76 protein-coding genes (2 of these 76 only partly in view) are annotated in these 51,589 nt (G+C 70.3%); 66 read left to right on the forward strand and 10 right to left on the reverse strand.

Annotated elements, in window-relative coordinates; all coding sequences use genetic code 11:
• The 13 genes from BMW85_RS45900 to BMW85_RS45955 form a co-directional block, all read left to right on the forward strand.
• Positions 1-611, forward strand: the final stretch of a protein-coding gene (locus BMW85_RS45900) for a phage minor capsid protein (RefSeq protein ID WP_091094055.1). Its footprint begins 1,276 nt before the window's first position; only the last 611 of its 1,887 coding nucleotides appear in the window; its start codon lies beyond the left edge, outside the window; it ends in the stop codon at positions 609-611.
• Positions 608-775: a hypothetical protein gene (locus BMW85_RS50175; protein WP_177241235.1), complete on the forward strand. Its 168-nt coding sequence runs from the start codon at positions 608-610 to the stop codon at positions 773-775. Before BMW85_RS45900 ends, BMW85_RS50175 begins: the two co-directional genes overlap by 4 nt.
• A 79-nt stretch (positions 776-854) precedes the next feature.
• Positions 855-1,760, forward strand: coding sequence for a hypothetical protein (locus BMW85_RS45905; protein ID WP_091094056.1), 906 nt, complete (start codon positions 855-857; stop codon positions 1,758-1,760).
• Between the two features lie 48 nt (positions 1,761-1,808).
• The gene (locus tag BMW85_RS45910; RefSeq protein ID WP_091094057.1) at positions 1,809-2,759 is read left to right on the forward strand and encodes a major capsid protein; all 951 of its coding nucleotides are present in this window, start codon (positions 1,809-1,811) and stop codon (positions 2,757-2,759) included.
• Positions 2,756-3,079 carry a hypothetical protein gene (locus tag BMW85_RS45915; RefSeq protein ID WP_091094058.1) on the forward strand — a complete coding sequence of 108 codons (324 nt, stop codon included), beginning with the start codon at positions 2,756-2,758 and terminating at the stop codon, positions 3,077-3,079. Before BMW85_RS45910 ends, BMW85_RS45915 begins: the two co-directional genes overlap by 4 nt.
• Positions 3,066-3,413, forward strand: coding sequence for a hypothetical protein (locus BMW85_RS45920; protein WP_091094059.1), 348 nt, complete (start codon positions 3,066-3,068; stop codon positions 3,411-3,413). Before BMW85_RS45915 ends, BMW85_RS45920 begins: the two co-directional genes overlap by 14 nt.
• Positions 3,414-3,423: 10 nt before the next feature.
• Positions 3,424-3,816, forward strand: a complete 393-nt coding sequence (locus tag BMW85_RS45925; RefSeq protein ID WP_091094060.1) for a hypothetical protein — start codon at positions 3,424-3,426, stop codon at positions 3,814-3,816.
• A 3-nt stretch (positions 3,817-3,819) separates the two neighbouring features.
• Positions 3,820-4,131, forward strand: a complete 312-nt coding sequence (locus BMW85_RS45930; RefSeq protein WP_091094061.1) for a hypothetical protein — start codon at positions 3,820-3,822, stop codon at positions 4,129-4,131.
• The gene (locus BMW85_RS45935; RefSeq protein WP_143082637.1) at positions 4,128-4,502 is read left to right on the forward strand and encodes a hypothetical protein; all 375 of its coding nucleotides are present in this window, start codon (positions 4,128-4,130) and stop codon (positions 4,500-4,502) included. The genes BMW85_RS45930 and BMW85_RS45935 overlap by 4 nt, the downstream gene beginning before the upstream one ends.
• Positions 4,499-4,969, forward strand: coding sequence for a minor capsid protein (locus BMW85_RS45940; RefSeq protein WP_091094063.1), 471 nt, complete (start codon positions 4,499-4,501; stop codon positions 4,967-4,969). The genes BMW85_RS45935 and BMW85_RS45940 overlap by 4 nt, the downstream gene beginning before the upstream one ends.
• A 68-nt stretch (positions 4,970-5,037) precedes the next feature.
• The gene (locus tag BMW85_RS45945) at positions 5,038-5,514 is read left to right on the forward strand and encodes a phage tail tube protein (RefSeq protein WP_143082638.1); all 477 of its coding nucleotides are present in this window, start codon (positions 5,038-5,040) and stop codon (positions 5,512-5,514) included.
• Positions 5,511-6,005, forward strand: coding sequence for a DUF7426 family protein (locus tag BMW85_RS45950; RefSeq protein ID WP_143082639.1), 495 nt, complete (start codon positions 5,511-5,513; stop codon positions 6,003-6,005). Before BMW85_RS45945 ends, BMW85_RS45950 begins: the two co-directional genes overlap by 4 nt.
• 14 nt (positions 6,006-6,019) lie before the next feature.
• Positions 6,020-6,226, forward strand: a complete 207-nt coding sequence (locus BMW85_RS45955; RefSeq protein WP_091094066.1) for a hypothetical protein — start codon at positions 6,020-6,022, stop codon at positions 6,224-6,226.
• Positions 6,227-6,272: 46 nt separating this feature from the next.
• Here BMW85_RS45955 and BMW85_RS50180 read toward each other — a convergent pair whose 3' ends face one another.
• Positions 6,273-6,434 (reverse strand): hypothetical protein, encoded by a 162-nt coding sequence (locus BMW85_RS50180; RefSeq protein WP_177241236.1) that lies wholly within the window; start codon positions 6,432-6,434, stop codon positions 6,273-6,275.
• 30 nt (positions 6,435-6,464) lie between these two features.
• On the opposite strand from BMW85_RS50180, the gene BMW85_RS45960 reads away from it, so the two are divergent.
• The 11 genes from BMW85_RS45960 to BMW85_RS46015 all read left to right on the forward strand — a co-directional run bounded on the left by BMW85_RS45960 (position 6,465) and on the right by BMW85_RS46015 (position 17,311).
• Complete coding sequence (locus BMW85_RS45960; protein ID WP_143082640.1) at positions 6,465-8,561, forward strand: phage tail protein; 2,097 nt, start codon at positions 6,465-6,467, stop codon at positions 8,559-8,561.
• Positions 8,561-9,442 (forward strand): hypothetical protein, encoded by an 882-nt coding sequence (locus tag BMW85_RS45965; protein WP_091094068.1) that lies wholly within the window; start codon positions 8,561-8,563, stop codon positions 9,440-9,442. Before BMW85_RS45960 ends, BMW85_RS45965 begins: the two co-directional genes overlap by 1 nt.
• Positions 9,443-10,140: 698 nt before the next feature.
• Positions 10,141-11,295, forward strand: coding sequence for a hypothetical protein (locus BMW85_RS45975; RefSeq protein ID WP_091094070.1), 1,155 nt, complete (start codon positions 10,141-10,143; stop codon positions 11,293-11,295).
• 20 nt (positions 11,296-11,315) lie between these two features.
• The gene (locus BMW85_RS45980) at positions 11,316-14,045 is read left to right on the forward strand and encodes a fibronectin type III domain-containing protein (RefSeq protein WP_091094071.1); all 2,730 of its coding nucleotides are present in this window, start codon (positions 11,316-11,318) and stop codon (positions 14,043-14,045) included.
• Between the two features lie 48 nt (positions 14,046-14,093).
• Positions 14,094-14,789 (forward strand): hypothetical protein, encoded by a 696-nt coding sequence (locus BMW85_RS45985; protein ID WP_091094072.1) that lies wholly within the window; start codon positions 14,094-14,096, stop codon positions 14,787-14,789.
• Entirely contained in the window at positions 14,786-15,127 is a 342-nt protein-coding gene (locus BMW85_RS45990; RefSeq protein WP_091094073.1) for a hypothetical protein, read from the forward strand. The genes BMW85_RS45985 and BMW85_RS45990 overlap by 4 nt, the downstream gene beginning before the upstream one ends.
• Before the next feature lie 8 nt (positions 15,128-15,135).
• On the forward strand, positions 15,136-15,423 hold the full coding sequence (locus BMW85_RS45995) for a hypothetical protein (RefSeq protein WP_091094074.1): 288 nt from the start codon (positions 15,136-15,138) through the stop codon (positions 15,421-15,423).
• Entirely contained in the window at positions 15,410-15,682 is a 273-nt protein-coding gene (locus BMW85_RS46000) for a hypothetical protein (protein ID WP_177241237.1), read from the forward strand. Before BMW85_RS45995 ends, BMW85_RS46000 begins: the two co-directional genes overlap by 14 nt.
• Positions 15,679-16,449: a CHAP domain-containing protein gene (locus BMW85_RS46005; protein ID WP_091094075.1), complete on the forward strand. Its 771-nt coding sequence runs from the start codon at positions 15,679-15,681 to the stop codon at positions 16,447-16,449. Before BMW85_RS46000 ends, BMW85_RS46005 begins: the two co-directional genes overlap by 4 nt.
• A gap of 17 nt (positions 16,450-16,466) precedes the next feature.
• Complete coding sequence (locus BMW85_RS46010; protein ID WP_143082641.1) at positions 16,467-16,877, forward strand: hypothetical protein; 411 nt, start codon at positions 16,467-16,469, stop codon at positions 16,875-16,877.
• Positions 16,878-16,924: 47 nt separating this feature from the next.
• Positions 16,925-17,311: a hypothetical protein gene (locus tag BMW85_RS46015; RefSeq protein WP_091094077.1), complete on the forward strand. Its 387-nt coding sequence runs from the start codon at positions 16,925-16,927 to the stop codon at positions 17,309-17,311.
• Between the two features lie 94 nt (positions 17,312-17,405).
• Here the strand turns inward: BMW85_RS46015 and BMW85_RS46020 are convergent, their stop codons facing one another.
• The 7 genes from BMW85_RS46020 to BMW85_RS46045 form a co-directional block, all read right to left on the reverse strand.
• On the reverse strand, positions 17,406-17,651 hold the full coding sequence (locus tag BMW85_RS46020) for a hypothetical protein (RefSeq protein ID WP_091094078.1): 246 nt from the start codon (positions 17,649-17,651) through the stop codon (positions 17,406-17,408).
• Between the two features lie 434 nt (positions 17,652-18,085).
• Positions 18,086-18,298 carry a hypothetical protein gene (locus BMW85_RS46025; protein ID WP_091094079.1) on the reverse strand — a complete coding sequence of 71 codons (213 nt, stop codon included), beginning with the start codon at positions 18,296-18,298 and terminating at the stop codon, positions 18,086-18,088.
• Between the two features lie 174 nt (positions 18,299-18,472).
• Positions 18,473-18,856 (reverse strand): hypothetical protein, encoded by a 384-nt coding sequence (locus tag BMW85_RS46030; RefSeq protein WP_091094080.1) that lies wholly within the window; start codon positions 18,854-18,856, stop codon positions 18,473-18,475.
• 135 nt (positions 18,857-18,991) lie between these two features.
• Positions 18,992-19,150 (reverse strand): hypothetical protein, encoded by a 159-nt coding sequence (locus BMW85_RS50185; RefSeq protein WP_177241238.1) that lies wholly within the window; start codon positions 19,148-19,150, stop codon positions 18,992-18,994.
• On the reverse strand, positions 19,147-19,920 hold the full coding sequence (locus BMW85_RS46035; protein ID WP_091094081.1) for a GntR family transcriptional regulator: 774 nt from the start codon (positions 19,918-19,920) through the stop codon (positions 19,147-19,149). The genes BMW85_RS50185 and BMW85_RS46035 overlap by 4 nt, the downstream gene beginning before the upstream one ends.
• A 51-nt stretch (positions 19,921-19,971) precedes the next feature.
• On the reverse strand, positions 19,972-21,306 hold the full coding sequence (locus BMW85_RS46040; RefSeq protein ID WP_091094082.1) for a helix-turn-helix domain-containing protein: 1,335 nt from the start codon (positions 21,304-21,306) through the stop codon (positions 19,972-19,974).
• A 193-nt stretch (positions 21,307-21,499) separates the two neighbouring features.
• Positions 21,500-22,288, reverse strand: a complete 789-nt coding sequence (locus tag BMW85_RS46045) for a GntR family transcriptional regulator (RefSeq protein ID WP_091094083.1) — start codon at positions 22,286-22,288, stop codon at positions 21,500-21,502.
• Positions 22,289-22,536: 248 nt separating this feature from the next.
• Between BMW85_RS46045 and BMW85_RS46050 the strand changes: the two genes are divergently transcribed.
• The 11 genes from BMW85_RS46050 to BMW85_RS46100 all read left to right on the forward strand — a co-directional run bounded on the left by BMW85_RS46050 (position 22,537) and on the right by BMW85_RS46100 (position 30,880).
• Positions 22,537-23,010 (forward strand): hypothetical protein, encoded by a 474-nt coding sequence (locus BMW85_RS46050; RefSeq protein ID WP_091094084.1) that lies wholly within the window; start codon positions 22,537-22,539, stop codon positions 23,008-23,010.
• Entirely contained in the window at positions 23,007-23,348 is a 342-nt protein-coding gene (locus tag BMW85_RS46055) for a hypothetical protein (RefSeq protein ID WP_091094085.1), read from the forward strand. Before BMW85_RS46050 ends, BMW85_RS46055 begins: the two co-directional genes overlap by 4 nt.
• Complete coding sequence (locus BMW85_RS46060; protein ID WP_091094086.1) at positions 23,345-23,860, forward strand: hypothetical protein; 516 nt, start codon at positions 23,345-23,347, stop codon at positions 23,858-23,860. The genes BMW85_RS46055 and BMW85_RS46060 overlap by 4 nt, the downstream gene beginning before the upstream one ends.
• Positions 23,860-24,111 carry a hypothetical protein gene (locus BMW85_RS46065; protein ID WP_143082642.1) on the forward strand — a complete coding sequence of 84 codons (252 nt, stop codon included), beginning with the start codon at positions 23,860-23,862 and terminating at the stop codon, positions 24,109-24,111. The genes BMW85_RS46060 and BMW85_RS46065 overlap by 1 nt, the downstream gene beginning before the upstream one ends.
• A gap of 46 nt (positions 24,112-24,157) precedes the next feature.
• Positions 24,158-25,240 carry a hypothetical protein gene (locus BMW85_RS46070; RefSeq protein WP_091094088.1) on the forward strand — a complete coding sequence of 361 codons (1,083 nt, stop codon included), beginning with the start codon at positions 24,158-24,160 and terminating at the stop codon, positions 25,238-25,240.
• 223 nt (positions 25,241-25,463) lie between these two features.
• Positions 25,464-25,907: a hypothetical protein gene (locus BMW85_RS46075; protein ID WP_091094089.1), complete on the forward strand. Its 444-nt coding sequence runs from the start codon at positions 25,464-25,466 to the stop codon at positions 25,905-25,907.
• Positions 25,908-26,080: 173 nt separating this feature from the next.
• Positions 26,081-26,341, forward strand: coding sequence for a hypothetical protein (locus BMW85_RS46080; protein ID WP_143082643.1), 261 nt, complete (start codon positions 26,081-26,083; stop codon positions 26,339-26,341).
• Entirely contained in the window at positions 26,334-26,888 is a 555-nt protein-coding gene (locus BMW85_RS46085) for a hypothetical protein (RefSeq protein ID WP_091094091.1), read from the forward strand. Before BMW85_RS46080 ends, BMW85_RS46085 begins: the two co-directional genes overlap by 8 nt.
• Before the next feature lie 30 nt (positions 26,889-26,918).
• Positions 26,919-27,416 (forward strand): hypothetical protein, encoded by a 498-nt coding sequence (locus tag BMW85_RS46090; RefSeq protein WP_091094092.1) that lies wholly within the window; start codon positions 26,919-26,921, stop codon positions 27,414-27,416.
• A 10-nt stretch (positions 27,417-27,426) separates the two neighbouring features.
• Positions 27,427-28,755, forward strand: a complete 1,329-nt coding sequence (locus BMW85_RS46095; protein WP_091094093.1) for a hypothetical protein — start codon at positions 27,427-27,429, stop codon at positions 28,753-28,755.
• A gap of 73 nt (positions 28,756-28,828) precedes the next feature.
• Positions 28,829-30,880 carry a hypothetical protein gene (locus tag BMW85_RS46100; RefSeq protein ID WP_143082644.1) on the forward strand — a complete coding sequence of 684 codons (2,052 nt, stop codon included), beginning with the start codon at positions 28,829-28,831 and terminating at the stop codon, positions 30,878-30,880.
• Positions 30,881-30,891: 11 nt separating this feature from the next.
• Here the strand turns inward: BMW85_RS46100 and BMW85_RS46105 are convergent, their stop codons facing one another.
• Positions 30,892-31,503: a hypothetical protein gene (locus tag BMW85_RS46105; RefSeq protein ID WP_091094095.1), complete on the reverse strand. Its 612-nt coding sequence runs from the start codon at positions 31,501-31,503 to the stop codon at positions 30,892-30,894.
• Positions 31,504-31,566: 63 nt separating this feature from the next.
• On the opposite strand from BMW85_RS46105, the gene BMW85_RS46110 reads away from it, so the two are divergent.
• The 23 genes from BMW85_RS46110 (at position 31,567) to BMW85_RS46210 (ending at position 45,140) form a co-directional block, all read left to right on the forward strand.
• Positions 31,567-31,896: a hypothetical protein gene (locus BMW85_RS46110; RefSeq protein WP_091094096.1), complete on the forward strand. Its 330-nt coding sequence runs from the start codon at positions 31,567-31,569 to the stop codon at positions 31,894-31,896.
• Between the two features lie 14 nt (positions 31,897-31,910).
• Positions 31,911-32,309, forward strand: coding sequence for a RapZ C-terminal domain-containing protein (locus BMW85_RS46115; protein WP_091094097.1), 399 nt, complete (start codon positions 31,911-31,913; stop codon positions 32,307-32,309).
• Positions 32,306-32,854 carry an NUDIX domain-containing protein gene (locus tag BMW85_RS46120; protein ID WP_091094098.1) on the forward strand — a complete coding sequence of 183 codons (549 nt, stop codon included), beginning with the start codon at positions 32,306-32,308 and terminating at the stop codon, positions 32,852-32,854. Before BMW85_RS46115 ends, BMW85_RS46120 begins: the two co-directional genes overlap by 4 nt.
• Positions 32,851-33,189: a hypothetical protein gene (locus tag BMW85_RS46125; RefSeq protein ID WP_091094099.1), complete on the forward strand. Its 339-nt coding sequence runs from the start codon at positions 32,851-32,853 to the stop codon at positions 33,187-33,189. The genes BMW85_RS46120 and BMW85_RS46125 overlap by 4 nt, the downstream gene beginning before the upstream one ends.
• The gene (locus BMW85_RS50190; protein ID WP_177241240.1) at positions 33,189-33,359 is read left to right on the forward strand and encodes a hypothetical protein; all 171 of its coding nucleotides are present in this window, start codon (positions 33,189-33,191) and stop codon (positions 33,357-33,359) included. Before BMW85_RS46125 ends, BMW85_RS50190 begins: the two co-directional genes overlap by 1 nt.
• A complete protein-coding gene (locus tag BMW85_RS46130; protein WP_091094100.1) occupies positions 33,353-34,207 on the forward strand; it encodes a hypothetical protein in 855 nt (284 codons plus the stop codon). The genes BMW85_RS50190 and BMW85_RS46130 overlap by 7 nt, the downstream gene beginning before the upstream one ends.
• Positions 34,207-34,533 carry a hypothetical protein gene (locus BMW85_RS46135; RefSeq protein ID WP_091094101.1) on the forward strand — a complete coding sequence of 109 codons (327 nt, stop codon included), beginning with the start codon at positions 34,207-34,209 and terminating at the stop codon, positions 34,531-34,533. Before BMW85_RS46130 ends, BMW85_RS46135 begins: the two co-directional genes overlap by 1 nt.
• Positions 34,534-35,435: 902 nt before the next feature.
• The gene (locus BMW85_RS46145; RefSeq protein ID WP_091094103.1) at positions 35,436-36,614 is read left to right on the forward strand and encodes a hypothetical protein; all 1,179 of its coding nucleotides are present in this window, start codon (positions 35,436-35,438) and stop codon (positions 36,612-36,614) included.
• Positions 36,614-36,931 (forward strand): hypothetical protein, encoded by a 318-nt coding sequence (locus BMW85_RS46150; protein WP_143082645.1) that lies wholly within the window; start codon positions 36,614-36,616, stop codon positions 36,929-36,931. The genes BMW85_RS46145 and BMW85_RS46150 overlap by 1 nt, the downstream gene beginning before the upstream one ends.
• Before the next feature lie 563 nt (positions 36,932-37,494).
• Entirely contained in the window at positions 37,495-38,382 is an 888-nt protein-coding gene (locus tag BMW85_RS46155) for a hypothetical protein (RefSeq protein ID WP_091094105.1), read from the forward strand.
• 228 nt (positions 38,383-38,610) lie between these two features.
• Positions 38,611-38,901, forward strand: coding sequence for a hypothetical protein (locus tag BMW85_RS46160; RefSeq protein ID WP_091094106.1), 291 nt, complete (start codon positions 38,611-38,613; stop codon positions 38,899-38,901).
• Entirely contained in the window at positions 38,898-39,044 is a 147-nt protein-coding gene (locus BMW85_RS50195; protein ID WP_177241241.1) for a hypothetical protein, read from the forward strand. Before BMW85_RS46160 ends, BMW85_RS50195 begins: the two co-directional genes overlap by 4 nt.
• A 14-nt stretch (positions 39,045-39,058) precedes the next feature.
• Positions 39,059-39,712: a hypothetical protein gene (locus BMW85_RS46165; protein ID WP_091094107.1), complete on the forward strand. Its 654-nt coding sequence runs from the start codon at positions 39,059-39,061 to the stop codon at positions 39,710-39,712.
• Positions 39,712-39,864 carry a hypothetical protein gene (locus BMW85_RS50200; protein ID WP_177241242.1) on the forward strand — a complete coding sequence of 51 codons (153 nt, stop codon included), beginning with the start codon at positions 39,712-39,714 and terminating at the stop codon, positions 39,862-39,864. The genes BMW85_RS46165 and BMW85_RS50200 overlap by 1 nt, the downstream gene beginning before the upstream one ends.
• Complete coding sequence (locus tag BMW85_RS50205) at positions 39,861-40,484, forward strand: hypothetical protein (protein WP_091094108.1); 624 nt, start codon at positions 39,861-39,863, stop codon at positions 40,482-40,484. The genes BMW85_RS50200 and BMW85_RS50205 overlap by 4 nt, the downstream gene beginning before the upstream one ends.
• Positions 40,485-40,547: 63 nt before the next feature.
• Positions 40,548-40,832, forward strand: coding sequence for a hypothetical protein (locus tag BMW85_RS46175; protein WP_091094109.1), 285 nt, complete (start codon positions 40,548-40,550; stop codon positions 40,830-40,832).
• The gene (locus tag BMW85_RS46180) at positions 40,829-41,470 is read left to right on the forward strand and encodes a hypothetical protein (RefSeq protein WP_091094110.1); all 642 of its coding nucleotides are present in this window, start codon (positions 40,829-40,831) and stop codon (positions 41,468-41,470) included. The genes BMW85_RS46175 and BMW85_RS46180 overlap by 4 nt, the downstream gene beginning before the upstream one ends.
• Positions 41,467-41,751 carry a hypothetical protein gene (locus BMW85_RS46185; RefSeq protein WP_091094111.1) on the forward strand — a complete coding sequence of 95 codons (285 nt, stop codon included), beginning with the start codon at positions 41,467-41,469 and terminating at the stop codon, positions 41,749-41,751. The genes BMW85_RS46180 and BMW85_RS46185 overlap by 4 nt, the downstream gene beginning before the upstream one ends.
• 7 nt (positions 41,752-41,758) lie before the next feature.
• Positions 41,759-42,199, forward strand: coding sequence for a DUF6197 family protein (locus BMW85_RS46190; protein ID WP_091094112.1), 441 nt, complete (start codon positions 41,759-41,761; stop codon positions 42,197-42,199).
• On the forward strand, positions 42,196-42,717 hold the full coding sequence (locus BMW85_RS46195; protein ID WP_091094113.1) for a hypothetical protein: 522 nt from the start codon (positions 42,196-42,198) through the stop codon (positions 42,715-42,717). Before BMW85_RS46190 ends, BMW85_RS46195 begins: the two co-directional genes overlap by 4 nt.
• A gap of 2 nt (positions 42,718-42,719) precedes the next feature.
• Positions 42,720-43,241 carry a hypothetical protein gene (locus BMW85_RS46200; RefSeq protein ID WP_091094114.1) on the forward strand — a complete coding sequence of 174 codons (522 nt, stop codon included), beginning with the start codon at positions 42,720-42,722 and terminating at the stop codon, positions 43,239-43,241.
• Between the two features lie 77 nt (positions 43,242-43,318).
• On the forward strand, positions 43,319-44,581 hold the full coding sequence (locus BMW85_RS46205) for a hypothetical protein (RefSeq protein ID WP_091094115.1): 1,263 nt from the start codon (positions 43,319-43,321) through the stop codon (positions 44,579-44,581).
• 100 nt (positions 44,582-44,681) lie between these two features.
• The gene (locus BMW85_RS46210) at positions 44,682-45,140 is read left to right on the forward strand and encodes a hypothetical protein (RefSeq protein WP_091094116.1); all 459 of its coding nucleotides are present in this window, start codon (positions 44,682-44,684) and stop codon (positions 45,138-45,140) included.
• On the opposite strand, the gene BMW85_RS46215 is transcribed toward BMW85_RS46210, so the two are convergent.
• The gene (locus tag BMW85_RS46215) at positions 45,137-45,403 is read right to left on the reverse strand and encodes a hypothetical protein (protein WP_143082646.1); all 267 of its coding nucleotides are present in this window, start codon (positions 45,401-45,403) and stop codon (positions 45,137-45,139) included. The two genes, BMW85_RS46210 and BMW85_RS46215, sit on opposite strands and share 4 nt — an antisense overlap.
• 84 nt (positions 45,404-45,487) lie before the next feature.
• Here BMW85_RS46215 and BMW85_RS46220 point away from each other — a divergent pair, with 84 nt between their 5' ends.
• The 8 genes from BMW85_RS46220 to BMW85_RS46255 all read left to right on the forward strand — a co-directional run.
• Complete coding sequence (locus BMW85_RS46220) at positions 45,488-46,120, forward strand: hypothetical protein (protein WP_091094118.1); 633 nt, start codon at positions 45,488-45,490, stop codon at positions 46,118-46,120.
• The gene (locus BMW85_RS46225; RefSeq protein ID WP_143082647.1) at positions 46,117-47,301 is read left to right on the forward strand and encodes a hypothetical protein; all 1,185 of its coding nucleotides are present in this window, start codon (positions 46,117-46,119) and stop codon (positions 47,299-47,301) included. The genes BMW85_RS46220 and BMW85_RS46225 overlap by 4 nt, the downstream gene beginning before the upstream one ends.
• A gap of 15 nt (positions 47,302-47,316) precedes the next feature.
• Complete coding sequence (locus BMW85_RS46230; protein ID WP_091094120.1) at positions 47,317-49,347, forward strand: DNA cytosine methyltransferase; 2,031 nt, start codon at positions 47,317-47,319, stop codon at positions 49,345-49,347.
• A gap of 68 nt (positions 49,348-49,415) precedes the next feature.
• Positions 49,416-50,063 carry a DNA-directed RNA polymerase subunit alpha C-terminal domain-containing protein gene (locus BMW85_RS46235; protein ID WP_091094121.1) on the forward strand — a complete coding sequence of 216 codons (648 nt, stop codon included), beginning with the start codon at positions 49,416-49,418 and terminating at the stop codon, positions 50,061-50,063.
• A gap of 66 nt (positions 50,064-50,129) precedes the next feature.
• Positions 50,130-50,486 (forward strand): hypothetical protein, encoded by a 357-nt coding sequence (locus BMW85_RS46240; RefSeq protein ID WP_143082648.1) that lies wholly within the window; start codon positions 50,130-50,132, stop codon positions 50,484-50,486.
• A 69-nt stretch (positions 50,487-50,555) separates the two neighbouring features.
• Positions 50,556-50,852, forward strand: a complete 297-nt coding sequence (locus BMW85_RS46245; protein WP_091094123.1) for a hypothetical protein — start codon at positions 50,556-50,558, stop codon at positions 50,850-50,852.
• A complete protein-coding gene (locus BMW85_RS46250; protein WP_091094124.1) occupies positions 50,852-51,172 on the forward strand; it encodes a hypothetical protein in 321 nt (106 codons plus the stop codon). Before BMW85_RS46245 ends, BMW85_RS46250 begins: the two co-directional genes overlap by 1 nt.
• A gap of 232 nt (positions 51,173-51,404) precedes the next feature.
• Positions 51,405-51,589 carry the beginning of a hypothetical protein gene (locus tag BMW85_RS46255; protein WP_143082649.1) on the forward strand. The gene runs 463 nt beyond the window's last position, so the window shows 185 of its 648 coding nt (coding positions 1-185); its start codon is at positions 51,405-51,407; its stop codon lies beyond the right edge, outside the window.

Below are 51,589 nucleotides of genomic sequence, written 5' to 3' on the forward strand. Positions count from 1 at the left end.
GCGAAGCGGTCGCCGACCTGCCGCCCGAGTTCGCCAACGCCGGCGACGACCAGGTGCTGGAACTGGTGCGGCGCTTCTCCGACGAGGGCGACCCCGTCGCGCTGGAGCGGCTGCTGGAGGCGCTCGACGCCCGCGAGCAGAACCCGACGTGGTCGTGGCGGTCCGACGACACCGCCGAGGAACGCGCCGTCACCGACCTCATCGCGGACGGCATCGACCCGATGGACGCCTACGGGCAGGTGTACGGCGTGGACCCCGAGCAGATGCGGCGGCAGGACTCCCGCGCGCACGCCGAAGCCCAGCGGCGGCCGGGCGAGACCCTGGACCAGGTCGTCCGCCGCCTGTACGACGAGTGGCTTGAGCTTCAGTTCATCGCCGCCGAACGCTACGCCCGCGGCGTCCTCACCAACGCGGCCGGGCGGGCGGCAGGGATCGACGGCCGGACGCTGCTGTCTGGGCCGCAGTCCCGCGCCGACAAGTACGCCTCGGAGGAGCTGCGCGCGTGGTGGGAGCAGCACCCGCGCATGACGCTGGTGGAGTTCCGGGCGCAGATGCTCGGCCGCGCCTCCGACCGCAAGGCCGCCCAGCGAGCGAAGGAGCAGCGGCGGTGAGCCTCACCGACCTCGACCGGCGCGCGGCCATCACGACCGCGCGGTGGGCCGCGCTGCACGACCGGCCGGTCACCGAATGCCCGTACGACCCCGCCGGCGACGCGCGCTCTCAAGCGCTCGCGCTGCTGTGGGTGCGCATCTACCGCAGGTACCGGCCGGCCTGACGCCGGGCCGTACGCCTGTGTGATCCGTTGGGCCCGCCTGGCGCGGGCCTTCCTCTTGTCCGGCTCCGGGAGGGCCAAGATGTTCGATCACTCGTTGCTGACGACGCCTGGCGCGATCATCGGCTACCGCAAGTCCGGCGCCCCGATCCGGCTCATCGCCGGAGGCAGCGGCGAAGGCGACGGCTCCGGCGGCGACGGCGGCGGCGCTGCTGGCGGATCTCAGTTCGGCGGCGAAGGCCAGCCGCAGGACGGCGGCGCCCAGCAGGACGGCGGCACGTCAGCGGCCGGGGTCACGCACCCGGACCGGTCCTCGTGGATCAACCCGGACGAGCCGATCAACCCTGACGCGATCAAGGTGGATCAGCTTCCGGCGTGGGGTCAGAAGCTGTTCCGCGACCTGCGGAAGGAAGCGGCCGACTACCGGTCCAAGATGGCCGACGCGCAGAAGGCCGCCGACGAGGCCGCCAAGAAGGCAGGCCCGTCGCCGGAGGAGGTCACCGCGCAGGTGCGGGCCGACTTCGCGCAGCAGATCGGCCAGGCGCTCGGCCTGATCGGCGGCGAGCAGGAGAAGCAGCTCACGCCCGAGCAGGTGATCGACCAGCTCACCGCTGAGAAGGACACGACCGCGAAGGAACGCGATCAGGAGAAGGAGCGGCACCGCCGTGCCCTGATCGAGCTGGCGGTGCACCGCGCCGGCTCGCAGATGGGCGCCGACCCGGAAGCCCTCCTCGACTCCAGGTCCTTCGTGAAGAAGGTCCGCGACCTGGACCCGGACGGCGAGGACTTCGCGACGAAGCTCGGCGAGGTCATCCAGCTCGCGATCGATGAACACCCGAAGTACAAGGCGGGCTCCCTGGCGGGGCCGCCTCCCCGGAGCGGAGGGGAGTTCGCCGGCGGGCCTGGCGCGCGTCCCAGCGGCTCCGAACCCACCATCGACGACTTCCGGAAGCGCCGCGCGGCGGCGGCCAAGGAGAAGTCGTCCTAACGCGCTCGTTGGCGGTAACGCCAACGGCATCCGTCAGGAGAAGGCCCGATGCCGAACACGTTCCTCACCCCGTCGATCATCGCCCGGCAGGCGCTGGCGAACCTGTATGAAACCACGGTCATGGCCCAACTGGTCCACCGCGACTACGAGGCCGAGTTCGTGAACCGGATCGGCGACACGATCACGATCAGGAAGCCCGCGATCTTCGAGGCCAAGAGCTTCAACCGGACGACGGGCATCGAGATCCAGAACGCGACCGAGGGCAGCATTCCGATCACCCTCGACAAGTTCGTTGACGTCAGCTTCGCTGTTACGTCGGAAGAGTTGACGTTGGACATCATCGACTTCAACGCCCAGCTCCTTGCCCCGGCGGTCGAGGCCATCGCGCAGCGGATCGACCGCGACATTTTGTCGCTGCGCGCCGACGTCCTCCAGAGGGTCGGTACGGCCGGGACCACGGTGACCGGCGTCGGCGGCCCCGTCACCGGCACCAACGAGTGGGCGTGGGACAACCCGCGCGTGGTCATCGACGCGCGCCGCGTGCTGAACCAGCGGAACGTGCCGCCCACGGACAGGTTCGTCGTGGTCGGGCCGGAGATCGAGGCGCAGTGGCTCGGCGACCCGCTGTTCCACCAGGCCGACACCCGAGGTGACACCGAGGGTCTGCGTGAGGCCAACCTCGGTAGGCGCGTCTTCGGTCACGACGGCTACCAGACGCAGAACATCAAGGGCCCGTCCGGCACGCCGACGACCGGCCAGCCGAACACGGAGATCGGCGTCGCATTTCATAAGACGGCGTTCGCGTTGGTGACGCGCCCGCTGGTGTTGCCGCAGGGCGCCGCGAACGCGCACGTCGAGTCCTACAAGGGATTCGCGTTGAGAGTGGTCATGGGCTACGACCAGGCCAAGAAGCAGGACATCGTCAGCATCGACACCCTGTACGGGGTCAAGACGCTCGACGCCGACCGCGCCGTGAAGATTCACGGGGTCGTCGCGTGAGGTGGCGGTACGCGAACGCCAACACCGGCGACGTGGTGCTCCTGGACGAGCGTGACCCGTGCCTGGACATGCTCCCCAACTGGACCGTCTCCGGTTCCACCAGCGTGGGGGAACCGGAGTCAGGCCCGTCGAACTCCGGCCAGGCTACGCCTGGCCGGCCGCCCGAGTCCGCGAACAAGGCCGCGTGGGTCGCCTACGCCGTGGCGCGCGGCATGGCCGAGGCCGACGCGAAGGGCCTGCGCAAGGACGCGCTCATCGAGGAGTTCGGCGAGAACTCCGACAACGACGACGAGGAGGGGGGCGGCGGTGGCCAGGACTGACCTTCCGATCACGCCCATGCCGAAGGCGGGGCTGTCCCTGGCGGGCGCGCTGCCCACCGCGGCGGCCGTGGACGGACACGCCTTCGGCCACTCGGCGAAGCGGCTGGTCCGGATCCGGAACAGCTCCGGCAGCCCGAAGACGGTGACCGCGGTCATCCCCGGCGAGGTCGAGGGGCAACCGCTCGCCGACCGGCCGTACGTCATCCCGGCCACGACCGGCGACGTGCTGATCCCGCCGTTCGGCGACATCTACGCCCAGGACGACGGCAAGGTGTACCTCGACTACCCGGCCGACCCGTCAGGGCTGACGGTCGCCGTGTACGAGATGCCGTAGGCAGGCCGACATGGTGTACGCGAACGCGGACGACTACGCGGCCTACACCGGCAAGCCGGCCCCGGACGGGATCGACGCCGTGCTGGCCCGGGCCAGCGAGCGGATCGATGAACTGCTGGTGACGGCGGTCTACGCGGTGGACCCGGCCACAGAGCTGCCGACCGATGAGAAGGTGGCCGACGCCATCCGGCGGGCGACCTGCGCCCAGGCCGCCTGGTCGGTGGCGGTCGGCGACCCGTACGGCGTGGCCGCCGCGTTCAAATCGGTGTCGATCGGCTCCGTGAAGCTCGACCGCGCCGGCGGGGGCGAAGCGGGACCGGCCCGGCATGCGCCGGACGCGGCGTCGATCCTGCGCGTCGCGGGCCTGCTGCCCGGCTTCGTGATCGACCAGGGCGCGTGGTGAGCGGTGCTGATCCCCGAGTGGGTATTCACGCACACCGCGACGATCGAGCCGTACGAGGGCGACGGCGCGTACGGCCCCATCTTCGGCTCTCAGGTGACGGAGCGGTGCCTGGTGGACGACGAGCGGCGGCTTGTCCGCAACGCGGAGGGCTCGGAAGTTGTGTCCGATACGACGATCTTCTTCCCGCCCGGCACGCACTGCCCGGAGGGGTCGCGGGTGACCGTGAACGACCGGACGACCACGGTCATCGCGTCCCATAACCGATCCGGTGGGGGCCTGCCGACGCCGGACCATACGGAGGTGGTGTGCCGATGACGCAACGCGGCATCGACGTGGACGTGCGGTTGGACCTGCACGTCAACCCCGAGGCGCTGGAGGCCAAGGCGCGGGTGGCGATCGAGCGGGGTCTCCAGGCGGCGACCGAGCACGTGCTGACGGCGACCCAGCCGAAGGTGCCGTGGCAGACCGGCGACCTGGAACGGTCAGGGTCGGCGGTCGTGGACCGGTCGAACCTCGACGGCGTGATCTCGTTCGATCAGCCGTACGCGGTCGCCCAGCATGAACAGCTCGACTGGGAGCACCCGCTGAAGGGCGAGCCGAAGTACCTGGAGACGACCCTGTACGAGGAGGCCGAGGTGGTGCGGGCGATGGTGGCCAAGGCGGTGCGGAAGGCGCTCGGCGGATGACCACGCCGTCACCGCCGCTGCCGGGCCAGTTCTCGCGGGCGCTGCTGAACGGGCTGGCCGCGCTGCTCGCGGAGCGTGGGGTCGGCGTGTGGTCGCCGGTCGGCGCGTACGGGCCGCATCAGCTCGCGCTCACGATCGGCGGCTTGCCCGCCACCCCGGACACCGCGATCTCGCTGGCCATCTACGGGACCGGCGGCGACGACCTGGACGGCGGCGACTCGACGGTGCTCGTGCAGCTCCGGATGCGGGCCAAGGGCGACCCGCGTGACGTGGGCGACTACGCCGACGCCGTCTTCTCCGTGCTGCACGGCCTGACCGAGGTCCGGCTGTCGTCCGGGGTGCTGGTGCTGCGCGCGCGGCGCACGGTGGTGGCGCCGCCCGGCCGGGACTCCTCCGGCCGGTGGGAACGCGCCGACAGCTACGAGCTGATGGTGCACTGGCCCACCGCTCAGCGGGACGACGACTAGCCCCGCTCCCTTTCCTTCATCGCGGGCCTGGCGCGGCCAGGATCGCGCGCACGAACGGAGACACGATCATGACTCTGGTGAGCATGCTCGCCAAGCACTGGTGCATGGACGTCAACACCGCAGGGCCGGGCGCTCCCGCCCCCTCGTGGACCCGCGTTCGTGGCCTGTCCAAGTGGGAGAAGTCCACCGACGACAACGTCGAGGACGACGGCGACTTCGATGACGAGTCCGGGTACGGCTCGGACGTCATCACCGAACGCAAGTGGAAGATCGAGGCCGAGGGCCGCCGGAAGCGGAACAACACCGAGGTGTTCGTGCCCGACGCCGGCCAGGAGTACATCCGCAAGGCCGCCCGCAAGGTCGGCCTGGGCGCGTTCATCGAGGTCCGCTGGTACCGGCGGGACGGCTCCGACGAGGCGTACCAGGGGCTGTGCCAGGTCAACGAGTTCACGATGGGCGGCGAGAAGACCGACCTCGAACCCTTCAGCTTCACTCTGTTGGGCTCGGGCGAGGACGTCGAGATCGACAACCCGCTGGCGGCATGATGGCGCAGTTCCGGAACCTGGACGAGTTCTTCGACCCGTACCTGCGGCTACCGGTCGGCGGCAAGACGTACGCGGTCCCGCCGCCGAACGGCGAGGTGGGCCTGCTGGTGCAGCGGCTCATGCACGCCGGGATCGCCGCCGAGGCCGGTCAGGACGTGGACGCCGAAGGGCTCGGCGACCTGGCCAAGTCCGTGCTGGAGGGCGACAGCGGCGACAGCGGCGACACCGACCTGTACCAGCGCATCCTTGGCCCCGTCTGGGACGAACTGTTCGCCGACAAGCTCGACTGGCCGGTGATCCAGCACATCGGCGAGACGGCGATGCTGTGGATCGCCGCCGGGGCGGACGCCGCCGCGAAGCACTGGGAGGCCGGCGCGGGGGAAGCGGAGGCCCCGAACCGGAAGGCTCGCCGGGCGGCGGCGGCGCAGGCCCGATCGACCCGGTCACGGGGCTCGCGGAGTGGTACGACCCGGACGACGGACTCGGCCTGACCGGAGGCCCCGCAGTGTCCTGGCTGGACCTGCTGACCCGCTGGGACCTGATCGAGGCTGACCTGCACCAGACGTACGGCATCGACCTCGACCGGTCGGGCGCACTGCGCGACCGGTCGTGGCGGTGGCTGCGGACCCGGATCGCCGGGCTGCTCGTGTGTGACTCGCGGATCGCCCGCGCGCTCGACCCCGGCGACGACGGCCCCGGCCGCCGCCGCTGACCCCTCCCTCCCCCTTCTCTCCTTCTGCTGGCGTTACCGCCAGCGTTCAGGCCGCCACGCCTCCTGATCTTTCTCTGATCGAAGGGCGGTGGCCGTCGTGAACGTCGGCGAGCTGTTCGCCAGGCTCCGGCTGAAGGACCACCTCACCAGCGCGCTCGGCCGCGCCATCGGCTTCTTCCGGGCCAAGGCCGCCGAGTTCCGCGCGCACGCCGGCTCCATCGCTGCCGGGTCGGTGCAGATGGGTGCCCGGCTGGCGGCGACCGCCGTGGCCGGTGCGACCGCCGCCGCCGGCCTGGCCGCCGCGGCGCAGGGCGCGCTCGGCCTGATCGCGGCGCTCGCGCCCGCCGCCGGGATCGTGGCCGCGCTGCCCGGCGCGCTCGCGCTCGGCGCCGGAGCGCTGGCCACACTCAAGATCGCGCTGTCCGGGGTCGGCGACGCCTTCTCGGCGGCGCTCGCCGACGACCCGAAGAAGTTCGCCGAGTCCCTGGCCGGGCTGTCACCGGCCGCGCGGGCGGCGGCGATGGAGCTGCGCGCGGCCAAGCCCGCGATCGACGCCCTCAAGAGCAGCGTCCAGGAGGCGTTCTTCGCCCCGCTGGCCGGCCAGATCGCCGCCGTGGCGGCGGCGCTGTCGGGTCCGCTCAGGTCCGGCATGTCCGGCGTCGCCTCGCAGATGGGGCTCGGCGCGGCCGAGGTGGCGCGGTTCGCCTCGTCCGGGCAGACCGTCGCCGCCCTGTCTTCGATCTTCGCGTCGCTACGGTCCGCCGTGGCGGCGACGCTGCCCGCGATCCAGCCGGTCCTGGCCGGGTTCCGGGACCTGGCCGTCGTCGGCGCCGGCTTCTCGGCCGGGCTCGCGCCGGGGATCGCCGCGGCGGCGGCCCGGTTCGGCGAGTTCCTGTCGCAGGCCGCCGCCAGCGGCAAGGCGCTCGCCTGGATGCAGGGCGCCGTCGCGGTGTTCCAGCAGCTCGGCCAGATCGCCGGGAACCTGATCGGGATCGTCCGAGGGGTCTTCTCGGCGATGCAGACCGGCGGGTCCGGCGCGCTCGGCGTGCTCGGCCAACTCCTCGGCCAGCTAAACCAGTTCGTCAACAGTGCGCAGGGCCAGCAGATCCTTGTCACGATCTTCCAGTCGCTCGCCCAGGTCGGCGGCGTGCTGATGCCGATCTTCACGGCGCTCGGGGGTGCGCTGGCGCTGGTCGCGCCGCACGTGGCCGCCATCGCGGTCGCCCTCGGCCCTGGGCTCGCCGCCGCTGTCGGTGCGCTCGGTCCTGCGCTGGCCGCGCTCGGTCCAGGGCTGACGCTCGTGGCGCAGATGCTGTCGCAGGCGTTCGCGAACCCGGCGATGCAGGCGGGGTTGCTCGCGCTCGGTCAGGGGATCTCGGCGGTGCTCGCTGCGGCGGCTCCACTCCTGCCGGTGGTGGGTCAGCTCGCCGGGATTCTGGGTCAACTTCTGGGCGCGGCGCTGGCGAATCTGGCGGCGCTGCTCGCCCCCGTGATTTCGGCGCTTTCGTCCAGTTTGCAGCCACTTCTTCCGGTTTTGTCGAGCGCGATCACGGATCTGGCGGCGGCCACGGCCCCACTCGCCGCTCAAATCGGACAAGTGCTAGCAATAGCCATCAAAACGGTGCTTCCGCCCCTGGTGCAGCTCGCGGTGGATCTGCTCCCGCCCCTGGTGGAGCTGACGAAGCAACTGATCCCGCTGATCACCTCCTGGGTGAGCAGCATGTCCTCCATCCTGGGCGTGATTCAGCCGATCGTCCCACCATTGGTGCAGATCGCGACGTCGCTCCTGCCCTTCTGGATCAAGATCATCACGGCCCTGGTGAAACTGATCAACGGCGACTTCAAGGGTGCCTTCCAATCGATCATGTCGGCCATCAAGGGCTTCGGCGACACGATCATGAACGCCGGGAAAGCCCTGATGGACGGCCTCTGGAACGGCATCGTCGCCGCCGGAAACCAGATCAAATCCAAGATCGTCGGCTTCCTCCGGTCCATCCTCCCGCAGCCCGTGCTCGACTTCCTCGGCATCCACTCGCCGTCGAAGCTGTTCGCCAAGATGGGCCGCGAGGTACCCGCCGGACTCGCCCTCGGCATCACCCAGGCCGGAGGACTGGTGCGCACCGCCGTGCAGCGCATGGCCGGGATCGTCGCCGGCGCGGGCATCCCCGACATGCAGATGCCGGGCCTGGCCGTGCCGGGCGGAGCGGCCGGGACGGGCCTCGGCGGAGCGTCGCGCGTCGTCGTGCACCAGACGAACTACTACCCGCAAGCCGAACCGACCTCGGCCAGCGTGAACCGCGGGCTTCAGCTCACGAGCGCCTTGGGGGTGATCTAGTGCCGTCGTACACGCTGGACGGCGTGCCGCTCGACCACCCGGCCGGCTGCTGGAAGCTGAAGAAGGGCACCCAGCGCAGGCCGCTCCCCGGCGCGCGGGCCGTGCGCGTCTCCGTGCCCGGCCGCGCCGGTGAATTGCCCATCACGGGCCTCGACCACGAGATCACGTCGTTCTCTCTGGTGTTCACCGTGACGGGCGCGACCCCGACCGGCGGCGACGGCGGCTTTGCCCAGCTCGAAACCAACCTGGAAGCGTTGGCGGCGATGCTCGGCGTCCGGCACCGGCTCATGAGCCTCCGCTACCAGGCCGGGGCGATCGTGCGGGTGGCCGACGTGACCGTGGTTGCCGCCAGCGAGCCCGAGCTGCGGGTCGGTGCGGCCCGCGCCAGACTGACCGCCGTGGTCGAGGTGCCCGGCGTTTACTGGCGCGACGAAACCACCGCCACCTGGCAGGGGGCGGCGAACACCGCCGACCAGCCGATCGCGACCCTCGCCGGGAGCACCGCGCCCGTCACCGACGCTCTGATCCGCGTCACGGGGCCGGCCACGAACATCACCGTGCGGGACGTGGCCACGCAGGGCGCGGTGGGTCTGCTCGCTGCCGGGGCGAACTCCATCACGGCTTCGGAGCGGCTGCTGATCGACGCCGCCGCCATGCGCGCCGCCATCGTCACCACCGACACCTGGGACCTCGCCGGAGGCACGGACCGGACGGGCGTGATCAGCGTGTTCGGGCCGGGATCGGCGTCGCGATGGATACACCTGACCCCGGCGATGGCCGTGGGCGATCCGTTCTCCCGCGCGGTGCTCATCTCGTGCACGGCGACCGGAACCACCGCGGCGTCGAAGCTCGAAGTTCGCGCCCGACGCTCTTATCTCTGAGGAACAACAGCGCGAACGAGCCAAGAAATGGTGCGTTGGAAGGAACTTGGATGTGCGGGGCTCTGAACAAGCGAGGCAGCTACACAGTATGGTTTACGAGGGAGTGAGTCATGCATGATTCATTCGCGGAGTTGTCGCGAGGCCCCGGCCACCGTGCCAATGGAGAGCCGAGGCCCCGCGTGGGGGCTCAGTCAGCCGCTGGTGCGGCTAGCTGAGCCCTCCTCTGTTGAGAGCCCAGTCGAGCAGGATGAGCAGCAGTTGCAGGAGCAACAGCCTGTCTTCGCCGTCTGGTTCTCTCGGGGAGCTGTGCAGCGAACTCACCTCCTGGACCGGATCAGGAACCTTGTGGGGTTGGCCCCGGTCCGCCGGCCGACCCAATTGGACGCCGACCGGCTAGTGAGATCGCTTGCTACCAGCTCCCTTGAATCGTAGTGACTTCGCCGCGAGTGCGGCGATCGTAGTAACGAGATTCCGGCGGTCATTTTGTCCGTTCTAATCGGACATGGCCTGCGTTCGTGGGCGTAATCCGCCCAAAAAAACTTTCGGACAAACAAGAACTGTAGGTAATTGATTCACTGCGGATGGTGAGAAACGGGGGTGTTTCCTGCGGAAACCCCTCCATTCCGGGACATATGCCAACCCCGCCCGAAATTCCTCGCAGCTTTTCTGAAATACGTTCCACCGGGTGAGGAGGGATCGTGCCCTTCGACCTCCGCCTCGTCGCCTACGCCCCGAACGGGGCGCGGCTGGGCATCCTCCCGCACCCGACGTCTCTCCAGGTGTCCTGGCCGCTCAACGACGTTCCAGCGCTCAAGTTCACCTACAGTGCGCACGCCGTGGGCGCTCAACTGATCGCACAGCCGTGCGAGATCGGCGTGCAGTGGTCGGCGGATGGCACCACCTGGACGGAGAACGGCGACGGCCGGTTCCTCCTCCTCCGCCGCGAGGGCGACCAGCTCGACCCGTCCGGAGTGTGGCGGTTCGACTGCCCCTCCTACCTGTGGGTGCTGAAGAAGGCCGTCACGTACGCGCACGCCTCCATCGCCCCCGTCAACGGCCAGCGCATGTACGGCAGCCCGACGCCGAACGCCACCGCCGGGTTCATCATGAACTCGCTCCTGACCGAAGCGCAGGCGCGCGGCGCCCTGTTCAACTTCGGGTGGACGTTCACCGGCACCACCGACAGCGCCACCACCACCTGGAGCCAGACCTTCGGTCTCGGCATCCCCCTCGGCACCGACGTGCTCTCGGTCCTGCTGACGCTCGTGGACGCCGGGCTCATCGACATCCGCATGACCGGCCCCCGCACTCTGTCCGCGTGGCGGCCCGGAACCGCGATCTTCCGCAACCTCACCACCGTCCCCGCCCCGGTCGAGCTCGCCGCCGGCCGCGACATCCGCGCCGCCCCCGACGTCGGCACGCTGGAGGACATGGCCAGCGCCGTGTACGTCGTCGGCGACGCCAGCTTCCGCATCGAGCGGACGAACATCGGCACCCCTCTGCCGTGGGGCCGGTGGGAGGTCGGCGTGCGCCAAGTCGGCGTGACCGAGACCAGCGCCGCGGCGCTCGTGGGCGACTCGCTGCTCGTGCGCGGCGCCGTCGAACGCACCCAGCGCACCCGCGAACTGTCGTTCACCGCCGCGCGGTGGCTGCCGCTGCGGGACTACCTGCCCGGCGACCTCATCTACGCGCCGGGCGAGGCCGGACAGCGCAAGGCGATGCGCGTCCGTCAGATCACGTTGACCCGGACCGACCGCGGGGTGGTCGGCGGGAACCTCGTCCTCGATGACCGGCTCGCCGACCTGGAGCTTCTGGTGCGCCGCCGGGTCGCGCTCCTTGCCCGTCGCCCCTGAGTGGAACTGAGAGGAGCACCGTGCAGGTCATCACGCCCGGACGTCCGGAGCCGTACGCGCTGCGGCTGACCGCCTACGCCCCGAACGGCGCGCGGCTCGGGACGCTGCCGCACCACCTCGGGTTCGAGGCCGGGATACCGCTCAACGACGTGCCGAGCCTGCGACTCACCTACCCGGCGGCCGGCGCGGGCGCCGAGCTGCTGACCGCGCCAGTGGAGATCGCCGTCGAGGTGTCGGTCGGCGGCGGCCCGTGGCTGGAACCGAACGACGCCCGCTTCCTGCGGATCAAGCGGGGGAGCAACGCCACCGACGCCACCGGCGCGCGGAGCTACGACTGCCCCGGCTACGCGTGGATGCTGCGCAAGCTCGTGCTGCATCCAGGCCCGGTCATGGTCGAGGGCAAGCGGCCGTTCTCCGCCGTGTCGGCGGGGGCGATCCTTCGGACGTTCGTGGACGAGGGCCACGCGCGCGGCACGCTGCCCGGCCTCGCGGTGGCGTTCACCACCACGCACGACTCCGCCGGGCAGCCGTGGGACAAGACGCTGACGCTCCAGGTAGAGCCCGGCGCGGACCTGCTCACTCTCCTGCTCAACCTCAGCGAACAGGGCGTGCTCGACTGGACGATGACCGGCCGCACCCTCCGCGCCTACAACGAAGGCACGATCCTGGGCGAAGACCTCGCCGCCGGGCACGCTCCGGTGGACCTGCGGCTCGGCCGCGACATCGACGACGCCCCCGCGACCGCAACTCTCGAGGATCTGGCGTCGGCGATCCTCGTGCGCGGCGAGGCCGGGCTGAGCGTCGAGGTGACCAACCCCAGCGCGCCGCAGCCGTGGGGCCGGTGGGAGACCGCCCAGTCCCAGGGCGGCGTGGCCGACGAGGGGACGGCGATCCTCCTCGGCACCAACGCGCTCGCCCGCGCCGGCCGAGAGAGGACCCAGCTCACGCGCGGCATCCGCGTCGAGGCGGCGCGGTGGCTGCCGCTCGTGCACTACCGGCCCGGAGACCTGGTGCTCGCCCCCGGCGAGACCGGCGCGATGGAACCGGTCCGGGTCCGGCAGATCACCGTGTCCGTGGGCCAGGACGGCGGCATCGGCGGCAACCTCGTCCTGCACGACCGGTTCATCGAGCGGGAACTGCGGCTCGCCCGCCAGGCGGCGGGCATCCTCGCCGGCGGCGTCTCCTCCGGCGGGACGGGCGGCACTCCGGCGCCGGAGCCGTCCGGCCGCGTGGCGGCGGCCCCGGCCGGGCTCATCGTGGAACCGGCCGCGTACACCGACGAGCACGGGTTCGCCCGCGGTCAGATCACGGCCACCTGGACGCCGGTCACCGCTGACGTGAACGGCGTCGCCCTGGACGTGGACGGCTACGAGCTGTACGCCCGCGTCAACGCGACCGGGCAGGTGTGGCGGCACATCGCCACCAGCGACGACACCACGGCGACGTACTCGCCGCTCGTCGTGGCCACCACGTACGCATTCAAAGTCCGCGCCACCGCCGCGGGCACCAAGGGCGCGTTCGGGCCGGAGTTCGTGGTCCTGGTCCCGGACGACGTCACCCCGCCGCCCGTCCCCTCGACGCCGGTGCTCTCGACGCGGCTCGGCGTCATCGACGCCGCATGGAACGGCCTCGGGTCGTCAGGCGAGCCGATGCCGCCGGACTTCGAGCACGTCCGGGTGCACATGGCGGCCGACGCCGAAGGCCCGTGGACAGTCGTGGATCACCTGCGGGCGGCCGGGTCCGCGCTCATCGCCGACCAGCCGTACAACACGCCGCGCTGGTTCCGGCTGACGTCGGTGGACCGGCGCGGCAACACCTCGGCGCCCTCGGCCGCCGCCTCCATCGCGACGCAGCCGCTCGTCAACGGCGACATCATCGGCGAGGTCATCGACGGCGCGAACATCGTGCCCGGCACGGTGAACGCGGCCGACGCCGTCATCGCCAACACGATCACCGGAGGGCTCATCCAGGCCCTCGCCATCGAGACCCCGCACCTCAAGGCCAACGCGGTCACGCTCGACAAGCTCGCCGCCGGGTCCGTGGACGCGACCCGGCTGACCGCGACCGCCATCGACGGCAAGACCATCACCGGGGCGTTCATCCGCACCGCCGCGACCGGCCGGCGGCTGGAGTTCGCGCCGCCCGGCGCGACGTACCCGGAGATGCGGTTCATCCCGGCCAGTGCCGGGAGCAACTACACCCGGCTGAGGACGCGCGACGACCAGTGGCCCGGCGAGGCGACGTTCGAGATCACGAGCGGAACCAACTCGGGTGTGACCGCCGCGAGCCAGACCTCGATCGCGGCTGGGTTCATGCAGATGCAGGTCAGGGACTCGACCCTGTCGAATCCCAATGGTGGGCTCATGGAACTGGCCGAGTCGTATGCCCGGTACGGCTACTTCCGCAGCGCCGACCGCGAGCAATACTTCTGGTTCGACAACTCCGGCCGCACCCGCCACGTCGGCAAGTGGTGGGACTTCACCGCACTCGGCCCCACCGCGGGCATCCTCGCCGGCTCCGTCACCTTCGCCTCGGCCGGGTCGGGCGCGAACATCCGCTTCCTGTCCTACGGCGCGTCCATGGACGGCAACATGGGGCCCGTCGTCGTCATGCGGCGCGGCCTGTCCAGCCCGACCTCGCACACCCCGTCCGGGTCGTGGTACGTGACCGAGTCCCTCCAAACCGGCTTCCGGATCTCCACCAGCTTCCCGGACGGTTTCGCGATCTACTGGTGGGCTCACCGGCATTGACCAGCCCATCCGCCGCACCCCCGACGCCGACATGAGAAGGACTCCGCGATGCCCGAGCTGGTCGAGGTGTGGGACGCCGAGCTGTCCTACACGCACACGCCCCTGATGGACACGCCGGGGCCGGTCCCCGCGCACGCGGACGGCGCCGAACCGCTGTGGTGCGTCTACCAGTACGCGCCCGCGACGCAGATGGAGATCCACCACGCTCTGCCGCACACCCTGTTCGAGTGGCGGGCCGCGATGCACGGCATCGACCCCGACGACACCGCGACACTGCTCGACGTCGCGCTGCACGAGCCGTACCTGCCCGCCGCCGACGACATGTTCGCGTCCGACGACCCGTCCGCCGCGTCGGTGCTCGCCGAGACGCGCGGCCTGCCGACGTGGCAGACACCGGGCGTGCCCGACGCTGACCGGCTCGCCGCGTGCCTGGCCCAGATCGAGGCGGTGAAGACGCACCGGGTGCGGCTGGAAGCGGCTCCGCTGACGGCCCGGCTCAAGGCGCTGGTGTACGTCGGCTCCGACCGCGCCCTGGCCGACGACCCGCTGGAGCCGGTCACGTCGCTGATGCGGCTCGACCCCGTCCGCGTGCAGGCCCGTCGCCAGGCGGTCGAATGGGTGAGAGCTGGCCGGGAAGCCGCTGCCGCGGCCGGGCGGGGCCTGATCGTGCCGACGTTCCACGGGCCGAAACCTGCCGGGACGTTCGTCGGGATGCAGCCCCGGCCAGGGGGGAGCAGCCTGTGAGCGCCGACGACATGCCCAGCGTCGCCCTGTCGCTGGAGACACTGCGACGCCTGGTCGAAGTCGGCTTCGCCCAGGTCAACGGCCAGATCGCGTTGGTCCGGCAGGAGCTGGAGCAGGTGAACGCTCAGCACGCCAGCCTCGCGCAGCGCGTCGAGCAGGACAGGATGACCGCCGACGTCCGCCACGCCGCGCTGGAGACCCGCCTGGACGCTCTCGAACGGGAGGCGGTGACGCGGTCCCAGCTCGCCGACCGCACCCGCCAGATCATCGCCGTCGTGACCGTGCTGCTGCTCGTCGCGGGCACCGTCATATCGCTGATCAGCCTGACCCGGAACTGAGCCCCCTGTTGATCGTGTTCCCCGCGCGGGACGGCCTGCTCGTCGTGCCCGCTGTTCTGCCCATCCACGTCAGCGACGACGAGCTCAAGATGACCGTCGCCGACTGGCTCACCCACCGGGAGATCCCCATGTCCGACCCCTCCGCCGAGCCGATCGAGGTCCTGGACGGCCAGGACCCGCTTCCGCTGCCGCCGTTCGCCGGCGCGGGCGTGACCGCGCTCGACCCCGACCAGGACGCGCTCCCGCAGGAGCCCGGCAGCGCCATCGAGGAGGTGCCCGCCGATGACCACGCCTGACCGGCCACCCATCACCGGAGACATCGTCCGCTACCGAGGCAAGCACGGTTTCCACGCGGTTCGCGCCGCCATCGTGACGGCCGACGTGGACACCCTCGATCCCGCCGGTGTGCGCGTTGGCACCGTGCCCGCGCTCGACAGCCCCGCACACGTCCACCTGCTGGTGTTCACCCCCGGCGCGCGCGGCTCGTTCTGGGAGTTCAACGTGCCGCCCGGCGACGAGCCCGGCACCTGGCACTGGCCGCCGGAGCGGTCATGAAGGTCACGGACCCCGTGGACCGGCTCCTGTCCGAGGCCCGCGCGCAGCTCGGCTACACCGAGAGCCCGACCGGCTGGACCGTGTTCGGGTCGTGGTGGGCCAAACGCCACGGCAAACCGTCGTCGTGGGCGCTGGAGCCGTGGTGCGACATGTTCGTCGCCTGGTGCGCGTACAAGGCCGGGCTGCTGCCCGTCGTCGGCGACCACGCCTGGACGGTCGGCCACGCGCAGTGGTTCAAAGCGCGCGGCCAATGGGGGCACACCCCGCGGCGGGGCGCGATCGTGTTCTTCGACTGGGGCGGCTCCCGCGACATCCAGCGCATCGACCACGTCGGCATCGTGGAGGCCGTCCGCGACGGCAGCCGGACCATCGTCACGATCGAGGGCAACACCGACAACCGCGTGAGACGCCGTGAACGGTCGCTGGCGAACGTGGCCGGGTTCGGCTACCCCGTCTACCTGCCCGCGCCTGCGACTCCGAAGCCGCCCGCTACTCCGGCGCTCACCTGGACGGAGACGATGATGAAGAACCTCCCGACGCTGCGGCGCGGCGACGGCAAGGACCCGAACGACCCGAAGCGGTGGCACGTCAAGACCGCGTTCTACCTGCTGCACGCCCGAGGCCACGGCCTGGCGGGCGGCATAGACGACACCGTGTTCGGCGGCCCCATGGAGGACGCCGTCCGCGCCGTCCAGCGCGCCGCGGGCAAGCGCGTGGACGGCGTGATCGGGCCGGAAACCTGGCCCGTGCTCGTCCGCGTCTCCTGACACCCCAAGGAGTGATCATGCTGAGGTTCCTGTCCACCGTGCTCGCCGCCCTCGCTGCCGTGCTGCTCGCGGCCGGGCTCGGCGGCACCATCGCCACCGCCACCACCACGGCGGCGGCCCCGAAGACGCTCGGCTTCTGCGCCAAGCAAGCCGGCGGCGCGGTCCGCATGCTGGAGCCCAAGAACACCGCCAAGTCGCAGTTCGGCGCCTGCAAGAAGGGCGAGACCCGCGTCCAGCTCCCCACCACCACGGCCAAGGGCCCGAAGGGCGACACCGGACCGGCCGGCCCCAAGGGCGAGACCGGCAAGGACGGCAAGGACGGGCGCGGGCTCGACGGCGCACCCTTCAAGATGACGTTCACCGGCAACGGCCCCTGGTCCTGCTCGTGGAAGGCCGACACCGAGACGCTCGCCTGCATCACCCCATAGTTCATTCGTTTGCGTAACCGCCAACTCACCCCTCTTGGAGGACTGGCATGTCCATCGTGAAGAAGACGCCGACCGTCTGGGGGCAGGAGCCCGCGGTCATCGCGTACGTGCTGAACGCGCTGCTGGCGTTCCTCGTCACCATCCCCGCCCTCGGCCTGGACGAGACCGCGGCGGGCTACATCTCGACCATCGGGTCGGGGGTGCTCGCGCTCATCGTCGCGTGGCAGACCCGGCCGTGGGTCATCTCCGCGCTGACCGGCTCGGTGTCCACGATCCTGACGGGCGTCTCGCACTTCTGGCTGGTGCTCACCCCCGCGCAGACGGCGGCGTTCATTCTGCTGCTGTCGTCGGTCCTCGGCCTGGTCCTGCGCGGCCATGTGTCCCCGAAGGCGGGGCCGGTCGCACCGGTCGTCGTCGTGAATCGACTGTCGTAGCCTCCCCAGACCGAGATGGCCCCTGCTCGCCCATCATGGGCGAGTAGGGGCCATCTTCTGTCTCTTCGCAGATCAATGCCTCACACCGGGGAGGCTACCTGCCCGAGGGGATCGCAATGGTGAGCTCTACCCCGGTGCTCGTCACGATGATGACGAGCACGAGAAGGACGAGAAGCTTCCATCCTCGCCCCACAGGGTTGTAGACCTGGCCGGCTGTGATGATGCACGGCTGGTAGATGGACCCGAGGGTAGCGAGAGTGTTAGCCACTACCTTCTTAATGGCTTCGTAGGGGACTACGAAGCCTCCTTGGTTAATGTAATCAGGTTGGTAGTCGGTCACTGTCTTATGTCTCTCTCTTACTAGAGAGCCTGCTATCCAACCTGTTAGTGGAGTCCTGTAGCTCCCCGGTTTAACTTAATCCGGTACGATGGAGCTGCACAGTACAGGAGTCCTACCACGAACAGGCTGGTAGCGGGCTCGGTACCTTGGGGGGGTCTGGTCGCTCCAACGACCAGCCCCCCCCGTTTGCCGTTCCAATAGTAGCCGCACTCAGGACACTCTGTGGGGTTTGGCCTTTGACGTGCGGAAACGCAAGAACGTGCGCAGAGAATTGCGTAGATGGGCGCGCAGAAACGGGGAGTCCCAAAGGACAACATGGCCATCCCCAGACCTCATAGTGGAGAGACGAGAGGGTTCTTGGCGATTGAACCCTCGCCCGCGCCACAGGACATAGAAGGCCCCACCCGCTCCGGCGGGTGGGGCCTTCTTCGCGTTCAGATGATCAGTGTGGGCCAGCCGTCGAGTTCCACCTCGTGATTCGGGATCACGTACAGCAGTTCGTGCTCGCTCTCGCCGTATCCGTGCTCGGTGGCCCACTGCTGTGCGTGCTCGGGCAGGTCGTCCCAGTCGATCCCTGATGCGGCCAGTTCGACGGCGCCCTCGGGCATGATGTCGCCGGCTGATGCGGAGATGAGAGTCATGACCATGATTCCTCCTGGGGGACATGCCGAAGCGGGGTTATCCCTCCAGGGTGATGAAGTCAGCGGGCCTGGGCTCCGCAACCGAGGGTACAGCGGCTACCTGCCGCCGGTCCTTGGGTCAGCCTGCGTACTTCAGGCACTGCCACCGTCGGGCGCGGCAGGCTGGATGCCGAGCATGGCTCACTCGGCCTCACCACCAGACGAGCCCATTTGCAAGGCCCAGCCGCCTTGACGCCACGACCAGCCGTAGTCAGGGATGCCCACGAGGTGCCGGAGGGTGCCGTCCTCGGCCTGCTCGATGAGCTGGGTGGCCTGGTCCTCGTACTCGTCGTAGTGGCCTCGCCCGCCGTGGGCGGCGTGCAGGGCCGCCATGAGGGCGATTCGGGCCTCGTCCGCCACGTGGTAGGCGAGATTCACCTTCGCGATGTTCTCTGGTGTGGTGGTGCTGTGGCGGGCGTTCTCCGCCTCGAAGGTGGACAGCTTGGTTTTCGCGCGGCTGGCCAGTGCCAGGAGAATCGCTTCGCTGCCCTCGGGAAGGTCGCTCATCGGCACCTTCATGATCATGACCTCTTCTCTGCGCAGAGTGATTCGGGAGTCGTCAGGACTCCCGTGGACCCCCACCTGCGTGAGGAGAAGGACCCCGCATGCACGGGGAGCAGTTCCGAGCCTACGCGTCTGGCAGGCCAGGGTCGTGGCGTCTCACGATCTGCCAGTATTCGTCGCTGGGAATGGCGTCGATGCTCGTGATTCGTAGCCGTAGGTGCTGCCGATTTCCTCGATGATGCCTTCGATGTCGAAGGTGTCCGGGTGATCGCCAAGGGTTTGGCGTATGGCAGTTGCCAGGTCTTGCTGGGTCATGTTCCTCCTTCGCTCTGTAGAGATAGTGCCTGTTCGAGAAAGCGCACGCGGGCCGGGTTGGCGATGATGCGCAGGAGCTCCACCGCCCGGCCGCGCCCGTCCGCGATGACCTGGTCGGCGGCCAGCACCCATGCCCCGGCCGCGAGACCGAGCCCCTTCGCCTCGTCGCCGGTCGCGGGCCGCGCCCCGATGGCGCGGCGGACGACGGCGGCGGGGGCGTGCCCGGCCTGGGCCAGCGTGCCGTAGATGCCGCCCGGCACCTGCTGCTTGGCCGCGATCGGCGTGCCTTCGACCAGCTCGGCCGGGTAGATCGCCTCGTCCAGTCGGACCGGGACGTCGCCGGCGTGCGCGGTCCGGGCGCGGATCACGACTGCGGCGCCGGGGGCGACGCCCAGCAGGGCCGCCTCGTCCTGGGCGGCGGCCCTGCTGGTGACGGAGGTCGTGACCGTGCGCCCCTCCAGGCCGGCGAGCTTGCAGCATTCGGCCCAGGGGAGGGGGCCGTGGCCTAGCGGGTTGTGGAGTGTCAGGTCCACGACCGGCGGGTTCGGATCTTGGACGATCATGCCGACCGCCGCGTTGCGGCGGATCAGCCCTTCCTCTTTGAGGATCTTGTACGCCTTGAGCAGGACGTTGTCGGAGCCGAGTCCGTATTTCCTTATCAGGTCGCGGGTGTGGGGAAGCGGCTGGCCTACGGGGTAGATGCCGCTGACGATCTTCGCGCGGAGATCGTCAGCGACCTGCTGGTAGCGGGGGAGGGGCTTCTCGGCCATGAGGGCATGTTACGCGCGGAACATGGCGATGTCTAGGGTGCCGCATGCGTCTCACGCAGCAGTGATCAACTCGTGGAACTCGCGGGCCTGTGCCTGGTCGGGCCACCGCGACATCAAGATCGCATCCAGGCGCACCAGCTCCGCCCGCACCGACTGTGAACCCGCCTCCGTCGCGATCACCAACGCCTCACCCGCCGTCATCGCCGCCTCGTCGGGTGCCTGCGCGGCGGCGTGCGCGTGCGCCAGCCGCGCCATGTAGCTGGCCTTGTCCCGGCGCTGCGTCGGCCGCAACCCCGTGATGCAGCTCGTCAGCAGATCGACGGCCTCACCGGGCCGCCCCGCCTCCAGGTACGCCGTCGCCGCCTCCGCGTCCCCGAAACGCGAGCCGTAGAACCGCAGATACCCCGGCGTCTCCTCGCCCGGCGACACGGCCAGCAACTCGCCCGCACGCTCCATGTCCGCGTCCGGTCGGCCGCCGGCGAGCGCCCGGCCGCGCGCCAGGTAGGCGTGACCGATGCCGGCCAGCACGGGCGGGATCGGCCACGACGGGTTGACCGCCTGCTCGGCCAGGTCCAGCGCGGTCCGGTGGTCACGCCCGTCAAGCGCCAGCGACGCCTTGCGGAGCTGCATGTACGTCACCATCGGGTAGTCGCCGCTGTCCATCGCCCACAGCGCGGCGCGCTCGGCCCAGGCCAGGCAGCCGGACAGGTCCCCGGCCTCCTTGCTCAACCAGCTCAGGTGCTCGGCGTACGCGCCCTGCACCGTGCGGAGCTTCCGGCGGGTGGCCGCGTCGCACGACTGCCGGATCTGCTCGATCCCGTCCAGCCGCTTCCGCAGCGCCTCGATGTGCACCGCGGGCGGGAACAGGTGGTGCGCGTCCTGGTGCCCGACGAGGAACCGGGTGGCGTAGGCGACCGGGTCCTCGTCGCGAGGCCAGGCGGGAGCCGACACCGCGGCGGCGGGTGCGGCCGGGAGGACTCCGGCGCCGCCGGCTGCGAGAAGCCCGAGGAGCGTGCGGCGAGACAACGACACGTGGACCACCTTCCCGGCGATGCTGATCGGCACGGTGACCGCGTCGTCATCAGGGTAATCGCCGCCGTTCGACATGGACATCTCCAGGATGCCCGGAATGGTGTTGCGCGGCGGAAAGAGTGTTGCGTTTTGTGTTGCGCCTTGCCGCAACACCACAAGAAGGCCGTCCGTGTGAAGTACCTGGTCAACGGCCTTCACCGCAGAAGGCGACAGCCGGGCCAGGCCGTTCTCGGCGCGGGAGATGCGGCTCGGGTCCACGCGCGCCGCCTTGGCTAAGCCCCGGACGCTGAGCCCTTGAGCCTCGCGGAAATGGCGCATGACCTGCCCGAACAGGACTGCTGTGCCGTCTGGCATCTCGCCTCCCGAGGTGTTGCGCCTAGGCGCAACACAAGACGCAACACCCAGTTTGCCAACAAGGCTGCGACAGGAGCAGCGTGTTGTTCAACCCGAGTTCCGATCGCAGGGTAACTCCCGAAGCCGGAGGTCTGCTATGCGCGACGCAGCGATAGCACGCCGTGAAAGCCCGAGGCGTGGCATGCAGCCTTGCTCAGTCCTCCAGCTCGATCGTGTACCGCAAGATCGACATGTGGGTCGGGATCACGTAGAGCGTCACCTTGACCGGCTCGCCCGCCTCGTTGACGGTGACGTGCTGGATGTCGAACACCCGCTGATCCTCGGTCATCGACAAGAACTCGATCTCGTCCGGCTCGGGCGGGCGCACGCTGATGGTCTCAGTAAGCCTCTTCTGTCGCTGGCCCAGGTCTGCGAGCCGGCTACTGATGCCGCCGACGCCGGTGTCTTCGTCCTCGATCTGGGTGCCTTCGGCGATCGAGAGCGGGATGTAGCTGATCGCGATCTGGTAGGGCACATGCCGCGCGCCCGGCGCTGGCACGATCTTCATGTAGCGGGCCCGCATGACGGTGGACACCTCACCGGAGCTCACGCCCAGCAGGTCGGCTACGCGCTTCGGTGGCGCCACGCGGTCGATGATGTTGCGGGTGTCGTAGCTGAGATCGCGCTCGGCCAGCTCGGAGGCGAACGCGCCACGGGCGCCGCCTCGCTCCCTGCGGGTCTTGCTGTGGCGGACGGAGGCGTCTCGGACGATCGGCATGATGTCGCGGACGATCGTGCCAACGCCTCGGTGGACGCGGACCCAGCCTTCTGCCACGAGGATGCGCAGCGCCCGGTTCACGGTGACGCGGGTGACGCCGTACTGCTCGGCCAGCTCCACTTCGGTGGGCAGCTTCTGGCCAAGTGGATACGTACCGTCTTCGATCTTCGCGCGGATGTCGTGGGCGACCTCCCGGAAGATGCTCGTGCTTCGCGCGGATGTCATGTCTCTAACCCTATCGGTAGGAACTACCCTCCCGTCTTCAGGCTTGACGTAGTTCCTAAAAAGGAGTAGGAACTACCTATAGAAAGACGCGAGCCGAGGCGCTGGAACGCCGGAGTTCGTGAAGCACGACAGATCCCACCTGGTGCTGGAACACCGGCGGAGATCCCCAGGAACGCAAGACGGCCCCCGGTGCTGGAACACCGGAGGCCGCCGACTCAGGTCACTCCTCGCGAAAAGAGATCAACCTGATGCCGTCCATCATCGCACCACGCCCGCCCGGCGTGAACCACAGGCCGGCCCCGCAGCCGCGCCTCTCCCTGGAGATGCGGCTCCGCAACGAACGCCGCACGCTCGCTCCCCAGCTCGCCAACCCCGCGCGGCCCTGCCGCGCCGACGCCTCGGCCTGGGACGAGAACGGCACCCAGGACGACGCCCGCGCTCTCTGCTACGGCTGCCCCATCCAGGCAGCGTGCGGGACGGTCGCCGTCATCGACGAAGCGATTATCCTCGCCGACAGGGGCCACACGGCTATCCACGCGGTCGTGTCCGGCACCCGCGGCGGCGTGACCGCCCGCGCTCGCCGACCGGCCGTGCTCAAGCTGGCCGACCGGATCATCACCGACCGCATGGCTCGCGCCGAGCAGGCCCGCGCCGACGCCGAGCGCCAGCAGGCCGAGGCCGAGGCCGAGGCCGACGCCCAGAAGGCGGGAGCGGCGGCATGATCCTCGAAGCTGACCGTGGCAACCACATCAACAGTCACGACGCACCCGACGCCGCGCCCGGCATGCCCGGCGGCTTCTGCCACCTGATGAGATCCGAGAATAACCCGGACCTCACGTACCACGAGCGGATCGTCACACTCGGCGGCACCCCCGGCGACCCTCAGGCGGGCACCCGCGACGAGCCGATCGTCACGTGGCGGGCGCTCTGCGTGGACGTCTGCCCCCCGTTGAACGGAGCCGGCGTGTTCGACTGCCTCGGCTGCTCCGTCCGCCATCGGTCGGGCACGCTGGCCGACGCCCAGCAGCACGTCACCTCCTGCAAGGGGGGTGCGGCGTGATCACGAGAATCACTCTCGCCACGCTGGCCCTCGCCGCCCTGCCGATGGCCGCCGCCAGCCGGTGCGCGCCCGAGGCGAACGCGGCCGGCGGCGCTGTGGTGCCGGGCACGTCGTGCCGGGCTGGGCTGACCAGCTCGCAGGCGGCCAACGCCCGCGCCGTGCTCGGCGTGGCCGACGAGATGGGGCTGGGGACGCGGGCGAAGGTCATCGCCATCGCCACCACCCTCCAGGAGTCCGGCCTGGACGAGACCACGGTCGGCGACGGCGGCCAGGCGGTCGGCGTGTTCCAGCAGCACCCGCACTGGGGCCGCAACCGCACCGACCCGGCCACGTCCGCGCGCCGCTTCTACTCCCGGCTCGTCAAGGTGCCGCGCTGGGACACCCGGCCGCTGACCGAGGCGGCCCAGGCCGTCCAGCGGTCCGCGTTCCCGAACGCGTACGCCAAGCACGAGACCCGCGCCAAGAAGATCGTCGCCACCCTCTCCTCCCGCTCGTGCAAGGGGGCCCGCTGATGAGCCTGTTCAACCTGGCGCACGCCATGGGCAGACCCGGCCAGAACACCCGGACCTCGCTCGGCGTGCACATGTCGCCGACCGGTGAGCCGTGCTCGCTGTACCGCGACCCCGACAGCCGCGAGATCGAGCACGTGATCGAGCGCGACGTGGACGGCGTCGAGGTGGAGGTTCGGGCCGCCGGCGCGTGCCCCGCGCTCAACCTGGCGCCCGCCATCGAGACGACCGGGACGACGACGATCCCCACGTGATCCACCCACCTATCCACCCTGCACGTCCACCAGAGGAGATGACCCCGTGACCACCCAGCCCAGCACTCAAGGCCACACGCGATGGCCGTTGTGGGGCCTGCTCGTGTTCTGCGGGGGCATCTCCCTGACCCTGAGCGTCATGCACGCGATGGAGAAGGCCGCAGACGGAGACGATCTGGCTCTGGTGAAGGGCTTCCTGATCGGCATCGCGCCGGTCATCGCCGCCGCGTTCCTAGCGCATCTGCTCACCGACCCCTACGCCTCCCCCTTCCTGAAGGGCGGCGTCGGGATGGTGTTCCTGGGCGGCATGGCGCTCAGCGTGAGCGCACAGAAGGCGGTCGTGATGCCCTTCGTTGAAGGTGACGAAGGGCTCGCGACCCTCTTCCCGATCATGCTCGACCTGTCCACGATCGTGGCGCTCCTGGCGCTGTCCGGAGTCGGCTACTCCTACAACCGGGCCGTCCAGTTGGAAGCGCTCCGCGAGGAACTCCTGCCCGCGCTCACACGGGAACTGGAGGAGAAGTTCGCGGCGGAACTGGCCGCCCGCGAGACGGAACTGCGGGCGGAACTCGGGCGGAACAAGGAGAGGGAAATCGCGGAACTCCGGAGGGAACTCACGGAGGAACGCCGGGCGGAACTCGTGGACGTCCGGAGGGAACTCACGGAGGAACACGGCAGGGAACTCGCGAAGATCCAGCAGGCGCACAGCGAGGAACTGACCGAACAAGAGCAAGCCCTCCGGAACGAGTTCGCGACCCGCTGGGCACACGCTGAGGAGCAGATTCGGAACGATGCCGAAGCCCGAATCCAGGACCGGGTCCGGGACGCCGAGATTGCAGCCGAGGCCCGCGTCCGGCTGGAGCTGACGAGGAGCGGCACCGCGAGTAAAGGGCCGCGCAAGGCGCTCGGCCGGGGCACCAAGGACGACCGCAAGCCGCAGGTGAGCGTGCGCGACCGCGCCGCCGCCCTGCTCCGCGACACCCCTGACATGAAGGCGAGCGACCTCGCCACCGCCCTGGACTGCACACCGAAGTACGCCCGCGACCTGATCAAGGAGTTGGTGCCTGGTCGTGGAAACGGCCAGGACGAAACCGGCGAAGGCGGGGTGCGTCTCCATGCGGTCCCGTAGCCGGAGTTCCGGCCCGTCTTCCTCCCGCGCAGGAGCGCCGGTTCCGCCCGGAGTTCCCTCAGCAGTTCCGCCCCGAGTTCCCTCCGTACCGAGGGCCAGTTCCCTCTCGAGTTCCCCCCGTAGTTCCCTCAGCAGTTCCCCGCGAGTTCCCTCCGCGCCGGGGGCCAGTTCCCTCCCGAGTTCCCCGTTCCAGTTCCCTCGCCGGACCCCAAGGAGTTCCCCTTTGAACGCCACCGACATCCTCGCCCGCTACATGCCGATCCCGGTCCGGGACATGGCGAGCGGCGACATCCTCGCCGGCGAACTCGTCTACGGCCCCGGCCTCGAACCCCACCAGGTGACCGTGCTGCTGCCCGGCCAGCGGCCGATGCTCGTCCCGCACGCCGACCTCGCCGCCTGCCTCACCCGCACCGTGCGGGTCGAGCTCGCCGGCGGCCTACGGCTGACCATGTTCCCGCAGGCCACGGGCGAGTCCGTGGTGTGGGAGCTGTCCAGCCCGGCCGCGGCCGACGTGGAGAAGCGGGTGACGCTGCTGCTCGTGCGGGTCGGCGTCGGCTGGCTGCTGCCGTACCTGGCGGCGGCGGCCGACGCGGCTCCGGCCGGGGTCGATCTGCCGGTCGTGGACTGGGATTCGGCGGCGGCCGAGTGGTTCGGAGAGAACCCGTGATCGCGACTCTCTGTGACCGGCCCGCCAAGGCGCTGAGCCTGGGCACCCCCGCAGGTAGGCCAGTCAGGAGCCTCTCCAGGGGGGCTCAAGGTGGGCACAGCCTCATGCATGCGCGTGCGCGCGAGACACGCTACCGCACACCACGCACAGTTACCAGCATCGAGGAGATGTTCATGCCCCGGACGCGCCGCCCGCGCCGCGCAGACCCCCGTGAGAACAGGGGCAAGTCCAACGCGCGCAAGCTCGCCGCCGCCGAGGCCAGCGGCGACTGGCGGGAGTACTACGTCATCGCCTCCCAGTGGGTGATGGCCGAGGCCAAGCACATCGGCTACATCGATCCCGCCAAGGAGAACGACATCTACAGGGCGCTCGCCGCGCCCCTCGCGAGCGCCGCGAAGCGGCTGAACGAACAGACCTGGAGTCTCCATGCCTAACACCCCCGCCCAGGACGACTGGCTGAAGGACGTCATCCCGAGCGCTCCCAGCGAGCCCGCCGGGCCGACTCCGCCTGATCCGGCCGCCGCGCCGCCCCCGGCGACCGGCCCGCACGAGACGCACGACGAGCTGGACGACGCCGACCCGGACGAGCCCAAGGTCCGGCCGGCCCGGCGCGGACCGATCGCCGCCATCGCCCACTTCTACGGCATGGCCGCTGAGGACCGGGCCGCGCGCAGGCGGCGTGGCAACGGCACCAACTGGTGGATGCGGTGGATGAGCGAACAGCCCACCAGCGTCGAGGCCCATCTCTTCTACTACCTGCACGAGCGGTTCGCCCGCCGCGACGGCCGGAAGGGCTGGGACCTCGACACGCACTCTCCGCTGGTGAACTTCGTGTTCGCCTGCTTCTACCGCGCGTACGGACTGACGATCGGGCTGCTGTTCGGCTGCCTGCTGCCGTACGCGTTCGGGTGGATCAACCAGAGGCCCGGCCGTGGGCTGCTGGCGTTCGTCCTCATCGTGGCCTCGATCTGGCACCCCTGACCGAAACGAAGTGAAAGGAGGCATGACGCGATGGTTACCGCAGTTCTCGGGGTTGCGCTGCTGCTGCTGATCAAGGTCATCAACAATGCGATGAAGGGCAACCGCCTCCGGGCGGTCAAGTTCCTCGTCGGCGGAGGCGGCGGTGGAGGTGGACCCCAGGGCGCCCCTGGCGCTCAGGGCGGGCCTGCACGGGGCCCCTCCGCAGCCTGGCTGCCGTTGATCAAGCTGGTCGTGTCCGCGCTGGCGGGCTGGTGCTTCTGCTCCGAATGGTTCTCCAGCACCTTCCTCCAGTGGGCGGACTTCCACATCGGCCCGCTGTCGTGGCTGATCGCCCCGATCCTGTTCTGCCTGGGCTGGCTGGTCGTGGACTTCGTGGACCGGGGCGGCATCAAGCCGCTGTCGAACAAGCTGGCGTTCGCACTGCCGATGCTGATCGCGGCCACCCACGGCACCCTGCACGACTGGATCGTCTACCTGCCGTCACAGCCCGACACGATCATCGTCCAGACGCTCGACGCCTGGCTGTAGGAGGCAATCCGTGGACCCGCTGACGTTGTCGCTGATCGTCGCATGGGCGATCGTGCGCGCCCTGGGCGAGACGGCCTGGTACGGCTACCAGTCCGTCCGGCAGATCCCCGCCCGCCGGCGGCGCGCGATCGACGTCGGCTACGACCCGGCCGCTCCCGAGACGAAGCCGTTCACGTGGGAGCGGGTGTTCCGCCGCCGCGCTGAGGGCCGTCACGCCGCCGCGGCGGTGTGCGCGCTCGGCGCGATGGCGCGAGGTGTTCTCTCGCTGATCGGCTCGCCGTTCACTCTGGCCCGTCAGGCGGGCGAGGGATGGCAGGCCGGGTGGGACGAGCAGCGCCGCCGCCTCGCCGAGAACGAGGAGTGGAAGGCGTGGTGGAAGGACTGGAAGGGGTGGTGGCTGGACCGGCCCGCGCCGGAGCCGGGGACGACCCGGCGGCCCCGTTTCCGCCGCCCTGACCCTGACGCTCCCGTACGGCCGAACCGCCGGCCCGCCAACACGTCCAGGCCACGGCCCAGCAGCGACGGAAGCGACGCTGCGCGGCCGACTGTGCGGGGCACCGTCGTGGACAGTCGCCGTCCGACGCCGGAACGTCCGGTCACCGGCGAGCGTCCGGCCCGGCGCCGCTCGGGTGACCGGCGACCGGTGTACGTGCCCCCCGCCCAGCGGACCACACCTCGCCGGCCACGGCCACTCATCGACCTCTCCATCACCCTCGACCTCCAGCGCGACCACCCGCGGCGTACGCACCCCGGCCAGCTCGCAGGGCCGGCCGCGACCGGTGCCGCGCCGACGCTCGTGGCCGTCATCGACCGCCCCGCTCCCGCACCCCCGGCGGTCACGAACGAGACGATTCCGGCAGCACCCGCACCGGCACTCACCGAAGGAGACCCTGACATGTCCGGACAGATCGCCACCCGCAGCGCAGGAACCGCCACCGCGACGCGCGGCGGAGGAACGTCCGCGCCCGCTCCTGTCGCCGTCAGGCACGAGGACGCCAAGCGCATCGGCGAGGCCATCGTCAAGCGCGTCGCGTCCCGTCTCCAAGAGATCGAAGCCCTCAAGGACCACATCAAGAGCGACATGGAGTGGATCTCCTCCCAGATCGATGACCTGGAAGCGGCCGGGATCGGTGGTGACCTGGTCGCCAACTGGTGCTTTGCCCTCACGGACGGCGAGATCGTCCACCAGACCGCCGTCAAGCTCACCAGCGACACCGTCACCATGCACGGGTCCGCCCGTGACGCGCTCGCCGCGCAACGCCGCGCCGGAGACACGATGGCCGCCGCCAAGCGGCAGGTGGGCGAGGAGAACGTCGCCGCCAACAAGGACTACTACTGATCAGCTCAGCGCGCCGGGCCGAGCCCGGCGCTTCAGCCCCTCACCGACACGACCTGGAAGGAACCCCGCCGTCATGACCGCCACGCCAACGGAGACGGACACCACTCGGGCTGCCGTACCGACGAGCGAAGCCGTCCTGGCCGCCGCCGGGCGGGCACCCGACCGCGACTTTCCCCTCGGTGGGGAGATGAACCGCGCCGCCATCACCTTGTGGGGGAAGTCCCGGATCGGTCTCGCCCCGGTCGGCGTCATCGCCGGCCTGGCCGCCGCCGGGCACGCCATGCATGAGAACGCCGCGAACCCGCTCATCGGCGTCGTGATTCCCGCCGCTGCGCTGGCTGCCGCGCTCACCAAACACCGGGTGCGCGCGTGGCTGGCTGCCGCGCCGTGGCGGCGCACCTGGGCGACCGGGTGCCTGGCCGCCGCCGCCGCGAGCACGTCCACCGTCGCCGTTCACGGGCTGCATGGCAACCTCGCTGCGCTGGTCGCGGCTGGGTCGCTGCTGGCCGCCCCGTGGTGGTGGGCGAACCGGTGGGTGCCGCGCCGGGCGTGGGAGGCTCCGGCCCGCCACGGCAAGCCGGACGCCGCCGGCGAGCAGCCGTCGGCGCAGACCGCGACAGAGGGTGCGCAGCCGGTGCAGGCAGCGCCCACGCACCCCGCGATCGAGGCCGCCCGCCACCCGCACCAGGACCGCTGGGACAACACCCTCGGCAAGCATGAGCTGGCAGGCACCACACTGGAGGAGCCGCAGACGGTGCTCGACCACAAGGGCGAGCCGAACGGCGCCGCGTTCGTCATCAACGGCTCCGACGCCCGCGTGTCCTGGACGAAGATATTTCAGCGGCTGTCGGACATCTACGCCACCTACGACGCCCCCAACGTGGAAAAACTCGTCCACGTCGAGCGGCACCAGGGGTGGGAGACCCGCGCACGCCTGGTGATTCTCGAGCGTGACCCGTTCGCCGAGGTGATCGAGTGGTCGCGGCCCATGCTGGACGACAAGGGCACGGTGCCGTTCGCGGTCTACCCGGACGGGTCCGGGTGGGCGCCGTACACGCTGTACGTGCCGGGCTGGGGTACCCCGCACGACATGGTGGTTGGCGAGACCGGCGGCGGCAAGGGCGGCGGCCTGCGGCTGATCGCGATCGAGACGCTGGCGTTCGGCAGCCGCCTCGTCCTCATGGACCCGCACCTGACCGGCGCTCTGGAGGACTGCACCGGCCTGGTCCGCAACCCGCTGTCCACCCCCCAGGAGATCCTCGCCGGGATGCGCGGCATCGAGGCGGCGCTGGAGGAACGCATCATCATGCGCGCCGAGCTGGGCAAGGAGCGGTTCGGACCCGAGTTCGGGCATAACATCCTGCACGCGATGGTGGACGAGACGTCGCAGGTCATGACGATGGACAAGGAGATCGGTCGTATTCTCGGCCGCGTCTACCGGGAGGGCCGCAAGTTCTACGTCAAGGGGTCGCTCGCGGACCAGTCCACCGCGTTCGGTGACCTGCTCGGCCACTCCGGCGCGGTCATCCGTGACCAGGCGCAGGGCGGCAACACGATCTTGTACCGGATGTCGCCGCAGGAGGGGCGCCGCACCAACCCTGGTGTGCCGTTGCCGAAGCCGCCGCACGAGCTACCCCAATGGATCAACGAGGATCTGAAGATCCGCGCCACCGGCGTCGGGTACGTGCTGGGCGGCTCGTCGCGGGCGCTGATGTCGCGCACCCAGTGGGTCCCCTCGGAGGCGTTCGCCGCCTGGTGCCCGCCCGTCGAGCGGCAGGTGCTGGACGACCGCACCGAGGAGGCGTTCGAGCGCGGGTTCGAGCGGGCGATGGGCCGCATGACCGGCGACGAAGGCCAGCCCTCCCGCGACCGTGACCGCGACGAGGGAGCGGCCGGCGGCAAAGTGACGGCGCTGTACCCGCAGAGCGACCCCGACGAGGACGAGCGGTTGACGCGGCGGCTCCTGGAGTTCCTGCACGACCAGGGCGGGCACGCCACTCGCGCGCAGATCTCCGACGCGGGGATCTGCCCGGCGACGAAGGCGCACCGGCTGCTGACCGAGCTGGAGAAGTCCGGCGAGGTCACCCAGCCGCAGCGCGGCGAGTTCCGGCTGCGTGCCTCGTGAACGGCAGCACGTCAGGAGGCCAGCCGCGTTATCCGCTGCCGCAGCAAGGGAGCCGCGACCTGGGCCGCGAGGAACCCCGCCGGGGGTTCCTCGCCAGCGCGTTCGGCGTACCAGGTCAGCGCGTCATGCACGCTCTGGCGGCCGACCCATTCGGTGGCCAGCTCGTCGGCCGCGTGGACCCGTTCACGGAAAGCGGCAGCGCCGATCAGCCGCTCCCGCCAGCCGAAGAACACGCCGATGAGCGCGATGCCCCCGCTGAACATCAGCCACGGGCTGCCGGCCAGCATGCCGAGCACGAAGGCGGCGATGCTCACCTTGGCCAGGGTGGGAGCCCACCACCCTGCGCGTTCGCGAGCGCGCTGCCCTGGAGCGTCGGCGAGGGAAGCGGAGGCGACTTCGACGGCGACGATGCCCTTGATCACGTCGCGCGGCGCCTCGATGGCCATCCGCTGGCCGACCGTGAGCACCGGCCGGGGCCTGTCCGGTGTTGGCCTGGCGACCGTGATGGCGATGCCGTCCCCGGCGACGAGCACGTCCGGGTCGCGGAACTGCTCGGGCACGGGGATCTCCGCGACCCGGTCGCGGACGAGCTGCGCGTAGGACTCGGCGTGCGAGGGCTCCATGCGCGCATGGTAAGTCCGGCCCCTACAGGTCGTACAGGACGGAATTCCCGCAGTGATCACGGCATGCGACTGCTGATGCGGGTGTTGCCGCTGGTCGGATGGGTGGCCGCCGCGCCGCTGCTCGGCCTCGCCGCCGGCGTGACCCGAGCGGACCTGCTGCTCGTGGTGCCCGCGACGGCTCTGGCCGTGACCCTGGTCGCGGTGACCGTCCGGCGGCGCGTCTCCCCGTTTGCGCTTGCGCCAACGATCACCGCGACGGTACTGCTGGCCGCCCTGACGTGGGGGCCGATCACCGGGGGCGCGCTGTGCGTCACCGCCGCCCTGGCCGCTGACCAGGCCATGAGCTTCCTGCGGCGGCCCCGCCGCAGGTCAACCGGCCCACGACGGGCCTGACGAAAGGAACACCCGTGATCAGAGTCATCTCGTTCGGGTTCGGTCACGAGCCCCCGCCGCGCGCCGACCTCGTCATCGACGTGCGCGAGCTCCTGCGCAACCCGCACCACGACCCCGCCTTGCGGGAGATGACGGGACTGGACGAGCCGGTCCGCCGCCACGTGCTGGACACGCCCGGTGCGCTCGGGCTCCTCCACCACGTGGCGGCCACGGCATCCGCTCTCGCCGCCGACCTGGCGCCCCAGAACCGGACGGTCACGGTGGCCTGGGGATGCAGCGGCGGGCGGCACCGCGCCGCCGCCCTCGCCGAGGAAACCGCCGATCTGCTGTGGGCGTCGGGCGTGAACATCGTCCACGTCGAGCACCGCGACGTGGACAAACCCCTCCTCGCCCCGCAGGAGGTGCAGGCATGAAGACCTGCGACAACACCAGCGTCGGAGCCCTCATCTTCGACCAGCAGGGGCGGCTGCTCGTGTTCGACCGCAACACCGACCCGCCCGGCGTCGCCGGCCCGGCCGGGCACGTGGACGACCACGGCGGCCCTATGGACGCCGTCTGCACGGAGGTGTTCGAGGAGGTCGGGCTGACCGTCATGTCGGCCGAGCTGGTCACGGGCGGCTGGCACCCGAACCAGTGCCGCCGCCTGCCCGGCCCGCGCGGGGTCGGCCACCAGTGGCAAATCTTCCGCGTCGAGGTCGCCGGGGAGCTGAACCCGAGCACGCGGGAGACCCGCAACGCGCGCTGGGCCGACCGTGTCGAGCTCCAGTCGCTGACGCATCGCACGATCGACTACGCCTGCGGGTGGCTCGCCTACGAGGAGTTCCGCGCCCGGCCGGGGATCGAGCCGGTGTGGCTGCCGACGCTCGTCGCCGTGGGCCTGGTGGACGTGGCGCCGGAGCAGATGGCGCTGTTCAAGGAACTCATCGCGCGGCCCCTTCCGCAGGGGGATCGCGCATGAGCGGCGAGGTCATCACCCGCTACGCCAACCGGGCTGGCGCGGTCGTCGAGCTGCACCACCAGCGGTTCACCACGAAGACCGATTATCGGGGCTACTACCACGACGAGACGTCGTTCGAGCTGAGCGGCTTCAACTGGCGCTGCTTGGGATGCGGTGTCACCGGGTGCAGCGACATCTACAAGGACCGTGCGTACCGCGACCTCGACAAGGCTCGCGCGGGTGGGCAGGAGCACGCCGACGCCTGCTCGGCGCTGCCACCCGAGGAGGAGCAGGAGGAACAGCGGCGACGCGGACTGTCCGCGTGGGTGTCCGGTCTTCTCGGGGGAGGGTCTTGATGTCCACCACTTCGGCTCGCCCAAAGCGTTCGCCGCTGGTCGCCGACGTCTTGTATGGCGTCGCGGGCGCGCTCGCCACCCTCGCGGTCGTCACCTACGCGGTGGCGGCCGTCACCGGCCGCACCACCAACCCCCTCGACCAGGCCGACAGGAGTCCCCGGTCATGCTGATCCTTCCCTTCGCCGACATCCCCGGCAACACCCACCACGTCTCCGAGGACAACCCCGCCTACGTCACCCACGCCGATCAGTACCGGATGAGCTGGGCCACCATCATCGAGCGGAGCCACCCGAACTGGGACGCGCTCACCGAGGGCTTCGTCGAGGAGTACCGGCCGACCGACACGTTCGGCGTCGCCGGTGCGGAGAGCCAGGAGCACTCCCTGATCTGGCTCGGCCCGGCCGACGTCATCGCCCGGCTCCAGGCCAACCCGGTCGATGTTCCGTGGTCGGAGTTCAACCAGCACGGCATCTGGGCCGACCGGTGGCCGAACGGCGACGCGTGGAACGCGCTGATCCCGCGCACCACGTGGAACCCGGACGGCCAGGGCGTCGTCACCGAGTACCCGTTCGAGGACGGCAACGGCAGCGTCGTCGTGTACGAGATGCTCGGCCGGCCCGCGCTGCTGTCGCCGGGAGTGAGCGAGTCGCCGGAGGGGCCGACTCCGCTGGTTACCTGGCACTGCACCCGGTGCCACGAGGAAGGCGACAGCCGCGACCGGTTCATGTCGGCCGCCCCGTCCGACCGGCGGACGGTGTGCATGAAGGCGCGGAAGCACATGCGGCCGGGCCAGTGCCGGGCCGAGGAGGCCAACGCCCGCGGCGACCGCATGGTGGCGGTCGTGCAGGAGGTGTTCGGTCGGCCCGTGACCGGCAACACCGCGGGCCTGTACGCAGCCCAGTGCGCGACGAAGGACCTCGACCCGAACGGGATCATGATGACCAGCTCGTGCGCCGAGGTCAGCGAGGCACGGACGCACACCGACCGGCACCGCGTGGCGATTGGCGGCGGAAGCTGATGCCGTACGTGCACACGGACGGGCGGCCGGCCGGGGCCCGGATCACGCCGGAGACGCATCCGGGCAGGTGGCTGCCGGAGGATGTGGCGCTGTTCCGGCAGGGCCTCTGCTGCCACGTCACCGAGCAGGGCAACTGGACCGGGACCACACACTGCGGTAAGCCGTCCGACCCGGAGGCGGACTTCGGCTACTGCACGGAGGACGCGCTGCGCAGCGAGGACGAGGGCGGCGCGAACTGGTGGTCCGGCTTGGGCGAGGAGCACGAAGACCCGTCCATCGACTGGAAGCGTGACCCGGCCCTGCTGGAGCAGCACGCACAAGGATGATCCGATCTTCCGACCAATCGGAATGATCAAGCAAGAGTGCAGGTCACAGGGCTAGTCGTGGCCTAGTGGACAGATCCAAGCAGGCGACCATATGGTGTCAGGCGACGCGCGTTGATCGCGTCTCTTGCGCCGCTATCCGAGGTGATCGTTTCGGAGAGCGGCGCGGAGACGCGATCATCCGGCCGCCAGCCCCTCAAGGTCGCGCGGGAAGGGCCTTACATGATCGAGAACACGGAAAGTTGTGGCGCGACACGCCCGCGTGTCACTGGAATCGCGAATCGCATCTACGCCATCATTGGCCACCATGAGCGGAAGCAGACCCGGACGCGATGCCACGGTGATCTACAAGCACACCATGCGCTACGAGCGGCAGGACGTCCTCGACGCAGTGAGGGCCCTGGCCGCCAGTCGGGGATCACTGTCACGTGCGGTCGAGGAACTGCTTGCTTCTGCGCTCGGCCTGGGCGACCAGCGCCCGGACGACGAGCAGCAGCAGCTCACGCTCGGCCAGTCCACACCCCACGACAGGATGGTGGCTGCCTAGCCGAAGGGCAGGCGCTTCACCGTGAAGGAGAACCCCTAACAACAAGAAAGCCCCGCAGAGCGGGGCGTTTCTCTGACGAGCGATCCACTACGTCGTTCGGCTCCAGGTTTCCTAGGCCACGAGAGCTGAGCAACAAGGAGGATCGTCCGGCCGGTTTGACCGCGTCGGCCTGGTTGGCCGCCCGCGGGCTTTGTTGTGCCTCCTGACCCACATCAGAAAGGCAATCGCCATTATGGCATCCGAACGTGCGGCCATGCCAGCATGCGCCGAAACAGGAACCGTGGCGTGTCGGACACGCGCCACCAAAACGCCCGCGCAGCAGCGTCGTAGCGGCGTTCGCTGGACGGTGCTCTCCGGCGTGTCGGACCTGCCCGACCTCATGGCCGGGCCGTCGCGGGCGGTCATCGCCGCCGCGGTGCCGCGCGGCATGCGGCGGGCCGGCTCGCAGCAGGAGTGGCTGCGCACCCTCAAGGAGGACCTGGAGGTCCTGGAGCTCCGGGCCGATGGCTACTCGAACCTGCTGCGGGTCGCGAACCTCATCGTGTGGGCGGCCGACTGGTCCACGCTGTGCTCGCGGCCGACGATCGCGCGGATCGTGGACGTGACCGGCCTGGCCCGGCCGACCGTGAAGCGGTGGATCAGGTGGCTGCGGGATCGGGGCTGGCTCGGCGTTGTCGAGCAGGGGAGCACCTGCCGCTTCCGGAAGGGCACGGGCGCGGGCCTGCTGGATGACGGCCTGGGGAACCGGGCCGCGCTGTGGGTGCTGGCCGTGCCTCGCCGCACCGCTCGTGATCACCGCCAGGAACCGGCCGTTGACCAGCCTGAACAGATAAGTGAACCCCCCTCTGTTTCTCTCCGTAGGAGAGAAACTAGCTCTCCCACGCGCACGCGCGAGGAAAGATCACCTCGCCGTCGCAGCTCACGCATCTCGCCTACGTGGTCCTTGCACGACACGGCCAGGACGAAACGCGACAAGATCGCCCTATGCGAGCGGCTTCGTGCGGAGGACCCGCTCCTGCGGCGCGTCACGGCCTGGTACCTCCGGTGGTGGCTGGCCCCCTTCATCGATGAGGGGTGGACGGCGGCCGACGTGCTGCATGCGCTGAACGTGCGTCCGGATGACTCGCGGTGGACGTACACGTGGTCGAGCGCGTCGGAGATCCGGCATGTGCCGGGCTGGGTGCGGCACCGGCTGGCGGCGTGGCTGGACTCCGAGGGGCGGCCGGTGCCGTCGCGGTCGCAGCGGCGTGCGGCGGCCGACGCCGCCCGGCGGGCGGAGCAGGCGGCGCGGCGGGCGGAGCGGGCGCGGATGGCCGCTGCCGCAGGGTGGCTGGAGGTGCCTGGGCCGCGTCCGGCGGCCGAGGACGACGGCCACCCCGTCGAGGCGGTGGCGTCCACGCCGGCGGCCGGGCCGAACGCGGCGTGGCGGAAGGCCCGTGCGGAGACCGAGCGTCGGCGGCGGGAGAAGGAGGCGGCCGAGCTGGCGGCGCTGGCCGCGTGGGAAGCACGGCGGCGGGCTGAGCGGAGGTCGGTGTGATGGCGGACGCGCAGGCGTGGGCGGCTCTGGCGCGCGAATGGCTGAAGGCGACCTCGCCGCGGGCGGCCCAGGCGATGCGGGAGCAGGAGCAGGAGGCGGCCCGGCGCCGCCGGGACTGGCGGCCGGGCGAGCACTGGCGGGGGAAACGCGCCGACGCCGACGCCGCCCAGGAGGTGGAGCAGGTGCGGTGGGCGACGGAGCCCGAGCCGGCGGCCGGCCCGAGCGAGGAGGAGATCGAGCGGGCACGGACGGCGTTGGAGCGGGAGATGGCGCTGGCGCGGGCTCGTGCTCGTGCCCGGCAGGAGCGGGGGCAGTGAGTGATTGCGTGTCCCGCGACAAGATCGATCTACGTTGTAAAGACCCGCGTGCCGCACAGCCGTCCGGGCGGGTGCCCTGGTCGTGCTGCTCTCCCTGCCGGTGATACCGGACATGCGGGCAGGATTCCGGCTCTCGATGATGAGGAGCCGCGCCCGGTGCTGTGGGGGAGGGGCGTGCGGTGCGCTGGTCGTGGCGGGTTTGTGCAGCTCGCTCAGCTTTACGCCGTAGATTCGATCTTGTCGCGGGACACGGGCTGCGGCCTGGGGGCCGGGCCGGTGGCGCGGGTGGCCGGGAGTTCCGGCGTTCGGCGGCTCGGCCGAAGCGGCGCGAGACGCGCGGGAAGGTCTTCATGGTCGCCACTCGCAGGCGAACGGCGGTCCGCACGTGTTGCCGCTACCGCCAACGATGATCTTGGCGGAGAATCGCTCTCAGACAAGATCATTAACGTCTGAACTGCACCTATGCCTTACATATACATACGTGCGCGAAGTGGTAGACTGGAGACAGCACCACACAAGATCAAAACAGGCAGTGACCAGGCCAAACCCCCGAAGGAGCCACCGTGAACCTGCCCCCGATCATCCACCGCGTCCCCACCGGCCGTCCCAGCCCCGCCGACATCGGCGACGCCAACCGCGACATCGACCCCCTCGAACAGGTCCGCCTCGTCGCCAACGCGCTCGTCCAGGAACTCACCGAGTACCACCACCCGTGGATTCCCCTCTTCCAGGTCCGCGACGCCGCCACCAACCTCCTGACGGGCGACCACGCCACCGGCACGTGGCACGAACGCACCTCCGCCGTCTACGCGGACCTGGAGCGGGGCCTGCTGGACGGCAGCCTGTACGACCTCGCCGAGAACGAGGGCGACGCCACCACCACGGTCCACGCCGGTCGCGTGGCCAGCCTCGCCGCCACCGAGCACCTGCGCCGCCACGACACCCCCGCCTGGGAGGTCGTCCACGAGGTCTGGGCGGAGACGCTGTGCCGCGCCCTCGACTACCTCGCCGCCAACGGCCACGGCCGGAACCTGCCCCGCATGTTCGAGGCATTCGACGCTCTCGACCACTACGACGCCGCCACCGGCAAGGCCCTCATCCAGCACCTGACCGCCGTCCCCGCCGACGACATCGCCACCATCACCCCCTCCCAGGTCCTCGCCGACGCGCGGGCCGCCGGCGCCCGCCCCGAGCACGTCCTGGACGCCACTGCGGTCGCCATCACGTCGGTGCTGGCACCGGTGGCGGGCTGCAACTTCCACGACATGCTGCCCGACGCGGCGGCCGACGTGCGGTCGTCGGCGCACCGCTGGCTGGACGAGACGCACGACATCGACGCCTACGCGGACGGGTTCACCTACGAGGGCCTGTCCGAGCAGCAGGTGTCCGGGATGCTCGACCACGTCGCGGAGTTCGCCCGCATGTACGACTGGTACGCCGACCAGCGATAGTTCGTTGGCGGTTCCGCCAACAAATCTCCAAACGCGTAGCGGCCGAACCCACGCCACATGGGTTCGGCCGCTCATAGCAACAACTGACCTACCACGCCCCCACCACGAAGGCGTGCCCCGCGCCGGAATCGGCATCAGGGAGAACAACCAGTGCTCCCACGATAACGCACCGCGCGGCCCGCACGACAACACCGAACCCGATCACCGCCCGACGCGATGGGAGACCCCATGTCCTACTTCGAGGACGACTACGGCACCGAGATGGAAGCGATCGAGGACGAGCGGCGCAACGCCGACCTGGAGCAGGCCCAGATGGAGCGCGAGGGCAACCGCCTCGCCGCCCTCCGCAGGCGGGGCATCTGCACGCACGGCTCGGTCGTCGGCTACGTCGGCAAGGTCATCTACCCCGAGCAGGAGGGACTGCAGCCGGGCCAGTCCCGCTGCACCGAGGGCACCGGCGGCTGCAAGCGGATCTTCAACTCCGACGCCGAGTGGTACGCCGCCCAGGACGCGCTGTGACCGCCCTGTTCGATCTCGACCAGCCGTGCCCCAAGTGCGGCGCCGCCGCGGGCGTCGAGTGTGACCCCGACTGCCTGCTCATGCAGGACCCCGCCGACTGGTTCGACGGCCTAGAGATCTCCGACGCCGACCCTGGCCTGTGACAAGGAGGACCGTGATGGACAAGCTCGTCGCGACCGGCAACCCGATCGTGGACGCCTACCTGAAGGTCGCCCGCGCCATGCTGGTGCCGCAGGCCATGCTCGAAGCCGCCGAAACCGTTCTCGACCGGGCGCAACAGGCCGACGCCGAGAAGCACGGGTTCCACGGCACGGCCGAGCGCCGCCAGCGAGCCGAGCGCGCCTACGACGAGGCCAACCGGCAGGCGTGCGCGGCCCGCCGTCCCGAGGATCACGCGAAGGAGTCCGCACGCGACGCTGACCCCCACCTGTACGCCCTTGCCGCGGCTGAGGTCGAACGCATGTGGGAGTCGTTCTACGCCCGCAAGTACAGCACCGACCCGGCCCCCAGGTGGAGCGCCGACTGGCAGGCCAAGGCGCTGTCCACGGTGCCGACCCGGTGGGACGAGCTGGAGCCCGGCGCCGAGATCCACCTCACATACGAGACCACCGGGCAGACCATCGTGTGGCGGTTCGCCGGACTCGGCGACGTCCACCCCGACAACTCCGATCTGCGGATCGCCCGCTACACCGAGCACGGCTCGTGGCGGGACTCCGGCCAGGTTGTCGAGCTCGCCGTGCCGCCGGGCAACCGTGTGGCGGCGCACGTGAAGACGCCGCACATGACGATCGTCTCGTCGGGGCGGTTCTGATGCCTGAGTGGATTCGCGACGACCTGGTCAACCTGGCCGCCGTCATCGGGGTCGCCCTGGACGACCCGGCCGCTGACCACACGGCCATGCTCCAGCACGCCCACGAGGACCTGAAGCGCATCCTCGCCGAGGACGGGCGGGACAGCCGATGAACCTCACCTCGAAAATCGACGCCTGCAAGGCGCTCATCCACCACCCCAAAACCCCCGAGGAGGAACGCGAGGCCGCCCGCCGCCTCCTGGTCCGCCTCCAGGCCCGCGCCCAGCGCGACGGCCACAACGACGGCGCCGCGCCCGGCACGCCCGGCTACCACGGGCCAGGCCGCCGCGCGTACGGGGCCAAGTACACCGGCTACATCCGGTCCGCCGCGCTGACCAAACTCATCCGCGCCGACATCGCCGTCCTGCGCAAGCTCGGGCGCCAGCCGGCCAGGCCGGGCGAGGTGAAGGCGCCCGAACCGATCGGGGACGCCCCCGCGAGCATCCGCTTCTCAGTGAAGAAGGACGACTACGCGGGCGGCCGGTCGATCGACATCACCATCACGGGCGTGCCCGCCGACTGGTGGATCGACCAGCCGGACCCCTACGACTCGACCATGAAGTGGCGGAAGGCCGGGCCGCAGCTCACCGCACTGAAGGAAGCCCTTCAAGAGATCACGTGGGCGTACAACTACGACGGCTCCGACCTGCTCACGGACTACCACGACCGCAACTTCTACGACCACTACCGGGCAGACGGCCACGGCGAGGGCGACTACCCGCGCGACATCTGACCTGCTGGCGCTGACGCGCCACCGTCAGCGCCAGCACCCCACCACCACCGAGGAAGGCGAACGATGACCTACCCGCCACTGCCAGCCGAACCCACCTGGGCCGACCTCGTCCCCGGCGACCGGATCGACCTGACCAACAGCACGAACCCCGACATCCGCTTCACGTGGACCATCCGCGCCGCCGTCGAGCCCATCACCGACAGGCCCGGCCACGTGACCGTGCCGTTCTACTCCAGCACCGACCCCACCCGGCCGCAGACGTTCCCCGAGCAGGGCGACCGGCTCGTGACCGACATCGGCGGGTGCGAGGTGGCTGTCCGGCCCTCTCCGGAGCGGAGGGCGCGATGAGCCGCCACCAGGACCTGCTGACCACGAAAGCGCTGCTGACGAGGTGGGACCTCACCCGCGGCTGCGACGATGCCCAGCTCACGGTCAAGCTCGTCCGCGACCGCTGGTCGCTCCTCGTCCTCTACAGCGGAGACACGCCGACCAGCGCGTGGGTGCTGCCGCCGGGCGGCGCCGACTACGACAGCATCGACGTGCCTCACGTCGATCGGTGGATGAAGTGCAGCTCGGAGGAGATGGCGCTGTACGAGATCGGCGAGCGCGTCACCGTGGGCGGCCGGGCCGGGACCGTCGTCGGCTTCGGGCTGGAGGAGCGGCCCCCGGCCGCCGGCCCGTGGCGGTTCCGGCTCCGGGTCGTGTACGACGACGGCGTGGACGGCGACCCGCGCCCGGCCAGCGTTGTGCATCTCGCTCCGGCTCCGGCTGAGGCGGGGGAGTGCGAGGGCTGGCTGTGCGGCGAGGTCGGCGCGCTGATGTGTCTCACCCGCGCGTACGGCGTCCACGACGGCCCGATCGAGCGGAAGACGCTGTGCGAGTTCCACGCCAAGCACGGGGACCGGCGGCTGACCGTCGTCCGGGTCCTGCACGAAATCGTCACCCAGGCCGTCGCAGTGGCGGCCGACGATCGGAGGAAGGCATGAGCAAGGTCTACGTGAAGGGCGGCGACGTGGTCACCGTCTACGGCAAGTCCAGCGAGGCGGGCATGCACATCGGGTTCGCTGGACACCGGCTGGAGGTGGAGATCCACGACCACGGCGACGGTCGTCTCTACCCGGCCATCCGCAGCAAGCACAGCCCCGGCTACCCGCTGACCGGCTGCTCCATGAGCGAGGTCGCGTTCTACCACGACAACGAAGGCGGCTGGTTCTACTTCCAGGACGACGCCGACAGGGCTCAGCAGGCACCCGAGTGGAACGGCTGAGCAACAGATGACGGATCTCCTCGCCGACGCGCCGGAGCTGACCCCGGCCGACCTGATCCGCGACGCCATCGACCTGATGCGCGCCACGTGGCGGGTACGGGGCGACTTCGTCATCGGCCGCCTCACGACCGGCCACGGCTTCTGCCCGGTCGGCGCGATGAGCGCAATCGCCGGAGACGTGTTCGTTCGCGGGGTGCCGCAGCGCCGCGTCCAGGTCGTCCGGGACACGCTGTCGTGGCTCGTGACCTTCCACCGGCTGCCCCGCTCCAAGCCGGAGGTCGCGGCCGGGGCCGACGATTCGCGCATGGCGTACGCGCGTGTCGCCGAGTGGGCCGACTCGTTCCCCGAGTCGGCCGACGATGAGCTGTACGCCGCCCTGGATGCCGCCGCCGCCGCGTGGCGGCCCCGTTCGACCCTCACCAGCACCACCAACAGGAGAAATTCATGACCGCGTTCATCACCGACCCCGCCGACGTGCACGCTCAGCGCGCCTGGCGCGGGTTCGACCGCATCACCGCGGCCGACGAGATCGGGTACGAGTCCTCCACCGTCGCCGCGCCCGGCTGGTTGCAGTCCGAGTTTCGCACCCGGTGCGGCACCGGCTGCTGCTACGCGGGCCACGTCGCCCTCGACAACGGCGGAGTGTGGGTCGTGGAGATCACTCCCAACGGCGAGATGGTCATCGACGGCACGCCCGTGACCAAGCACGACGACCAGGAGCTGCCCTGGGCGCTGTGGGAGTACATGCTCGCCGAGCCCGACGACCCGGAGTCGGCCATCGAGACGGTACGCGGCAAGCGGGTCGTCCACGTGTCCACGCGAGCGGAACGTCTGCTTGGGCTCCCTCTCGGCCTGGCTCACTGCTTCTTCGCCAGCGGCAACGGCAGGTTCACGCTCGAACGGCTCATCACCGACCGCTTCGGCCCGCGCAACACCGTTGGCGGAACCGACAACGAAGGAGTCTGACCATGAACACCCCGACCGCTCACCTGCGCAACCGGGCGCTGCTCGCCGCCATCATCGACCGGATCGAGACCGACACCGCCGCCCTCGGACGCCTGGAGGCCAGCGAGGAGCCGTTCACCTCCTGGTACCAGGGCTACTGGCGCGAGCACATCACCCGGAACGGCCGGTGCGGCACGAACCTGTGCGCGGCGGGCTACGCCATCGAACTGACCGGCGGCACGTGGCTGACCACCCGCACCACGGAGGGAACCTTCCTCGCCGGGAGGCTCCTCCCCGACTACCAGTCGTCCTGGTGGGCCGAATACGTCCTGGCCGACGACACCGACCCCGAGGACGAGATCACGGTCATCGACGGGAACCGCGTGGTCAAGGCGGAGGACCGGGCGATGCGGCTCCTCGGCCTCGAACGCTCGTGGGACGGCTTTGACGCCGACGACGAGCACGACATCGAGCTGCACCCGCTGTTCCGGGGCCACAACACCCTGGACGACCTGCGCGGCTGGCTCGACCGGCTCCCCGCCTGACCCCTCACCGGCTGGCCCGCGCCGCGCGGGCCGGCCACCCCACCACCACGAGAGGAAGCCCTGTGGCAAGAAGCGACATGACCGACGACGAACTGGCCGCCTGGAAGGCCCGCAAGGACGCCGGCCGGGCCCGCGCGTACGAAGCCGAGGTGAAGACCGCGACTCTCCTCCGAGACCACCCCGAGGCGATCGACGGGTTCCGCGTCTTCTGCGCCCGCATGGGCGGCTTCTACTCGATCCGCAACTGCATGCGCATCTACGGCCAGAACCCCAACGTCGCGCACGTTCAGCCGCGACGGTTCTGGGGCGGCTACGGCTTCAACCGCGAGGTGACCGACCCGAACGCGGCCATCTGGATCGTCGCGCCGAAGGTCGAGCGGACGTTCACCAAGGAGGTCAAGAACGAGCGGACGGGCCAGACCGAGGAAGTGGAGGACTCCTACAAGGTGTGGCCGATCGAGGACATCTACCCGTCCGCGGCGACCGCGCCGAAGGGCGGACCCTGCGTGTTCTGCAACGGCCCCGAGGGCGAACCGTGCCCCGACTCCTGCCCGGTACGGCAGCCGCAGTCCGGGCCTCCCCCCACGCGGGAAGACGTGGCCGAGGCGGTGGCCGACGTCCTCAAGAAGCTCGGCGGGTTCGACGCCTCCGTGCTCACCACGCTCGGGCCAGATCCGATGCGGGACGGCTACGGCGATCCGTACGAGACGCCCGGCGTCCGCTGGGGGACCATCTCGGTCACGACGGGCGCGACGAACCGGAGCGGCAAGCCGAGGAAGCGCAGCTACCGATTCCTGCACACGGTGGACCTCGACCGGCCCGGCGTCCGGTACGCCATCGCGGGGCTCGGCGTCATCTGGATCAGCCCGTACGAGCTCCGCAACGACACCGGCAACGGCCACGCGGCGGTCACCATCCAGTACGGCGACGACGTGCCCGCCGCCGACCGGCACTGGGACAGCCGCTTCCACAAGGAGGGGCCACACGCCCCCGTCCTCAACGGCATCACGTTCGCCGGAACGTCGCTGGTCTACCCGCACGAGGAGCGGTGGCGCTGGTTCTCCCCGAACCGCGCCGGCTACGGCGAGGTCACCGAGGGCGCGGCCGAGAAGATGGGCCAGATCCTCCGGCAGCTCCTCCCGCACTACCGGGGCCTGGTGGAGTTCGACGCCATCGAGGAGGCCGGGTTCCGCAAGCGCGCCGCGCGCCGGGCGCGTGAAGCGGACCATGAGGCCAAGCGGCTCGCCGAGCGCGAGCAGGAGCTGGCCGAGCAGCGCGCCGACGCGGAGCAGCGAGCGGCCGACCACCGCCACCAGGCCGCCAACCCGAACGAGCTGTAGGCGCGAGCCCGTCCCAACCGGGCTCGCGCCACACACCGATCGTACGAGCTCCCGCCCACCAGCGGGCGGGAGCATCCTCAACCGAGAGGGAGCAACCACGATGAAGCTCGCAGCGCTCGCCGTCGCAGCGCTTCTCACCGTCCAGCCCGCCGGATGCGGCGGCAAGGGCACCACCACCGACCCGTACAAGCCCGGCGCGCTCGGGTGCGAGCGGGCCGTGCACGTCGAGGCCGTTCGCATCGGGTCAGCGGAACCGCGGGTCCGCGTCCTCGTCAACGAGGAATGCACCGACCCGTCCGGGATCGGCACGCAGCTCTTGTCCATCGACCTGGAGTACCGCGAGTCGTTGGGCGCCCCGTGGCTGGCCGTCAACAGCGCTCGGTTCCCGAACGTGGCCCCGGACCACCAGTACGTCCTCACCCACCACCCGTGCCTGTCCGGCCGCTACCGGGCGAAGGTCGGCGTGGCGGGCACGTTCGACACCGGCAAGGAGTACCGGGCCTCGGTGGAGGAGTCGGCGCGGATCAACTGCGACAAGCCGCGCGACATCTCCTCCTAGCAGGGGCGCCACCAGCGGCGGCGGGCGGCGCGAGCGCGGAAACGCGCCTCGCCGTCCGGGTCGCCGCCGTACGGGCACCGCACCCGCAGCCTCGGGTGCGGCGGTACGACGCCGACCGCCCAGCACGAAGCCGCGTCCGGCGCGGCGTGCGTGATGTTGCCGGTGGCGTACGCGGGCGGCTCGTCCCGGTCCGGCGTCTCGCCAGGCCACACGCCCCACCCGTCGCCCCACCAGGCGACCGTCCACACCTGCACAGCTTCCACGAATCCGATCGTACGGCCCCGCCCGCCGGCGGGCGGGGCCATCCCCACCACCACACCGCCACACCCAAGGAAGGGAGGGGAGCAGTGGCCAACGCTGCGATCCCCATCCATCTCGCCCACGTCCCCACCCACAACGGGATGGTCATCCCGTACATCACCCTCCGCCACGCGGACGGTACCCCCGAACTGGGCCGCGTCGATCACAACCTGGTCGCCGAATGCCTCACCGGCCGCCGCTGCCAGCTCTGCGCCCGCCCCCTCGACACCGGCGCCGACGCCGCCGCGGTAGTGATGGCCCGGCCGATGGACTTCGGATACGGGTACGTCCCCGAGCCCGCCCAGCACCCCGAGTGCGCCGCCTACGCGATCCGAGCGTGCCCGATGCTGTCGGGCCGGCTGCCGCGTCTGCGTGACCGGACCCGGCCGCAGCGACGCCAGTGCACCGCCGTGGCGGCGTGCTGGTGCGGCCTGGACGAGCCGCCCAGCGTGGACGCCATCGTCCGGTCCGGCCGCCCGGCGACGCCGTGGTACTCGGTCCGGTTCCCCATGACGGAGTACGAGCTGCTGATGACGGCGCGACAAGGGCCGCGCGGCATCTCCCTCCACGCCCTCACCAACCCGAAGATCCGGCTCGTGTCCTGGGGCGACCCGGAATGGGACGACATGGGCCGCGCCGTGGTGTACGGGCTGCCCCTCCCGGACGGAGCCGACTCGTGATGAACGTCGTCTTCTCCTACGGCATGGGCGCCAACGGCACCGCGGCGCTCCTCCGCCTGCTGTTCGAGCCCGCCACCCGGCCGCCCGAGCTGGCCGACGACCTGTCCAACCTCATCGTCATTACCGCGCAGACGGGTGACGAGTTCCTGGACACCGCCGTCATGGTCGAACAGCACATCTACCCGCTGCTCGCCGCCCGGCGGGTGCGGACAGTGCAGGTCGCCCGCGCGGGCCACTACGAACGGGACGGCATCGTCGTCCTGGACGACACCCGCGAGCCGATCCTGTGCCTGACCAGCGGCGCGTACGCGCTGCTGGAGGAGATGACGAGCACCGCGACCGTACCCCAGTCGAAGGACCGGAAGCACAGCCAGAAGTTCAAAGGCTGGGTCATCGACCAGTGGCTCAAGACGAACATCGGCGACGAGCCGTACCTGCACGTCATGGGGTACGACGTGAGCGAGCCCGACCGGGTCGCCGGGGACCTGGCGCTCGGCCTCCCCAACAAGATCCCGTGGTATCCGCTCGTGGACTGGGGCTGGGACTGGGACGCCTGCGAGCGCTACATCTTCGCCCGGCTCGGCGTGCGGTGGAAGCGCTCGCACTGCGTCGAGTGCCCGTTCGCGTTCTCCGTCACCAAGGGAGGCCGGGCGCGGACCATCCCGCGCCTGCTCGCGCACCCGCACCAGGCGATGGACGCGCTGACGATGGAGTACCTGGCCGTCGCCTGCAACCCCAAGCAGGGGCTGATCGCGGGCAAGGAGCAGCTCTACGACCTGATCGCCGACTGGCCGGGCGGCCCCATCCTGCTGAAGCTGTTCCACCACCACCTCGACGCCGCCGAGTGGGCGGTGTACGACGTGCAGCGCGGATTCGGCAGGAAGCCCGACGACCCGATGAAGCGCGGACAGCCGGCCCGCAGCATGCGCCCGCTCATCACCGGCAGCCGCACCGACATGCTCGCCCACCTGGAGCGCGCCGCCGGCCTGCTCGGGCGGCGGCTGGAGACGGACGGCCGCCACTGGCGGGTGTGGTGGCGGCGGCGCGGCATCTACTTCCCGACCGTCGAGCACCTGCTGACCGCCGCGCCCGCGCTGGCGCAGCACAAGACCAACTCCTCGTTCCCGAAGCTGTGGCGGGAGGGCCTGAAGGCCACCCGGCAGCTCGAACTCGCCATCTGACCGGAGGACCCTCGCATGGCATCGTCACAACGCAGCCGCGTCAGGAAGCGGCAGCAGCCTCGCGTCGCCACGCACCGCCCGGCCGTGCGCCCGCGCCGGTTCCGCCACGACGACCTCATCGCCGTGGACCTGTTCTCCGGCTTCGGAGGGCTCACGAAGGGCATCGAGGACGCCGGGTTCACCACGATCCTCGCGGCCAACCACAACGAGTACAAGGTCAAGGTCCACGAGAAGAACCACCCGCACGCCGAGCACTGGATCGCCGACCTCGTGGACAAGGAGGCGTCCGACTACCACTCCGCCGCCGACCTTCCCCGCGCTGACCTCCTCGTCGCGGGCGTGAGCTGCACCAATCACTCGCAGGCGAACACGCAGAAGGCTTACCAGTTGGGCCTGGCGCTGTTCGAGCTGGACGACCCCGAGTATCAGGAGCGCGCGACTCGATCGGAGAAGGACAGAGCGACGGCGACGTGCGCGCTGCAATACGCGGCCAAGCACCACCCGAGGATGGCTCTCATCGAGTGCACCACGGAACTGTACTCATGGGGGCCTCGGGTACCAGGCAAGAAGTACGGCGACGGCTCCACCTATCGGTGGTGGCTCAAACAGTGGGAAAACGAGGGCTACAACTTCCGCATCCTCTACCTCAACAGCATGTTCTTCGGGGTGCCGCAGTCCCGTGACCGGCTTTACATCATCTTCTGGGACGAGAAACTGCCCGCGCCGGACCTCGACCACCGGCCCGAGTCGTGGTGCGGCTTCTGCGGCACGATCGTCCAGGCGGTGTGGACCTGGAGGACCGGGATTCCGGCCACGGGCAGCGTCCGCTACAGCAAGCAGTACGAGTACCGGTGCCCCTCCTGCCGCCGGATCGTGATCCCGCCGTTCGCTCCGTCGATCAACGCGCTGGACCTGTCCGACCTCGGCCCCAAGATCGGTGACAGGCCGCTCAAGGAGTTCACGGACAAGAAGACGGGCGAGACCGTCATGAGCCCGCTGGCGCCCTCCACGATGGCCAGGGCCGAGCGGTGCAGGCAGAAGTTCGCCGACTTCCCCGCCGTGCTCATGCCGGCCAAGGCCGTCCACGGGTCCGAGCGCCACCCGTGGCAGCCCCTCTCGACGCAGACCAGCCAGCAGGAGACGGCAATCCTCTCGACCGGGGCGCTCGTCGCCGCCGCGGGCAACACCTTCGAGCGGCCCGGCTCCGACTGCCGTACCCGCACCCTGGACGAGCCTCTGCCGTCGCAGACCGCGACGAACACGCAGGCGCTGCTCACGCCGCCGGTCTCCGTGGTGACGGGGCAGGTGATGGTCGCGCACCGGCACAACGGCGATGGCCAGCACATCACCGAGCCGATGGACACCGTCACCAGCGTGCACGAGAAAGCGGTCCTGCTCGCGGTCAACAACTTCCAGGGCTCCCCTCGTGGCGTCGATGAGGTGCTGCCCACGCAGGGCGGCTCGGAGACGCTGGGGCTGCTGTCCGCTGGCGTCGTGCCGTTCCGGAAGAACACGCTGCCGACCTCGCACGCCGAGGCCATGCCCACTGTCACGTCCGATCAGATCCCCGGCCTGATCACCGCCGCTGGGATGGTGCAGTTCCGGCAAGGAACCGACCGCCGCGTAGCAGGTGTTGATCGGCCGCTGAACACGGTGGTCGCTGATGGTGCTGGGCATGGCCTGCTGTTTTCCGGCTGGTACAAGCAGAACGGGTCTGAGGCCGACGCGACAGCGCCGCACCCCGCGAGCGACCCGCTCGGCACGCTGACCGCCCGCGACACCACGGCTCTACTCCACGCGCAGTGGCGCGAGGTCCTTGCGGATCTGAGGCTGGAGGACTGTCACTTCCGCATGATGGCCCCGCACGAAGTCGGCGTTGGCTGCGGCTTCGATGTCGATTTCGGCAACCACAAGGGGTCGTTCATCGTCTGGGGCTCCGCGAGAGACCAGATTGACGGCTTCGGCAACGCCGTCAGCCCTCCCGTTGGAGAGTGGATCGGCAGACGCCTTCGCGCTGTTCTTCACGGAGAACAGCTTGACGATTAGTCGTTGTCGGTTCCGCCAACGGACACGCCCGCTCCCTCGCGGAGCGGGCCACACCACCAAGGAGAACCATGTCGATCACCGACACCACCGCCACGCCGACCATCGCCGAGCTGGTCAACGCCACCGGCCTGCCCGGTAACACCGACCTCCGTCTCCTCCCCGGCATGCACGCCCTCCCGCGCAACCTCATGCTCCGTGAGGGCATCCGAACGCTCGCCATCCTGGCCGAGCACGACGATGCGTCCCTCATGGACATCCGGAACTTCGGGGTGTGGTGCCGGGACCACGTTCGCGCCGTCCTGGCCGAGCTGGGCGAGCGCCACGCGGCCATCATGCGGAACGCGCCGCCCTGGCACCAGGAGATCGCCGACCTCGCCGGAGCCCTCCGGGACGGCTACGACGAGCACCTCATCACCTCCGTCCTGGCCCGTGTCACTGAGGCGGGTGCCCCCGGCTACCTGCTGTGCGTGTGGGCCGAGCACGACGCGGCCGGGTACGGCGGCGACTCGGAGGTTTACATCGACGCCGACCACGGCGGCGGCCTCTGTCACGTCGGCGGGGACCTGTGGGCGTGGCTGTCCCAGCACCCCCTCACGCCCGGCACGCCGGCCACCCCCGGAGACCCGGCCACGTGGAAGGGCAACTCCGCCGGGTTCGACCTGGACAGCCTGCCCGTGGACGACGGCCGCCACAACTTCGCCCGCACCAGCTACTAGCCCGCCCGCGTCCCCGCCGGCCGCATGGTCGGCGGGGACCACCCCACCACCACCAAGGAGAAGGTCATGGCAATCGACCTGGAGTCCGACCAAGCCAAACACGTCATCACCGAGCACAACAACTGGGTCAACTACGGCAACGGACGTGGCGGCCTTCACGCCTACACATTCTGCGGCTGGCTCTACGCGGATGGCCGTATGGAGGGCGCCTACATCTACGGCGACTGGTGGCAGAACCCGGACATCAAGAACGTGTGCCCGCACTGCGTGCACGCCCTCACCTGCGACGTGATCTTCAACGAGGCCCGCGCCGCCGAGCGCGCCACCTGCTCGGGCTGTGCTGCATACGACGCCGACAAGGCTCTCGGCCACCCGGCGAAGCGCAGCCAAACGGCCGAACACGCCAGCGCCGAACACCCGTAGACCACCGCGCCCCCGCCGGCCGCCGGGCGGGCGGGGGCCTCCCCACCACCACGAAAGGAAGGCCCCGAGATGGGCAAGTACGACCAGCAGAACGAAGACCTGCACACCACCCTCACCCAGGCCGGGATCGCCGCCCGGATCGACTACGACGGCGACGAACACGAGGTCACCGTCGAGCTCCCCACCGGGCGGCTCATCTTCGACCCGACCGACGACGGCGCGTGGCGGCTCGACATCGAGAGCGACTACAACGACGGCTGGGTCGCGCGGGAGAACGTGCTGACCGGGATCGGCGTCGAGTACGCGGCCCCGGTCGTGGAGGGCCTGCTGCGCTGGTTCCAGGCACGCTCGGCGGCAGGTGCCTGATGGGCGAGAAGACGTTGTTCTACCGCCACAACGCCCAGGGCCAGATCTGGCTCATCGAGGACGACCACAGCCGCCAGGTCATGGATGCCTTTCCGAACCCGCTGGCGTGCGCGGTCGTGCACGAGCTGAACAACGCGCTCCAGCGCGGGCAGCTCACCAGCGGCACGGCCACGTACCGCGCGCACGACACGACCGTGCTCATGACGCCCGCGCATGGGTTCGGGGAGCGGCCACTGCCGGTGGACGGCCTCACCCGCGAGCAGGCAATCGCGCTCGCGGTCGAGCTGCACCAGGCCGGCCAGATGGGCGCCTACACGTGAAGCGCAGTTCCACTAAGCCGCCGCGAGCTCGACGGCCCTCGCTCGCGGAGCTGGAGGCTCCGTGCGGGAGGTGTGGTTGCCAAAACGGTGGCCACACCCTCGGCCGCAGGGTGACCTCGTGGGCGCAGGGCGAGTGGGCGGCCCTCTTTGACGAGGTGTTCATGACCGCGTCGGGCGCGTGCGCGAATCCCGGCTGCGGCTGCCCCGGCCGCACGGAAGGAGGCGGCCCTCGATGAGTCGCCAACTCGCGCTGCGGATGTCGCCCGTGGTCGCGTTCTACCAGGTGGACGTGGACGAAGTCGTGGAACTGCTGATCCGGTGGCGGCACCCGCTCCACCTCCCCAGCGACGAGCACCCCGAGGGCCGACCGTACAAACGCCCGTACGGCTCCCTGGGTTTCGTCATGGAGGACCGCGG

Source organism: Nonomuraea wenchangensis (genome assembly GCF_900111685.1).
GTDB classification, from domain to species: domain Bacteria; phylum Actinomycetota; class Actinomycetes; order Streptosporangiales; family Streptosporangiaceae; genus Nonomuraea; species Nonomuraea wenchangensis.

What these genes read in the sequence shown, in the direction of transcription:
- BMW85_RS46085 (WP_091094091.1), top strand. Translation starts at nt 26,334, where the DNA reads ATGCCTAACACCCCCGCCCAGGACGACTGGCTGAAGGACGTCATCCCG.
- BMW85_RS46055 (WP_091094085.1), top strand. Translation starts at nt 23,007, where the DNA reads ATGATCCTCGAAGCTGACCGTGGCAACCACATCAACAGTCACGACGCA.
- BMW85_RS46165 (WP_091094107.1), top strand. Translation starts at nt 39,059, where the DNA reads ATGGACAAGCTCGTCGCGACCGGCAACCCGATCGTGGACGCCTACCTG.
- BMW85_RS46195 (WP_091094113.1), top strand. Translation starts at nt 42,196, where the DNA reads ATGACCGCGTTCATCACCGACCCCGCCGACGTGCACGCTCAGCGCGCC.
- BMW85_RS46080 (WP_143082643.1), top strand. Translation starts at nt 26,081, where the DNA reads ATGCCCCGGACGCGCCGCCCGCGCCGCGCAGACCCCCGTGAGAACAGG.
- BMW85_RS46025 (WP_091094079.1), bottom strand. Translation starts at nt 18,298, where the DNA reads ATGGTCATGACTCTCATCTCCGCATCAGCCGGCGACATCATGCCCGAG.
- BMW85_RS45925 (WP_091094060.1), top strand. Translation starts at nt 3,424, where the DNA reads ATGGTGTACGCGAACGCGGACGACTACGCGGCCTACACCGGCAAGCCG.
- BMW85_RS46090 (WP_091094092.1), top strand. Translation starts at nt 26,919, where the DNA reads ATGGTTACCGCAGTTCTCGGGGTTGCGCTGCTGCTGCTGATCAAGGTC.
- BMW85_RS46185 (WP_091094111.1), top strand. Translation starts at nt 41,467, where the DNA reads ATGAGCAAGGTCTACGTGAAGGGCGGCGACGTGGTCACCGTCTACGGC.
- BMW85_RS46190 (WP_091094112.1), top strand. Translation starts at nt 41,759, where the DNA reads ATGACGGATCTCCTCGCCGACGCGCCGGAGCTGACCCCGGCCGACCTG.
- BMW85_RS45935 (WP_143082637.1), top strand. Translation starts at nt 4,128, where the DNA reads ATGACGCAACGCGGCATCGACGTGGACGTGCGGTTGGACCTGCACGTC.
- BMW85_RS46015 (WP_091094077.1), top strand. Translation starts at nt 16,925, where the DNA reads ATGTCCATCGTGAAGAAGACGCCGACCGTCTGGGGGCAGGAGCCCGCG.
- BMW85_RS45945 (WP_143082638.1), top strand. Translation starts at nt 5,038, where the DNA reads ATGACTCTGGTGAGCATGCTCGCCAAGCACTGGTGCATGGACGTCAAC.
- BMW85_RS46120 (WP_091094098.1), top strand. Translation starts at nt 32,306, where the DNA reads ATGAAGACCTGCGACAACACCAGCGTCGGAGCCCTCATCTTCGACCAG.
- BMW85_RS46160 (WP_091094106.1), top strand. Translation starts at nt 38,611, where the DNA reads ATGTCCTACTTCGAGGACGACTACGGCACCGAGATGGAAGCGATCGAG.
- BMW85_RS46130 (WP_091094100.1), top strand. Translation starts at nt 33,353, where the DNA reads ATGCTGATCCTTCCCTTCGCCGACATCCCCGGCAACACCCACCACGTC.
- BMW85_RS46000 (WP_177241237.1), top strand. Translation starts at nt 15,410, where the DNA reads ATGACCACGCCTGACCGGCCACCCATCACCGGAGACATCGTCCGCTAC.
- BMW85_RS46210 (WP_091094116.1), top strand. Translation starts at nt 44,682, where the DNA reads ATGAAGCTCGCAGCGCTCGCCGTCGCAGCGCTTCTCACCGTCCAGCCC.
- BMW85_RS46245 (WP_091094123.1), top strand. Translation starts at nt 50,556, where the DNA reads ATGGGCAAGTACGACCAGCAGAACGAAGACCTGCACACCACCCTCACC.
- BMW85_RS45960 (WP_143082640.1), top strand. Translation starts at nt 6,465, where the DNA reads ATGGGTGCCCGGCTGGCGGCGACCGCCGTGGCCGGTGCGACCGCCGCC.
- BMW85_RS46105 (WP_091094095.1), bottom strand. Translation starts at nt 31,503, where the DNA reads ATGGAGCCCTCGCACGCCGAGTCCTACGCGCAGCTCGTCCGCGACCGG.
- BMW85_RS46235 (WP_091094121.1), top strand. Translation starts at nt 49,416, where the DNA reads ATGTCGATCACCGACACCACCGCCACGCCGACCATCGCCGAGCTGGTC.
- BMW85_RS46180 (WP_091094110.1), top strand. Translation starts at nt 40,829, where the DNA reads ATGAGCCGCCACCAGGACCTGCTGACCACGAAAGCGCTGCTGACGAGG.
- BMW85_RS45905 (WP_091094056.1), top strand. Translation starts at nt 855, where the DNA reads ATGTTCGATCACTCGTTGCTGACGACGCCTGGCGCGATCATCGGCTAC.
- BMW85_RS50185 (WP_177241238.1), bottom strand. Translation starts at nt 19,150, where the DNA reads ATGACCCAGCAAGACCTGGCAACTGCCATACGCCAAACCCTTGGCGAT.
- BMW85_RS46150 (WP_143082645.1), top strand. Translation starts at nt 36,614, where the DNA reads ATGGCGGACGCGCAGGCGTGGGCGGCTCTGGCGCGCGAATGGCTGAAG.
- BMW85_RS46065 (WP_143082642.1), top strand. Translation starts at nt 23,860, where the DNA reads ATGAGCCTGTTCAACCTGGCGCACGCCATGGGCAGACCCGGCCAGAAC.
- BMW85_RS46010 (WP_143082641.1), top strand. Translation starts at nt 16,467, where the DNA reads ATGCTGAGGTTCCTGTCCACCGTGCTCGCCGCCCTCGCTGCCGTGCTG.
- BMW85_RS45940 (WP_091094063.1), top strand. Translation starts at nt 4,499, where the DNA reads ATGACCACGCCGTCACCGCCGCTGCCGGGCCAGTTCTCGCGGGCGCTG.
- BMW85_RS46110 (WP_091094096.1), top strand. Translation starts at nt 31,567, where the DNA reads ATGCGACTGCTGATGCGGGTGTTGCCGCTGGTCGGATGGGTGGCCGCC.
- BMW85_RS46205 (WP_091094115.1), top strand. Translation starts at nt 43,319, where the DNA reads ATGACCGACGACGAACTGGCCGCCTGGAAGGCCCGCAAGGACGCCGGC.
- BMW85_RS50200 (WP_177241242.1), top strand. Translation starts at nt 39,712, where the DNA reads ATGCCTGAGTGGATTCGCGACGACCTGGTCAACCTGGCCGCCGTCATC.
- BMW85_RS46030 (WP_091094080.1), bottom strand. Translation starts at nt 18,856, where the DNA reads ATGATCATGAAGGTGCCGATGAGCGACCTTCCCGAGGGCAGCGAAGCG.
- BMW85_RS46175 (WP_091094109.1), top strand. Translation starts at nt 40,548, where the DNA reads ATGACCTACCCGCCACTGCCAGCCGAACCCACCTGGGCCGACCTCGTC.
- BMW85_RS46125 (WP_091094099.1), top strand. Translation starts at nt 32,851, where the DNA reads ATGAGCGGCGAGGTCATCACCCGCTACGCCAACCGGGCTGGCGCGGTC.
- BMW85_RS46135 (WP_091094101.1), top strand. Translation starts at nt 34,207, where the DNA reads ATGCCGTACGTGCACACGGACGGGCGGCCGGCCGGGGCCCGGATCACG.
- BMW85_RS46035 (WP_091094081.1), bottom strand. Translation starts at nt 19,920, where the DNA reads ATGGCCGAGAAGCCCCTCCCCCGCTACCAGCAGGTCGCTGACGATCTC.
- BMW85_RS46100 (WP_143082644.1), top strand. Translation starts at nt 28,829, where the DNA reads ATGACCGCCACGCCAACGGAGACGGACACCACTCGGGCTGCCGTACCG.
- BMW85_RS45985 (WP_091094072.1), top strand. Translation starts at nt 14,094, where the DNA reads ATGCCCGAGCTGGTCGAGGTGTGGGACGCCGAGCTGTCCTACACGCAC.
- BMW85_RS45950 (WP_143082639.1), top strand. Translation starts at nt 5,511, where the DNA reads ATGATGGCGCAGTTCCGGAACCTGGACGAGTTCTTCGACCCGTACCTG.
- BMW85_RS46050 (WP_091094084.1), top strand. Translation starts at nt 22,537, where the DNA reads ATGCCGTCCATCATCGCACCACGCCCGCCCGGCGTGAACCACAGGCCG.
- BMW85_RS46005 (WP_091094075.1), top strand. Translation starts at nt 15,679, where the DNA reads ATGAAGGTCACGGACCCCGTGGACCGGCTCCTGTCCGAGGCCCGCGCG.
- BMW85_RS46045 (WP_091094083.1), bottom strand. Translation starts at nt 22,288, where the DNA reads ATGACATCCGCGCGAAGCACGAGCATCTTCCGGGAGGTCGCCCACGAC.
- BMW85_RS50205 (WP_091094108.1), top strand. Translation starts at nt 39,861, where the DNA reads ATGAACCTCACCTCGAAAATCGACGCCTGCAAGGCGCTCATCCACCAC.
- BMW85_RS46240 (WP_143082648.1), top strand. Translation starts at nt 50,130, where the DNA reads ATGGCAATCGACCTGGAGTCCGACCAAGCCAAACACGTCATCACCGAG.
- BMW85_RS45910 (WP_091094057.1), top strand. Translation starts at nt 1,809, where the DNA reads ATGCCGAACACGTTCCTCACCCCGTCGATCATCGCCCGGCAGGCGCTG.
- BMW85_RS46250 (WP_091094124.1), top strand. Translation starts at nt 50,852, where the DNA reads ATGGGCGAGAAGACGTTGTTCTACCGCCACAACGCCCAGGGCCAGATC.
- BMW85_RS46200 (WP_091094114.1), top strand. Translation starts at nt 42,720, where the DNA reads ATGAACACCCCGACCGCTCACCTGCGCAACCGGGCGCTGCTCGCCGCC.
- BMW85_RS46040 (WP_091094082.1), bottom strand. Translation starts at nt 21,306, where the DNA reads ATGCCAGACGGCACAGCAGTCCTGTTCGGGCAGGTCATGCGCCATTTC.
- BMW85_RS46230 (WP_091094120.1), top strand. Translation starts at nt 47,317, where the DNA reads ATGGCATCGTCACAACGCAGCCGCGTCAGGAAGCGGCAGCAGCCTCGC.
- BMW85_RS50190 (WP_177241240.1), top strand. Translation starts at nt 33,189, where the DNA reads ATGTCCACCACTTCGGCTCGCCCAAAGCGTTCGCCGCTGGTCGCCGAC.